Origin of the sequence: Halospina sp. K52047b (assembly GCF_008709855.1) — a bacterium.
Lineage (GTDB): Bacteria > Pseudomonadota > Gammaproteobacteria > Pseudomonadales > Oleiphilaceae > Halospina > Halospina utahensis_B.
Genome location: NZ_VYJH01000011.1, coordinates 1 through 55730, shown reverse-complemented (window position 1 = coordinate 55730; position 55730 = coordinate 1). Strand labels below are relative to the sequence as shown.

At 62.5% G+C, this 55730-nt stretch carries 55 protein-coding genes (1 of these 55 running past the window's edge); 22 read left to right on the top strand and 33 right to left on the bottom strand.

Translation table 11 applies throughout. The features are described 5' to 3' along the window. From F3089_RS12935 to F3089_RS12920, 4 genes are all read left to right on the top strand, one after another. A protein-coding gene (locus F3089_RS12935) for a sodium:solute symporter family protein (protein ID WP_151441203.1) crosses the window boundary here: on the top strand, positions 1-769 show its 3' portion. 965 nt of this gene lie to the left of the window's left edge; only the last 769 of its 1734 coding nucleotides appear in the window; its start codon lies off the left edge, out of view; the stop codon is at positions 767-769. Between the two features lie 142 nt (positions 770-911). Beyond that, positions 912-1409: a hypothetical protein gene (locus tag F3089_RS12930; protein WP_151441202.1), complete on the top strand. Its 498-nt coding sequence runs from the start codon at positions 912-914 to the stop codon at positions 1407-1409. Continuing rightward, complete coding sequence (locus F3089_RS12925) at positions 1406-3265, top strand: putative nucleotidyltransferase substrate binding domain-containing protein (protein ID WP_151441201.1); 1860 nt, start codon at positions 1406-1408, stop codon at positions 3263-3265. Before F3089_RS12930 ends, F3089_RS12925 begins: the two co-directional genes overlap by 4 nt. Further along, the gene (locus F3089_RS12920) at positions 3265-3954 is read left to right on the top strand and encodes an exonuclease domain-containing protein (protein WP_095616498.1); all 690 of its coding nucleotides are present in this window, start codon (positions 3265-3267) and stop codon (positions 3952-3954) included. Before F3089_RS12925 ends, F3089_RS12920 begins: the two co-directional genes overlap by 1 nt. A gap of 2 nt (positions 3955-3956) precedes the next feature. On the opposite strand, the gene ridA is transcribed toward F3089_RS12920, so the two are convergent. From ridA to F3089_RS12895, 5 genes are all read right to left on the bottom strand, one after another. Then, positions 3957-4343: a deaminase RidA gene (gene ridA, locus F3089_RS12915; RefSeq protein ID WP_095616497.1), complete on the bottom strand. Its 387-nt coding sequence runs from the start codon at positions 4341-4343 to the stop codon at positions 3957-3959. 64 nt (positions 4344-4407) lie between these two features. Beyond that, positions 4408-6534, bottom strand: a complete 2127-nt coding sequence (locus F3089_RS12910) for a RelA/SpoT family protein (RefSeq protein ID WP_151441200.1) — start codon at positions 6532-6534, stop codon at positions 4408-4410. A gap of 150 nt (positions 6535-6684) precedes the next feature. After that, positions 6685-6969 (bottom strand): DNA-directed RNA polymerase subunit omega, encoded by a 285-nt coding sequence (rpoZ, locus tag F3089_RS12905; RefSeq protein WP_151441199.1) that lies wholly within the window; start codon positions 6967-6969, stop codon positions 6685-6687. Between the two features lie 68 nt (positions 6970-7037). Next, a complete protein-coding gene (gene gmk / locus F3089_RS12900) occupies positions 7038-7673 on the bottom strand; it encodes a guanylate kinase (RefSeq protein WP_151441198.1) in 636 nt (211 codons plus the stop codon). A gap of 7 nt (positions 7674-7680) precedes the next feature. After that, complete coding sequence (locus tag F3089_RS12895; RefSeq protein WP_225741759.1) at positions 7681-8550, bottom strand: YicC/YloC family endoribonuclease; 870 nt, start codon at positions 8548-8550, stop codon at positions 7681-7683. A gap of 124 nt (positions 8551-8674) precedes the next feature. Here F3089_RS12895 and rph point away from each other — a divergent pair, with 124 nt between their 5' ends. Next, complete coding sequence (rph, locus tag F3089_RS12890) at positions 8675-9391, top strand: ribonuclease PH (RefSeq protein WP_151441197.1); 717 nt, start codon at positions 8675-8677, stop codon at positions 9389-9391. Here rph and F3089_RS12885 read toward each other — a convergent pair whose 3' ends face one another. Then, entirely contained in the window at positions 9392-9898 is a 507-nt protein-coding gene (locus F3089_RS12885) for an exonuclease/endonuclease/phosphatase family protein (RefSeq protein ID WP_225741758.1), read from the bottom strand. Next, entirely contained in the window at positions 9859-10167 is a 309-nt protein-coding gene (locus tag F3089_RS16085; RefSeq protein ID WP_225741757.1) for an exonuclease/endonuclease/phosphatase family protein, read from the bottom strand. Before F3089_RS16085 ends, F3089_RS12885 begins: the two co-directional genes overlap by 40 nt. An 81-nt stretch (positions 10168-10248) precedes the next feature. Between F3089_RS16085 and pyrE the strand changes: the two genes are divergently transcribed. Continuing rightward, a complete protein-coding gene (pyrE, locus tag F3089_RS12880; RefSeq protein ID WP_151441253.1) occupies positions 10249-10893 on the top strand; it encodes an orotate phosphoribosyltransferase in 645 nt (214 codons plus the stop codon). Between the two features lie 25 nt (positions 10894-10918). Then, positions 10919-11590, top strand: coding sequence for a DUF4124 domain-containing protein (locus F3089_RS12875; RefSeq protein ID WP_151441196.1), 672 nt, complete (start codon positions 10919-10921; stop codon positions 11588-11590). 67 nt (positions 11591-11657) lie between these two features. On the opposite strand, the gene F3089_RS12870 is transcribed toward F3089_RS12875, so the two are convergent. Next, the gene (locus F3089_RS12870; RefSeq protein WP_151441195.1) at positions 11658-12080 is read right to left on the bottom strand and encodes a hypothetical protein; all 423 of its coding nucleotides are present in this window, start codon (positions 12078-12080) and stop codon (positions 11658-11660) included. A gap of 138 nt (positions 12081-12218) precedes the next feature. On the opposite strand from F3089_RS12870, the gene F3089_RS12865 reads away from it, so the two are divergent. The 3 genes from F3089_RS12865 (at position 12219) to F3089_RS12855 (ending at position 16201) form a co-directional block, all read left to right on the top strand. Then, complete coding sequence (locus F3089_RS12865) at positions 12219-12572, top strand: fibronectin type III domain-containing protein (protein WP_151441194.1); 354 nt, start codon at positions 12219-12221, stop codon at positions 12570-12572. Between the two features lie 12 nt (positions 12573-12584). Next, positions 12585-15317 carry a DNA polymerase I gene (gene polA / locus F3089_RS12860; RefSeq protein WP_151441193.1) on the top strand — a complete coding sequence of 911 codons (2733 nt, stop codon included), beginning with the start codon at positions 12585-12587 and terminating at the stop codon, positions 15315-15317. A 113-nt stretch (positions 15318-15430) separates the two neighbouring features. Beyond that, positions 15431-16201 (top strand): adenosylcobinamide-GDP ribazoletransferase, encoded by a 771-nt coding sequence (locus F3089_RS12855; protein WP_095616475.1) that lies wholly within the window; start codon positions 15431-15433, stop codon positions 16199-16201. On the opposite strand, the gene djlA is transcribed toward F3089_RS12855, so the two are convergent. Next, positions 16202-16966 carry a co-chaperone DjlA gene (djlA, locus tag F3089_RS12850; protein ID WP_095616474.1) on the bottom strand — a complete coding sequence of 255 codons (765 nt, stop codon included), beginning with the start codon at positions 16964-16966 and terminating at the stop codon, positions 16202-16204. 153 nt (positions 16967-17119) lie between these two features. On the opposite strand from djlA, the gene F3089_RS12845 reads away from it, so the two are divergent. Next, the gene (locus tag F3089_RS12845) at positions 17120-18037 is read left to right on the top strand and encodes an oxidoreductase (RefSeq protein WP_192497379.1); all 918 of its coding nucleotides are present in this window, start codon (positions 17120-17122) and stop codon (positions 18035-18037) included. 4 nt (positions 18038-18041) lie between these two features. Here the strand turns inward: F3089_RS12845 and F3089_RS12840 are convergent, their stop codons facing one another. Together F3089_RS12840 and F3089_RS15915 are read right to left on the bottom strand one after the other, a co-directional pair. Continuing rightward, a complete protein-coding gene (locus F3089_RS12840; RefSeq protein ID WP_151441192.1) occupies positions 18042-19775 on the bottom strand; it encodes a bifunctional protein-serine/threonine kinase/phosphatase in 1734 nt (577 codons plus the stop codon). Positions 19776-19842: 67 nt separating this feature from the next. Continuing rightward, a complete protein-coding gene (locus F3089_RS15915; protein WP_192497378.1) occupies positions 19843-20607 on the bottom strand; it encodes a hypothetical protein in 765 nt (254 codons plus the stop codon). 100 nt (positions 20608-20707) lie between these two features. Here F3089_RS15915 and F3089_RS12825 point away from each other — a divergent pair, with 100 nt between their 5' ends. Next, positions 20708-20899, top strand: a complete 192-nt coding sequence (locus F3089_RS12825) for a hypothetical protein (protein ID WP_151441190.1) — start codon at positions 20708-20710, stop codon at positions 20897-20899. Between the two features lie 37 nt (positions 20900-20936). Here the strand turns inward: F3089_RS12825 and F3089_RS12820 are convergent, their stop codons facing one another. From F3089_RS12820 to F3089_RS12800, 5 genes are all read right to left on the bottom strand, one after another. Then, positions 20937-21995 carry a beta-N-acetylglucosaminidase domain-containing protein gene (locus F3089_RS12820; RefSeq protein ID WP_151441189.1) on the bottom strand — a complete coding sequence of 353 codons (1059 nt, stop codon included), beginning with the start codon at positions 21993-21995 and terminating at the stop codon, positions 20937-20939. A 47-nt stretch (positions 21996-22042) separates the two neighbouring features. Then, entirely contained in the window at positions 22043-22897 is an 855-nt protein-coding gene (locus F3089_RS12815) for a universal stress protein (RefSeq protein ID WP_151441252.1), read from the bottom strand. Between the two features lie 32 nt (positions 22898-22929). Further along, positions 22930-24420 (bottom strand): SulP family inorganic anion transporter, encoded by a 1491-nt coding sequence (locus F3089_RS12810; protein WP_095616469.1) that lies wholly within the window; start codon positions 24418-24420, stop codon positions 22930-22932. A gap of 99 nt (positions 24421-24519) precedes the next feature. Beyond that, positions 24520-25830, bottom strand: a complete 1311-nt coding sequence (locus F3089_RS12805) for a methyl-accepting chemotaxis protein (protein WP_202405493.1) — start codon at positions 25828-25830, stop codon at positions 24520-24522. 89 nt (positions 25831-25919) lie between these two features. Beyond that, positions 25920-26783: an MBL fold metallo-hydrolase gene (locus F3089_RS12800; RefSeq protein WP_151441188.1), complete on the bottom strand. Its 864-nt coding sequence runs from the start codon at positions 26781-26783 to the stop codon at positions 25920-25922. A gap of 139 nt (positions 26784-26922) precedes the next feature. On the opposite strand from F3089_RS12800, the gene F3089_RS12795 reads away from it, so the two are divergent. Beyond that, a complete protein-coding gene (locus F3089_RS12795; RefSeq protein ID WP_151441187.1) occupies positions 26923-27714 on the top strand; it encodes a sulfite exporter TauE/SafE family protein in 792 nt (263 codons plus the stop codon). On the opposite strand, the gene F3089_RS12790 is transcribed toward F3089_RS12795, so the two are convergent. The 5 genes from F3089_RS12790 to F3089_RS12770 form a co-directional block, all read right to left on the bottom strand. Beyond that, on the bottom strand, positions 27665-29902 hold the full coding sequence (locus tag F3089_RS12790) for an OsmC domain/YcaO domain-containing protein (RefSeq protein WP_151441186.1): 2238 nt from the start codon (positions 29900-29902) through the stop codon (positions 27665-27667). The genes F3089_RS12795 and F3089_RS12790 overlap by 50 nt on opposite strands. Before the next feature lie 105 nt (positions 29903-30007). Next, positions 30008-30973, bottom strand: coding sequence for a zinc-binding metallopeptidase family protein (locus F3089_RS12785; RefSeq protein ID WP_151441185.1), 966 nt, complete (start codon positions 30971-30973; stop codon positions 30008-30010). A gap of 95 nt (positions 30974-31068) precedes the next feature. Continuing rightward, positions 31069-31698 (bottom strand): general secretion pathway protein GspB, encoded by a 630-nt coding sequence (locus F3089_RS12780; protein ID WP_151441184.1) that lies wholly within the window; start codon positions 31696-31698, stop codon positions 31069-31071. A gap of 9 nt (positions 31699-31707) precedes the next feature. Continuing rightward, positions 31708-33345, bottom strand: a complete 1638-nt coding sequence (locus F3089_RS12775) for an AAA family ATPase (RefSeq protein ID WP_151441183.1) — start codon at positions 33343-33345, stop codon at positions 31708-31710. Beyond that, the gene (locus F3089_RS12770) at positions 33338-34240 is read right to left on the bottom strand and encodes an NAD(P)-dependent oxidoreductase (RefSeq protein WP_425356586.1); all 903 of its coding nucleotides are present in this window, start codon (positions 34238-34240) and stop codon (positions 33338-33340) included. The genes F3089_RS12775 and F3089_RS12770 overlap by 8 nt, the downstream gene beginning before the upstream one ends. 174 nt (positions 34241-34414) lie before the next feature. On the opposite strand from F3089_RS12770, the gene F3089_RS12765 reads away from it, so the two are divergent. Together F3089_RS12765 and F3089_RS12760 are read left to right on the top strand one after the other, a co-directional pair. After that, the gene (locus F3089_RS12765; RefSeq protein WP_192497377.1) at positions 34415-35527 is read left to right on the top strand and encodes a DUF2855 family protein; all 1113 of its coding nucleotides are present in this window, start codon (positions 34415-34417) and stop codon (positions 35525-35527) included. 106 nt (positions 35528-35633) lie between these two features. Beyond that, positions 35634-37112, top strand: coding sequence for a malate:quinone oxidoreductase (locus tag F3089_RS12760; protein WP_151441180.1), 1479 nt, complete (start codon positions 35634-35636; stop codon positions 37110-37112). On the opposite strand, the gene dbpA is transcribed toward F3089_RS12760, so the two are convergent. Continuing rightward, positions 37089-38462 (bottom strand): ATP-dependent RNA helicase DbpA, encoded by a 1374-nt coding sequence (gene dbpA, locus F3089_RS12755; protein ID WP_192497384.1) that lies wholly within the window; start codon positions 38460-38462, stop codon positions 37089-37091. The genes F3089_RS12760 and dbpA overlap by 24 nt on opposite strands. Before the next feature lie 134 nt (positions 38463-38596). Then, the gene (locus F3089_RS12750) at positions 38597-39586 is read right to left on the bottom strand and encodes an aldo/keto reductase (RefSeq protein ID WP_151441178.1); all 990 of its coding nucleotides are present in this window, start codon (positions 39584-39586) and stop codon (positions 38597-38599) included. Positions 39587-39898: 312 nt separating this feature from the next. Here F3089_RS12750 and F3089_RS12745 point away from each other — a divergent pair, with 312 nt between their 5' ends. The 3 genes from F3089_RS12745 to F3089_RS12735 are packed head-to-tail and all read left to right on the top strand — an operon-like array spanning position 39899 to position 43020. Then, positions 39899-40561 carry a c-type cytochrome gene (locus F3089_RS12745; RefSeq protein ID WP_192497376.1) on the top strand — a complete coding sequence of 221 codons (663 nt, stop codon included), beginning with the start codon at positions 39899-39901 and terminating at the stop codon, positions 40559-40561. 17 nt (positions 40562-40578) lie between these two features. Beyond that, positions 40579-41571, top strand: coding sequence for a c-type cytochrome (locus F3089_RS12740; protein ID WP_225741756.1), 993 nt, complete (start codon positions 40579-40581; stop codon positions 41569-41571). Between the two features lie 42 nt (positions 41572-41613). Next, positions 41614-43020 (top strand): putative porin, encoded by a 1407-nt coding sequence (locus F3089_RS12735; protein ID WP_151441176.1) that lies wholly within the window; start codon positions 41614-41616, stop codon positions 43018-43020. A gap of 42 nt (positions 43021-43062) precedes the next feature. Here F3089_RS12735 and F3089_RS12730 read toward each other — a convergent pair whose 3' ends face one another. The 8 genes from F3089_RS12730 to F3089_RS12705 all read right to left on the bottom strand — a co-directional run bounded on the left by F3089_RS12730 (position 43063) and on the right by F3089_RS12705 (position 51612). Continuing rightward, positions 43063-46185: an efflux RND transporter permease subunit gene (locus tag F3089_RS12730; protein WP_151441175.1), complete on the bottom strand. Its 3123-nt coding sequence runs from the start codon at positions 46183-46185 to the stop codon at positions 43063-43065. Continuing rightward, the gene (locus F3089_RS12725) at positions 46182-47297 is read right to left on the bottom strand and encodes an efflux RND transporter periplasmic adaptor subunit (protein WP_151441174.1); all 1116 of its coding nucleotides are present in this window, start codon (positions 47295-47297) and stop codon (positions 46182-46184) included. Before F3089_RS12725 ends, F3089_RS12730 begins: the two co-directional genes overlap by 4 nt. A 291-nt stretch (positions 47298-47588) precedes the next feature. Continuing rightward, positions 47589-48221: a DUF642 domain-containing protein gene (locus F3089_RS12720; RefSeq protein WP_192497375.1), complete on the bottom strand. Its 633-nt coding sequence runs from the start codon at positions 48219-48221 to the stop codon at positions 47589-47591. A gap of 189 nt (positions 48222-48410) precedes the next feature. Next, a complete protein-coding gene (locus F3089_RS12715; RefSeq protein WP_225741755.1) occupies positions 48411-49079 on the bottom strand; it encodes a transglycosylase SLT domain-containing protein in 669 nt (222 codons plus the stop codon). Beyond that, positions 49012-49539 carry a transporter substrate-binding domain-containing protein gene (locus tag F3089_RS16080; RefSeq protein ID WP_225741754.1) on the bottom strand — a complete coding sequence of 176 codons (528 nt, stop codon included), beginning with the start codon at positions 49537-49539 and terminating at the stop codon, positions 49012-49014. The genes F3089_RS12715 and F3089_RS16080 overlap by 68 nt, the downstream gene beginning before the upstream one ends. A gap of 168 nt (positions 49540-49707) precedes the next feature. Further along, entirely contained in the window at positions 49708-49845 is a 138-nt protein-coding gene (locus F3089_RS15910; protein WP_160897676.1) for a hypothetical protein, read from the bottom strand. Positions 49846-49859: 14 nt separating this feature from the next. Then, positions 49860-50774, bottom strand: a complete 915-nt coding sequence (locus tag F3089_RS12710) for a nucleotidyl transferase AbiEii/AbiGii toxin family protein (protein ID WP_151441172.1) — start codon at positions 50772-50774, stop codon at positions 49860-49862. Continuing rightward, the gene (locus F3089_RS12705; RefSeq protein WP_151441171.1) at positions 50764-51612 is read right to left on the bottom strand and encodes a type IV toxin-antitoxin system AbiEi family antitoxin domain-containing protein; all 849 of its coding nucleotides are present in this window, start codon (positions 51610-51612) and stop codon (positions 50764-50766) included. Before F3089_RS12705 ends, F3089_RS12710 begins: the two co-directional genes overlap by 11 nt. Before the next feature lie 385 nt (positions 51613-51997). Here F3089_RS12705 and F3089_RS12700 point away from each other — a divergent pair. Beyond that, a protein-coding gene (locus F3089_RS12700) for an IS3 family transposase (protein WP_151441170.1) occupies positions 51998-53148 on the top strand; the annotation gives its coding sequence in 2 pieces (ribosomal slippage) (positions 51998-52241 and positions 52241-53148; 1152 coding nt in all). Between the two features lie 252 nt (positions 53149-53400). Here the strand turns inward: F3089_RS12700 and F3089_RS12695 are convergent. Both F3089_RS12695 and F3089_RS12690 read right to left on the bottom strand, forming a co-directional pair. Beyond that, positions 53401-53697, bottom strand: coding sequence for a type II toxin-antitoxin system RelE/ParE family toxin (locus tag F3089_RS12695; RefSeq protein WP_151441169.1), 297 nt, complete (start codon positions 53695-53697; stop codon positions 53401-53403). Beyond that, entirely contained in the window at positions 53694-53903 is a 210-nt protein-coding gene (locus tag F3089_RS12690; protein ID WP_151441168.1) for an addiction module protein, read from the bottom strand. The genes F3089_RS12695 and F3089_RS12690 overlap by 4 nt, the downstream gene beginning before the upstream one ends. Before the next feature lie 267 nt (positions 53904-54170). Here F3089_RS12690 and F3089_RS12685 point away from each other — a divergent pair, with 267 nt between their 5' ends. The 3 genes from F3089_RS12685 to F3089_RS15905 are packed head-to-tail and all read left to right on the top strand — an operon-like array spanning position 54171 to position 55707. Further along, complete coding sequence (locus F3089_RS12685; RefSeq protein WP_151441167.1) at positions 54171-54839, top strand: arginine N-succinyltransferase; 669 nt, start codon at positions 54171-54173, stop codon at positions 54837-54839. 28 nt (positions 54840-54867) lie between these two features. After that, positions 54868-55488, top strand: a complete 621-nt coding sequence (locus tag F3089_RS12680; RefSeq protein WP_151441166.1) for a porin family protein — start codon at positions 54868-54870, stop codon at positions 55486-55488. A 57-nt stretch (positions 55489-55545) separates the two neighbouring features. Then, positions 55546-55707, top strand: coding sequence for a hypothetical protein (locus tag F3089_RS15905; RefSeq protein WP_192497374.1), 162 nt, complete (start codon positions 55546-55548; stop codon positions 55705-55707). The last annotated feature ends 23 nt before the right edge of the window (positions 55708-55730 follow it).

Genomic DNA, 55730 nt, shown 5'->3' with positions numbered 1-55730 from the left:
AGAGCGGCCCCAGTGGGTGAAGAACTGGGAGCAGACCGGTCTGATCGAGTTCACTGACAAGAACAACGACGGCACCATCAACTACAGCTCCAACGAGGCGGAGAACGAGGTCACCGAGCTCAACCGTGACATCATCGTTCTGGCCAACCCCGAGATCGCCATGCTGCCCGACTGGGTCATCGCGATCGTGGCCGCTGGTGGCCTCGCCGCCGCTCTGTCCACGGCAGCCGGCCTGTTGCTGGCCATCTCCTCGGCGGTCTCCCACGACCTGCTGAAAGGGGTGTTCAAGCCGGACATTTCGGAGAAGAACGAGCTGCTCGCAGGCCGGATCTCAATGGCGGCGTCCATTGCCGTGGCCGGTTACCTGGGCTTCAATCCACCCGGCTTCGCGGCGGGGACAGTGGCACTGGCCTTCGGGCTCGCAGCGGCCAGCCTGTTCCCGGCCCTGATGTTCGGCATCTTCTACAAGAAGATGAACAAGGAAGGCGCCATCGCCGGCATGCTGGCGGGCCTGACCGTGAATCTGCTCTACGTGTTCCAGCACAAGGGCATCATGTTCGTCGCCAGCACGTCCTTCCTGGGCGACCTGGATCCGAACTGGTTCTTCGGGATCTCGCCGAACGCCTTCGGTGCGGTTGGTGCCATCGTCAACTTCATCGTCGCCATGGCCGTGTGCAAGATGACCCCGGAACCGCCGGACAACATCCAGCACATCGTGGACGACGTGCGGGTACCGGTGGGCTCCTCGATCGCCTCGGGCGGTCACTGAGTCCTGACGGTTCAACCCCCGGACAGTGCTGCTTCGGCAGCACTGTCCGGTTTCAGCTACCCTTTACGGAGCTGCCGCGAGAGTGCCCTGTTGTCACAGAGTATTCTCCCGGCAATTCCCTTTCCCGATTCAGAGGCCCTGCATGTTCCGCAACTTCCATTTCATTGTCGCGCTTCTGGTTGCTCCGATTCTGGCCATCCTGGCCTGGTACGCTGCGGACAGCGCCCTCGGTGACCGCAAGGAGCCGGCGAAGGAGGGGCTTGGTTACGAGCTGATCGGTGACTCCAACTGCCGCTATGAGAGTGGCACCTGCACCATGAGCAACGGCAACTTTGAACTGGCTATCCAGGTGGACCGGGCCGGCGGCGAGAACCAGCTGGCGGTGCGGCTGGAGTCCGCCCACCCGCTGGACGCCATGACCATGGGCTGGGTCAACCCCGGCGCGGAGAAAACGGAACAGACCGCTCTGGAGCCGGCCAACGACAGACGCACCCGCTGGGAAGGCGTGATTCCGGGAGAAGCGAGCACCAAGGCCCGCATGCGCGTCCTGGCCCGGGCGGACGGCACCAGCTACTACGGCGAGGCCAAGACCGTCTTCATCGATTACGAAACCAGTTTCGGGGAGGACTTCCGGAAATGACCGAAACCCAGTCCCTGCCGCCAGAGCTGGCCTCCATCGCGGATTTCATCCGCCAGACACTGCCCTTCAACGCCCTGCCCGAAGGAGAGGTTGAGCGCATTGTCCATGAGATGGAGATCGGCTATTTCCGCAACGGGCATGTGTTCAACGAGAACACCCGGGATCAGGGACTGCGTATTCTGCGAAGTGGTGCCGTCGAGATCCGCAGCCAGGACGGCGAGCTGCTCGACCGTCTGGCCGAGGGCGAAAGCTTCGCCCTGAGCGGGCTTCTCCAGCAGGAACCCGGTGTGCGGGCGGTCCTGATCGAGGACAGCCTGATCTACTTCCTGCCGCAGAAGGCCTACCAGGACCTGCGCGGGCGCTTCCGGGACTTCGACCGTTTCTTCCATGGCCAGCGCAGCCGGCGCCTGTTCCGGGCCACCCGCAGCATGGTGTCACCGGATGGCATGCTCACGCCGGTAACCAGCCTGATGGCCACCGATCTGGTCACCACCAGCGAGGAGACGCCCGTCTGCGAGCTGGCGGAGATGATGTCCAGCCGCCGGGTTTCCTCGGCACTGGTGCTCAATGACGGCAAGCTGAGCGGCATCGTCACCGACCGCGACCTCCGCAGCCGGGTACTGGCGGCGCGCCGTTCGCCGGACACCCCGGTTTCCGAAATCATGACGGCGGACCCGGTGAGCCTCGAGCGTAAGGCGACCCTGTTTGACGCCACCCTGCTGATGACCCGCCACCGCATGCACCACCTTCCGGTGCTTGAGGACCGCAGGCCTGTAGGCATCCTCACCACCTCGGACCTGATCACAGCCCGCCAGGACGACCCGGTCTACATCGTCCAGCGCCTGTCACGCCAGGAATCGGTCGCCACCATGCAGACGGTGCTTCGCGACATTCCCCAGTTCCTGCTGCGCTGGACGGATGCCGGGGTACCGGCGGATCAGGTCAGCCACATCCTCACCGCCATCAGCGATACCGTAACCAACCGGCTGATCGAAATGGCCCTGGACGAACTGGGCCCGGCCCCGGTGCCCTTCGCCTGGCTGTGCTTCGGCTCCCAGGCGCGGGCGGAGCAGCTGCTCAACGCCGATCAGGATAACGGCCTGGTGATCGCGGACGAGGCCACCGACGAGGACGTGGCCTGGTTCGAGAAGCTGGCCACCAGGGTCAGCGACTGGCTCAATGAGTGCGGCTATGTCTACTGCAATGGCAACGTCATGGCCACCAATCCCTTCTGGCGGCGCCGGCTCACGGGCTGGTACGAGGCCGTGGACAACTGGGTCACCAGTTTCAGCCCACACCATGTGATGGAGATCAGCATCGCCTTCGATCTCCGCACCGTCCACGGCGACGCCTCTCTTACCAGCCGGGTCCAGTCCCACATGCTGGAACGGGTCCGGGCCAACTCCATCTTCCAGGCCGCCCTGGCGGAGAACGTGCTGGAAGGCAGCCCGCCCATCGGCATCTTCCGGCGCTTCGTGGTGGAGCGCAACGGCGATCACAAGGACACCCTGAACCTGAAGAAGCGTGGTCTGCTGCCGATCATCGAAATTGTGCGGCTGCACGCCCTGGCATCCGGGGTTGACCGCATCAACACGCTGGAACGGTTGGACGAGCTGGCCCGCGGCAAGCACATGACCCGGTATGACGCACGCAACCTGCAGGACGCCCTGCGCTTTCTGATGCAGGTGCGGCTCCAGGTACAGGCGGACCAGATCCGTGAGGGCGAGGAGCTGAGCAACTACTGCAACCCACGCAACCTGCCCAAACTGGCCCGCGAACAGCTGCGTGACGCCTTCCAGCTGGTGGACAGCGCCCAGAAGTCGGTGCGCCTGGCCTACCGCCAGGGGATGCGCTGATGTGGCTGACCCGCGCCCGCCGGGAGCGGGCACGGCGCCGCTATGCCCGCCACCCCTTCCCGGACCCGACGCTGCAGCGCCTCCTGGCAAGCCCCTGGCCGGACACCAACGCCCTCTGGGATGAGGTGGACTGGCTGGCCATCGACCTGGAAACCACCGGCCTCGACCCGAAGACCGGCTACATCATCAGCTTCGGCTGGGTGGCGGTGGACCGCGGCCGGATCCGGCTGGACACGGCCCGGCACCTGCTGATCGACAGCCGCAACCTGGTGGGCGACAGCGCCACCATCCATCACATCCGGGACACGGACCGCAGCGAAGGCGTGGATCTGCCCTCCGCATTACGCATGCTGGCAAGGGCAATGACCGACCGCCTCCCGGTCATGCACCATGCACCTCTGGACACAGGGTTTCTGCGCGCCGCCTACCGGGAACAGTTCGGCATGGACTGGTTCCAGCCCACGGCGGACACACTGGTGCTGGAGAAAAAACGCCTGTTCCAGCGCGAGCAGACAATGCCGGGGAATGTTCTGCGCCTGAACCGGTGCCGCGAGCGTTATGGCCTGCCGGAAACCAATGCGCACAATGCGTTGGAGGATGCCCTGGCGTGCGGGGAACTCTTCATGGCCTGGGCCCGCCACTTCGGCGGTGACGGCCCCAGGGTCAAGGACTGCCTCAGCCGGGTCTGACCCTACTTCAGCACCATGATGGCATCCATCTCCACCTGCGCGCCCTTGGGCAGTGCCGCCACGCCAATGGCGGCGCGCGCGGGATAGGGCTCGGTGAAGACGGTGGTCATGATCTCGTTGACGATGGCGAAGTTGCCCATGTCGGTGAGGTAGATATTGAGCTTGACCAGGTCCTGGATGTTGCCCCCGGAAGCCTCACAGACGGCCTTCAGGTTCTCGAAGACCCGCTTGACCTGTTCCTCAAAACCGCCGGGCACCAGGTCCATGGTCCGCGGATCCAGCGGGATCTGGCCGGAGAGATAGACCGTATCCCCCGCCTTCACGGCCTGGGAATAGGGGCCAATGGCTTCGGGGGCGGTATCCGTCTGGATAATGGACTTGTTCGTCATGGGTTACGGCGTTCCTGTCGTCTGTAGCGGAAAAACACGATGCTCGCCCGCTGGCGCGGCGCTGTCAACGGCGTACCCGGGTAACGGATTTGACCGTGCGCAGGTTGCGGATGCGCCGCATGATCCGTGCCAGCTGGGTACGTCCGCGCACATGCAGGGTCATGACGACGACACTGTGGCGGGCGTCGTACTCGTCCACGTTGATCCCCTCGAGGTTGGCCTCCGCCAGGGCCACGGTATTGGCCAGCTCGGCAATCAGCCCCCGCTTCCGCGCCGTCTCCACACGCAGCTCAACCGAGAAGTCATCGGTGATGTCCTTGGCCCAGCTCAGATAGACCAGCTGGGGTGAGTCCGCGTCCAGATGGCGCACGCTCTCGCAGCGCTCGGAGTGGATCACCATGCCGCTGCCGGAACTCATGCGGCCCACGATGGGGTCCCCCGGAATGGGCTGGCAGCAGTCCGCGAACTGGATGATCGAGCCCTCGCTGCCGGCAATGGTCATGGTCTGGCCAGCCCGGGTGTCCTCCAGGGCCGGCGTCGCATCACTGTCCTCGCCGGTATCCGGCGCCAGCTGGCGGGCAACGATGTAGGCCATGCGGTTACCGATCCCGATATCCGCCAGCAGCCGCTCGAAGCTCTCCACCTGGTTGTGCTCAAGCACCCGCCGGACCCGGGCATCACCCAGGTCATCCAGGCGTGTGCCGAGACTGTTCAGAGAACGGCTCAGGAGCTGACGCCCCAGATCCACCGACTCCTTGCGCTGCTGGGTCTTGAGGGCGTGGCGGATGCTCGAGCGCGCCTTGCCGGTTACCACATAGTTGAGCCAGACCGGACTGGGCCGGGCCCCGGGCGCCGTGATGATCTCCACCGTCTGGCCGCTCTGCAGCGGCTGGCTGAGCGAGGCGAGCTGGCGGTCCACGCGGCAGGCGACACAGGCGTTACCGATGTCGGTGTGGATGGCGTAAGCGAAGTCCACCGGCGTTGCGCCGCGTGGCATCTCCATAATCCGGCCTTTGGGTGTGAACACGTAGATCTCGTCCGGGAACAGATCCACCTTCACGTGCTCGATGAATTCCAGGGAGTCGTCCGCCCGCTCACGCATTTCCATGAGCCCTTCCAGCCAGCGGTCAACCCGTTTCTGGTTGACCTCGCCCACATCAGATTCGTCCTTGTACATCCAGTGGGCGGCAATGCCGTGGTTGGCGACGCTTTCCATCTCCTCCGTGCGGATCTGGATCTCGATGTTCACGTGCTTGCCGAACAGCGTGGTGTGGAGCGACTGATAGCCATTGGCCTTGGGCATGGCGATGTAGTCCTTGAAGCGCCCCGGCAGTGGTTTGTAGAGACTGTGAACCGCGCCCAGGATACGGTAGCAGTCGTCCACGGAGTCGGTAACAATCCGGAACGCGTAGACGTCCATGATCTCGCCGAAGGATTTGTGCTTGAACTTCATCTTGTTGTAGATGGAGTTCAGGTGTTTCTCGCGCCCCTTAATGCGTCCGGGCAGCCCGCGCTCCTGCAGCTTGGACTCGAGGCCGGCGCGGATCTCGTTGATGATCTCATGGTGATCGCCCCGCAGCTTGCGCACCGCCTTGGCGATGTATTGCGAGCGCATCGGGTACATGGCGGCAAATCCCAGGTCCTCCAGCTCCACGCACAGGCTGTGCATGCCGAGGCGGTGGGCGATGGGGGCGTAGATGTCGAGGGTCTCGGTGGCGATGCGGCGGCGTTTCTCGGGGTTCAGGGGGCCGAGGGTGCGCATGTTGTGCAGCCGGTCCGCCAGCTTGACCAGGATCACGCGGATGTCACGCGCCATGGCCAGGGTCATCTTCTGGAAGTTTTCCGCCTGCGCCTCGGCACGGGAACGGAACTCAATCTGCGTGAGCTTGCTGACGCCATCCACCAGCTCGGCGACCGGGGCGCCAAACTGCTCGATGAGCGCGTCCTTGGGGATGCCCGTGTCCTCGATGACGTCATGGAGCATGGCCGCCATCAGACTCTGATGGTCGAGATTGAGCTGCGCCAGGATGCTCGCCACCGCCAGCGGGTGACTGATGTAGCGCTCGCCACTGCGGCGATACTGGCCCTCATGGGCCTGTTCCGCATAGAAATAGGCCCGCCGCACCTGGTTGACCTTCTGGTCATCCAGGTAGTTTCCCAGTCGTTCCGCCAGTGCGTCGATCGTCGACATCGGCTCTTCCGGACGCTCCGGTACGTGGTGATTAAGCGGGGTGCACTCCCTGCCCGGTTTTCACTCCCTTTATCGTTCTACCCAATTATAGCGTGTACACGCATAAAAAAACCGGGGTCACCCCGGTTTTACTGACTCAGGCCGATCGCTTCAGCCCTCGGCTTCGCCTTCTTCGCTGGACGGCGCGCTGGCAGCGGGTGCGGATTCACCGACTTCCGCCTGCATCGCCCGTTCGTCGGCTTCAACGCTCTCGAAGCTGATCTTGCCGGCCGCGATCTCACGCAGGGCCAGAACCGTCGGCTTGTCATTCTCCGGCGGCACCTTGGGCTCACTGCCATAGGTAGCCAGCTGGCGGGCCCGCCTGGTGGAAAGCATGACAAGCTGGAAGCGATTGTCGACGTGGTCCAGACAGTCCTCAACGGTGACGCGTGCCATGGATTACCTCTGCTCGTGTTTGGGTCACTGGGTTGCACACTGTAACACCAGTGATCGCTTTATGGCCATTACTGATCAGCCTTCGACAGCGCCTTCAGCAGTGCCTCGTGGCGCTGGCTCTGGCGGCTCAGACACTGGCGCTGGGCACGGATGACCACCAGCAGCTCGTTCAGGGCGCGCTCAAAGTCGTCATTGACCACCAGGTAGTCGTACTCAGCCACATGCCGGCATTCCTCGGCAGCCTCGTGCAGACGGCGCTCGATCACCTCGCCACTGTCCTGGCCGCGCCCGTGGAGCCGGTCGCGCAGGGCTTCCGGCGAAGGCGGTACAATGAACACGGAGACAGCGTGCGGACGCAGGCGCCGGATCTGCTGCGCCCCCTGCCAGTCGATCTCCAGGATCACGTCCAGGCCGGCGGCAAGCTGCTCATCCACCCAGTCCCCGGAGGTGCCGTAGTAGTTGTCGAACACCTGCGCGTGCTCCAGGAAGGTGCCCGCTTCCATGAGCGACAGGAACTCCTGCTCGGTGACGAAGTGATAGTTGACGCCATCCTGCTCGCCCGGGCGCGCCGGCCGTGTGGTGTGCGACACCGAAACGGTCAGTGCCGGGTCGCGCTCCAGCGCCTGGGATACCAGGCTGGTCTTGCCCGCCCCGGAAGGCGCCGACACCACAAATAGCGTGCCCAGGTAAGGCTGCTCGCTCATGATCGGATTACTCCACGTTCTGTACTTGTTCGCGCGTCTGTTCAATCAGCACCTTGATCTCCACCGCCACACGGGTCAGTTCCGCCGCCGTGGACTTGCTGCTGAGGGTGTTGGCCTCCCGGTTGAGTTCCTGCATCAGGAAATCCAGGCGCCGACCCACCGGACCGGTCTGTTCCAGCGCTGCCCGGACTTCCGCAACATGGGCATCAAGCCGGTCCAGCTCCTCGGATACGTCCGCTTTCTGGGCCAGGATTGCCAGTTCCTGCGCCAGGCGCTCATCCGCCGGTTCAGCTCCAAGCTCCGCCAGACGCTCCACCAACCGCTGGCGCTGCTGCTCTCGCCATTCCGGCATGCTCCGACGCAGTTCCGCCACGTACGCCTCAATGGCACCCAGCCGTTCCTCCAGCAGGGGCACCAGGCGCTCACCTTCCCGGCGGCGCTGCTCATCCACGTCATCAAGGGTAAGCTCAAGCAGCTCGTCCGCGGCTGCCACAACGGCTTCCTCCGGCAATTCGCCACCGGAGAGCACGCCCGGCCACCGCAGGACATCCAGTGGTGAGACCGGTGCCGTGTCCCCGATCTCCTGCTCCACCCGGACCATGGACTGGCGCAGGCGGCGCAGCGCCACCGGATCCGGCTCCTCACCGGACGCCCGCTCAGCCTCCTCCAGCCGGAACTGGAGTTCCACCCGCCCCCGTGAGAGACGCCGGCCAAGGCGTTCCCGGTACGCCATCTCCCGGTGACGCAGCGGTTCCGGCAGACGCAGGGATGGATCCAGATAGCGGTGATTCACGGTGCGGCATTCGCACGTCAGCGTGCCCCACGCCGCCTGGCTCCGGCGGCGTGCGAACGCCGTCATGCTGTTCAGTGTGGCCATGGCCACTCCCGTTGCGCTCGAGCATGAACCGCGCAGTATATCACCGCTGGCAAGCGCACGCCCGTACCCCGGCTGGCATGCTAGACTCTGCGCCCTGACCATCCATCAACCCTGAGGAGCGAGCATGCGCCCGAGTGGCCGAAACCCCGATCAACTGCGCGATATCCGCCTGACCCGCCACTACACCAAGCACGCCGAGGGGGCCGTCCTGACCGAGTTCGGTGACACCCGCGTGATCTGTACCGCCAGTGTGGAGAACAAAGTGCCCCCCTTCCTCAAAGGCCAGGGCCAGGGCTGGGTAACCGCCGAGTACGGCATGCTGCCCCGTTCCACCGGCGACCGCATGGGCCGTGAGGCCAGCCGCGGCAAGCAGGGCGGGCGCACCATCGAGATCCAGCGCCTGATCGGGCGCTCACTGCGCGCGGCCGTGGACCTGGAAGCGCTGGGCGAGCACAGCATCGTGATTGACTGCGACGTTATCCAGGCCGATGGCGGCACCCGTACCGCGGCGATCACCGGCGGCTGTGTGGCCCTGGTGGATGCCCTCAACACCCTGGTCGCCAACGGCCGGTTGAGCCGCAGCCCGCTCAAGCAGATGGTCGGCGCCATTTCGGTGGGCGTCTATGACGGCACGCCCGTTCTGGACCTGGACTATCCGGAAGATTCCTCGGCGGAGACCGACATGAACGTGATCATGACGGACAGGGGCGGCTTCATCGAGATCCAGGGTACGGCGGAAGGCGAGTCGTTCGAGCAGCAGGAGCTGGATGCCATGCTGGGTCTGGCACGCAAGGGCATCAACGAGCTGTTCGAGGCCCAGAAGGCCGCGCTTGCCGGGTAATCACTCCGGCGAGATGCGGTAATCCATCACCACGGGCGCGTGGTCGGAGAACCCCGCGTCCGTGTCGATCCAGCCATCCTCAAGCGCATCGTGCAGGCCCGGTGTCAGCATCTGGTAGTCCGTCCGCCAGCCGGCGGCCCGACGCCAGTTGCGCGCCCACTCCGGCCACCAGGACGCTGCCCTGTCATCCGCCTCCAGTGAGCGGAAAGCATCCAGGTAGCCCTGCTGGTTGAACAGCTCGTCCATCCAGGCCCGCTCATGGGGCAGGAATCCGGAAACAGGCTGGCGGTGGAAGAAGGAGTCGGCGTCCTCGTCCCGGTGGGCAGTGCGCAGATTGGCGCAGATGATGTACTGGCGCCGCTTCCGGGCGGTCTTGCCGGTATGGGTCAGGAAGGCCTCCATGAAGGCGTCGCGGGCCTGCTCCCCACCGGCCTCGTCGGCCGCCGGCGCCAGCACGGACGCCACACTCAGTCTCTGGAAGTCCGCCTGCAGATAACGGCCCTCCATATCCCCGGCCCGTAGTTGAAGCCGTAGATGATGGCCTTGGGGAAATGCCGGGTGTAGAACCCCACACCGCCGCTTTCCGGATTCTCCGCATCCACGAACCAGGCCTGATAGCCCTCGGGGGTCAGCGCCGGATCATCCTCGATCTCCGCGACCCGCACCCGGTGATCCTGAACCGCCACCACGTCCGCATCCTGCTCCGCGAGCCACTCGAAAAACCCCTTGCTGATTGCCTCGCGCAATCCGTTGACACTGACTGTAACGACCCGCATAAATGATTCCAGTATCGATTTGTGTGTATCATACCCATGCTTGCCAATGGACAAAATACGCTGACCCCGAAGGCCCCTATGATCGAAACCTATCAGAGAGAGTTCATCGAGTTCGCCATTGCCCGCAAAGTGCTCCGCTTCGGGGAGTTCGAACTGAAATCCGGCCGCACCAGCCCGTATTTCTTCAATACGGGCCTTTTCCAGCGCGGCAGCGATCTGGCCCGGCTCGGCCAGGCCTATGCCCAGGCGCTGACACGCAGCGACCTGGAGTTCGACATGGTCTTCGGCCCGGCCTACAAGGGCATTCCCCTGGCCACCGCCACCGCCTCGGCACTGGCCACCCACCATCGCCTGGACCTGCCCTGGGCCTTCAACCGCAAGGAAGACAAGGCCCACGGCGAGGGCGGCGACATCGTGGGCGCCCCGCTGGAAGGCCGGGTCCTGATCGTGGACGACGTGATCACCGCCGGCACCGCCGTGCGTGAATCCATCGAGCGCATCCAGGCCGCAGGCGCAACACCGGCCGGCGTCCTGGTGGCTCTGGACCGCCAGGAAAAGGGCCAGGCGGAACGCTCCGCCATCCAGGAGGTGGAGGCGGAATTCGACATACCGGTGGTGAGCATCATCAGCCTCGACCAGATCCTGGAGTACCTGCGCGAACTGCCGGACATGTCGGACTATGCTGAAGAAGTAGCCCGCTACCGGGACACCTACGGCGTGGCGTGAGCACGCGGACTGGAGAGAACCCCCGATGTACCGATGGTTACTGACTGCACTGTGCCTGACCCTGACCGCGCCCGTCTTCGGCGAGATGTACCGGTATGAGACCGAGGAGGGCAGGACGGTCATGAGCAACACACTGCCCCGGGAAGCGCTCAAACAGGGTTATGAAGTGCTCAACAAAAGTGGCCGCGTCATCGAGAAGGTCCCGCCACCGCCGACCGAGGAAGAGCTGGCCGAACGCCGTCGGGAGCGCGAACGCCAGGAACGGCTCGAAAAGGAACGCGAGGAACAGAAAAAAGAGGACCGGCGGCTGCTGCGCCAGTACAGCTCACCGGATGACGCGGTGCGCGCCCTTCAGCGCAAGCTGCGCGAGCGCTTCGGAACCGTGCGCCTGAAGCTGGCCAACATAAAAAATATCGAAGGGCAGATCGCGAACCTCCAGAAACGTGCCGCCAACCAGGAACGTACCGGCCAGGAGGTTCCGGAATCCCTGCGTGAGAAGATGGAAACCCAGCGCGCGGAAAAAACCGCTCTGCTGAACGAGATCCAGCAAGAGATCAGCAGGGCGGAACAGACCCGTGAGGACTACCGGGACAAGATCAAACGCCTTGAGAAGCTGACCGGGAAGAAGCGCAGTTTACCCCTGACCATCCCGGAGGAAGAGACGGCCCGCGAGGAACTGGCCACGATGGGCGACTGACATTCCATAAAAAACGGGCAGCGGCTCGCGCCACTGCCCGTTCCATTTCAGCCCGAAGGCTGAGGCCTTACGCGGAAGCCTGACTCTCAGTCTGCTTCTTCGCGCCGCCGGTGCTCTTCTTGGCACCGCTGGACTGCTTGCTGGCGCTGGATGCGGACTTCTTCTGGGCGCCGGACTGGGCACTGCTGGCGCTCTTCTGCTCAGCCTGCTTCTCAGCCGGAGCTGCTTCCTTGTCGAAGCGGCCGATCAGGCTGTTGGCATAGTCGCCCAGACGCTGGTTCCACACGCGCAGGGTTTCGTACGCGGTGTTGGCGTAGTCGTCGTGCTTGGCGCGCACGGACTTCACACTGTAGCTCTTGGCCTGCTGCTCAACCTTCTCGGCAAGTTCGAAGGGCCGCTCGGCCAGGGTCTTGTGCTGCTTCTCAACAGTGTTGATGCCCTTTTCGATCACGTCCTGTACCTGCTGCTGATAATCGCGGATCTTACTCATGATGAACCTCCTTTGAATGGATCATTCGGCGCGCCTGCACCCATTGATTACTTCACCATGCACACTACGGGGAATAATTAGAATACACATACTAATGGTGTAAAAAAGCGGGTTGCAGTCGCCGGAAATAACCTCATAATGGCGTCCATGTTCGGATTCCGCCTGAGATTATACGCCCTGATCCCCGTCTTTCTGATTTCAGGGTGCGTGTCCAGCAGCGACGAGGACAACACCGTAACCCTGGGCTGGGAGGCACCGCTTACCCGCGTCGACGGCAGCAAGCTCTACCCCGGGGAAATCGAGGGGTACCGGGTCTATTACCGCCAGTCGGGGGACCCCGACTTCGATGTCCAGGTGATTGAGCAAGCCGGCACCACTCAGTGGCAGCCCTCGCAGCTGCCCTCAGGGGAATACCAGTTCGCCGTCTCCACCCTGGACACCTCTGGACTGGAAAGCCCCCGTTCTGAAACACTCCGCGTTACCATACCCTGAAGCGACACCTCCATGATTGAGCTCAGCAAAGACCGCCCTGTCGTCCTAGTGGACGGCTCTTCCTATCTGTTCCGCGCCTTCCATGCCCTGCCGCCACTGACCACCTCCAACGGCCAGCCCACGGGTGCGGTCAAGGGCGTGATCAGCATGATCCGCCGGCTGCAGCAGGATTATCCCGGCTCCCCCATTGCCGTGGTCTTCGACCCCCGCGGCAAAACCTTCCGGCACGAGCTGTACGAGGACTACAAGGCCAACCGCCCGGAAATGCCCGAGGAGCTGGCCGGCCAGATCCAGCCCATCCACGCCATCATCCGCGCCATGGGCCTGCCGCTGCTGATCGAAGAGGGTATGGAGGCGGATGACGTCATCGGCACCCTGGCCAACGAGGCCACGGACAAGGGGGTGGACGTGATCATCTCCACCGGCGACAAGGACATGGCCCAGCTGGTCAGCGACCATGTCTCGCTGATCAACACCATGAATGAGACCACGATGGACCGGGAGGGCGTGATCGAGAAGTTCGGCGTGACGCCGGAGCAGATCGTGGACTACCTGGCACTGGTGGGCGATACCGTGGACAACATCCCCGGCGTAACCAAGTGCGGGCCCAAGACGGCCGTGAAGTGGCTCCAGCAGTACGACAACCTGGACAACCTCATGGCCCATGCGGATGAAGTGGGCGGCAAGATCGGCGAGAACCTGCGCGCGGCCCTTGACCAATTACCCCTGAGCCGGGATCTGGCCCGTATCCGCACGGAGCTGGACCTGGGCTACAGCGTGGAAGCGCTGGATCCTGAACCGGTGGACCGGGATCAACTGCTGGAACAGTTCCGGGAGATGGAGTTCCGCGGCTGGATCCGGGAACTGGAAAACGGCGGCGGCGAGCAACCGCAATCCGACGCAGGCGAGAATCCGAACACCGCGAACACACCGGCGAGCACGGATTACCACACTGTCCTGGATCAGGAAGCGCTGGATGCCTGGCTGACCACGCTGCGCGATGCGCCGGCGTTCGCCTTCGACACGGAAACCACCAGCCTCAATTACATGGACGCGCGCATCGTGGGCGTTTCCTTTGCCGTCGAGTCCGGTACCGCCGCCTACGTGCCCCTGGGGCACAGTTATCTGGGCGCACCGGATCAGCTGGAATGCGACGACGTACTGGAGCAGCTGCGCCCGCTGCTGGAGGACCCGGCACGGGTCAAGATCGGCCAGAACCTCAAGTACGACATCAATGTGCTGGCCAACCACGCCATCACCCTGCGCGGCGGCATCGAAGACACCATGCTCCAGTCCTACGTGCTGAACTCATCGGGCTCGCGCCACGACATGGGCACCCTGGCCCAGCGTTACCTGGAGCGCGAGGTCACCAGCTTCGAGAGCATCGCCGGCAAGGGCGCCAAGCAGAAGCGCTTCGATGAGATCGAACTGGAGACCGCCGGCCATTACGCCGCCGAGGATGCGGACATCACCTTCCAGCTCCATGAGACGCTGCGTCCGCGCCTGAAGGACGACCCGTCCCTGGAGTCGGTCTACCACGACATCGAGCTGCCGCTGGTGCCGGTGTTGGCCCACATGGAATACCGCGGCACTCTGGTGGATGCCAACCTTCTGGCCACCCAGAGTGGCGAACTGGCCGAGCGCATGAAGGCCCTGGAGGAGCAGGCCTGGGAGCAGGCCGGCGAGGAGTTCAACCTGGGCTCGCCCCAGCAGCTGCAGAAGATCTTCTATGAGAAGCTGGGCATGCCGGTGCTCAAGAAGACGCCCAAGGGGGCGCCTTCCACGGCCGAGCCGGTGCTCCAGGAACTGGCGGTGGACTACGAACTGCCGCGCGTGATCCTGGAGCACCGCAGCCTGAGCAAGCTCAAGTCCACCTATACGGACCGGCTGCCGGAGGTGATCAACGCACGCACCGGGCGTATCCACACCTCCTACCACCAGGCGGTGACGGCCACCGGGCGGCTCTCGTCCTCGGACCCGAACCTGCAGAACATCCCCATCCGCACCGAGGAGGGCCGGCGCATCCGCCAGGCCTTCGTCGCGCCGGAGGGCTACCGGCTGATCGCGGCGGACTATTCCCAGATCGAGCTGCGCATCATGGCGCACCTGTCCGGCGACCGGGGGCTGCTGAACGCCTTCGCCCATGGTGAGGACATCCACAAGGCCACGGCCTCGGAAGTCTTCGGCGTGGCGCGTCAGGACGTGAGTGACTCCCAGCGCCGGGATGCCAAGGCCATCAACTTCGGGCTCATCTACGGCATGTCGGCCTGGGGGCTGGGGCGCCAGCTGGGCATTCCCCGGGATGAGGCCCAGGGCTACATCGACCGCTATTTCGAGCGTTACCCCGGCGTGCTCGAGTACATGGACCGCATCCGCAAGACGGCCCATGACCAGGGCTATGTGGAGACGCTGTTCGGCCGGCGCCTCTACCTGCCGGAGATCAACAGCCGCAACGGTCAGCTGCGCCAGGGCGCGGAGCGCACGGCCATCAACGCACCCATGCAGGGCACGGCAGCGGACATCATCAAGAAGGCGATGGTGATGGTCGAGAATCGCATCGCGGACTCCGGGTTTGATGCGCGCATGACGATGCAGGTGCACGACGAACTGATCGTGGAGGTCCGGGAGGACCAGGTGTCGCAGTTGGGGTCGTTGCTTGAGGAGCTGATGAGTGGGGCGGCCCAGCTTGAGGTGCCGTTGCTCGTTGAGGCGGGTGTAGGGAAGAACTGGGACGAGGCGCACTGATTCCCGTCAGGGTCTAGATCGATGCACCGCCACTGTAGGAGCCTGCTTGCAGGCGATTCCTGTCTTATCGCGAGCAAGCTCGCTCCTACATGGGAAACAAACCGGGAATCATTATGAAAACCACCTTGCAGCACGAGTGGCAGGCCTTCTGGCTCTGTCTGGGATTCATCAGCCGTATTCCGATGCCGGTGCGGATTGATTATTCGCAGCAGCTGATGAACCAGAGCAGTATGTACTTCCCGCTGGCGGGACTGGTTCTGGGAGCGCTCTATGCTCTGGGGTACCAGGTGCTGGCGACGTTCTTTCCGCTGGTGGTAAGTGTCATCGGGGTGGTGATTTTCCACCTCTGGCTGACCGGCGCCTTTCATGAGGATGGGCTGGCGGATGCGGTGGATGCGCTGGGCGGCGGGTTCACGGTGGAGAAACGTCTGACCATCATGAAGGACAGCCGCATCGGGACCTACGGGACGGTGGCGCTGGTCGGGGCGCTGGCACTGAAGGTGGCGCTGCTGGTGGAGCTCGCGCCCCTGCCAATCTGGGTGGTGTTGCTGGTCACGCCGGCGCTGGCGCGCGTGACGCCGTTGTTCCTGATGGCGCTGATGCCCTATGTGACGGACACGGATACGAGCAAGACCAAACCGGTCGCGGATACGTTCCCGTTGCCCCGGCTGACGGTGGCCACGGTGTTCAGCGTGCTGCTGGCCGGGGTGGCTGTCTGCTGGCTGCCGGGATTGATGATGGCTTTCGTGGTCGCCACGGCCCTGGTCGGGCTTCTATGGGGCTGGCAGCTGCACCGGGCGCTGGGAGGTTACACCGGGGATGCGCTCGGCGCGGCCATCGTGCTGACGGAACTGGTGCTGCTGGCCCTTCTCGTGGCGCTGTAATCACGCCGCCTGTTCGCGCGCTTTCTTGATACGGTCGTACGCGTTGGCGATTTCCTGGGTCTTTTCTTCGGCCATCTCGCGCATGCTATCGGGCATGCCGCGCCCGGCCAGCTTGTCCGGGTGGTTCTCGCTCATCAGCTTGCGATAGGCCTTCTTGAGTTCGGCGTCGCTCGCCTCCGGGGAAACCCCCAGTACCTTGTAGGCATCCTCCAGGGACTGCTGCTGTTCCGCGGCACCGCCGGCGGCGCCACCGCGCAGCATGGCCTCGAGCTGTTCCACCTGGCTCTCCGACAATCCCAGCCCGCGGGCCACGCGCACCAGCATGTCATGCTCGTTCTCGTGCACTTCCCCGTCCGCAGCAACGGCGGCGACCTGCACCTGCAGGAACATCTGCAGCAGGCCGGACTGGCCACCGCTGCGGCGCAGGAATTCACGCAGCTCGGCATCCAGATCGAAGTCATCGGCCTTGCCGCGGTTGAAGGCGGCCTTGGCGGCTTCGCGCTGGCTTTCATTCAGATGGAAGCGCTCAAACAGGGCCTCGGCCACCTGGATCTCGTCCTGGGTGACAACACCATCGGCCTTGCAGACGGCCCCCATCACCGCGAAAACGGATTCCATGAAGCGCGACTGGACCTCACGTACGCGCCGGTACAGCTTCATGCGCCCCCAGTACACCAGGCCGCCACCAATGAGGGCGCCGATGAGGGCACCGGGCAGGCCGAAGGCCGACCCGATCAGGCCGCCAATCAGTATCGCAAGGAACATTCAGTCCATCTCCGTCGTTCGCTGGCAGAATCTCCGCCATGGTAAAGGAATGGCCGACCGGGGGACAGGCGGATAACAGGACCGACATGCCTGGCCCCGGCCTCTGCGCTTGTATAGGCTGATGCGGAAAGGAACCTACAGGAGGGACAATCCATGAGCCGCAACCCCATTCCATGGACGCCCGCGGACATTCCGGATCTCACGGACCGCACGGTGCTGATTACCGGTGCCAACAGTGGGCTCGGACTGGAATCCACGCGCAGGCTGGCCCAACGGGGCGCCCACGTCATCATGGCATGCCGCAACCGGGAGAAGGGGCAGTCAGCCATGGACCACATCCGGGCCCGTGCCCCGGATGTCGACCTCAACCTGATGCAGCTGGACCTGTCAGACCTGTCTTCCATACGGGACTTCGCCCAGCGCATCAACGACCACTACCCGAAGCTGGACATACTGCTCAACAATGCCGGCGTCATGGCGCCGCCCCTGCAGTACACCCGGGATGGCTTCGAGATGCAGTTCGGCACCAATCACCTGGGCCACTTCGCCCTCACCGGCCTTCTCATGGATCGACTGCGGGCGGCGGAGCGCGCTCGCGTGGTGACCGTCAGCAGCCTGGCCCACCGCATTGGCAGCCTCGATTTCGAGAACCTGGATGCCAGCAGGGGCTACCAGCGCTGGCGGTTCTACGGCCAGAGCAAGCTGGCCAACCTGATGTTCGCCCTGGAGTTTGACCGGCGGCTGCGCAGCGCCCGGGACACCATCCAGTCAATCGCTGTACACCCGGGCTACTCAGCGACCAACCTGCAGCGCACCATTCCCGGGCACAGCCTGTTCAACGCGGTGACCGCGCAGTCCCAGGAGAAGGGGGCCTACCCCAGCGTGTTCGCGGCCACCTCACCCCAGGCGGAGCCTGGCCAGTACTATGGCCCCCATGGTTTCCAGGAGCTCTGGGGCATGCCAGCGGAAGCCAATATAAGGCGACTGGCCCGCAACCAGGAAGTCGCCCACAAGCTCTGGTCCGTCTCCGAGGACCTGACCGGTGTCCGCTACGCCGACCTGGAGCGCTGAGCCGTCAGACAAACAGCAACACAAGGAGGGTCACCACCGCGCTCGCGAGGACCAGTGACATGCCCTGCCAGAAGCGCACCGGGTCCCTCTCCACAAGAGGCAGCGGGGCCTGGCTGTAGGCCTCGCGGCCGGGGTGGCGCAGGTTGAAGGTGAATTCCGAAAGGGCCTCGTAGCGCCTGTAGGGATCCGGGTGCAGTGCCTTTCGCAGCACTCCATCCAGCCAGACCGGCAGCTCCGGGTTATAGAGGCGCACCGACTGGTAACGCAGCCGGTGCATGGCAGAACGGCTCCGGGCCTTCGCCACCTCCGTACCGTAGGGCAGCTGGCCGGTCAGCATCTGGTAGGTGATCACCCCCAGGGAATAGATGTCCGAGCGCATCGTACCCTCACCCTCCAGGAAATACTCCGGCGCGGAATAGGCGGCAGTGCCCAGTGGGCCCTCATCGACGGTCACCGGAACCATTTCCAGGACGCCCGGGACCCGGGTCGAGCCGAAATCGATCAGCTTGGCGGTGCCCTCCTGGTCGATCATGACATTGGCCGGGCGCAGATCCCGATGCACCATCTCCAGGCGATGGAAGGCCTGCAGCCCTCTGGCGACCTGTTCCACGATGTCCCGTACGGCCTCGAGTGTCGGCTGCGGGTTGTCGGTCATCCACTGGGCCAGGGTGCGCCCCTCAATGAATTCCATGACGGTGTAGAGATAGTGCCGTTCCTGCTGCGGCGCACGGGCGCCGGCCACATGCGCATGATTGATGCGCTGGGCAATCCACTCCTCCATCAGGAAGCGTTCCACCTGCCCCGGATCATCGCGCATCTCCGTGGCCAGTGTCTTGAGTGCGACCCGTTCGCCGGTCCTTTCCACCACCGCCAGATAGACATGGCTGCGGGCGCTGGCATGGAGCTGGCGCTGCAGGCGATAGCCCTCGAATATCACGGGCGGGTCCAGCACCGGGGGAAACGGCAGTCCGATCAGGTTCTGTACGGCCTCCGCGGGCTGCGCCTGTTCCGGCACCGAATCAATGCGCACCACCTGCACGGTCAGATTGTCATCACTGCCCTCGTCGTAGGCCTGATCGACGATCTGGCGGGCCACCCCATCAAGGTCGCCCCCACCTCCGGCGATCATCCGCGCCATGGCGGCGGGCCTCAGGAATTCATGCACGCCATCGGTCGTGAGCACAAAGACATCACCGGGCTCGATGCGTACACGCTGGTAATCGATCTCCACTCGCTCATCCCCACCCATGGCCCGTGCCAGGTGGTTCTCCTCCGGGGAGACCCGGATGCGGTGATCCTCGGTGAGCTGCTCGAGCGCGCTGCCCTGGAGCCGGTAGATGCGGCTGTCACCGACATGAAAGAGGTGGGCGGAAGTGCCCTTCAGTACCAGGGCACTGAGGGTACAGACGTAGCCGCGATCCATGTCGTAGCGGTACTGGCTGCGGCGGGTCTGGGCGTGAAGCCAGGAGTTGGTGGCGGCAATCACCCGCTGGGCGGCGTTACTGACGGACCAGGCCTCGGGCGTGGCGTAATAGTCCTCGAAAAACCCGGTAACTGCTGCCTGGCTGGCCACCTGGCTGACATCACTGCTGCCGATGCCGTCCGCCAGGGCCACAGCGATCCCCTTGGTCTCCAGTTCCGACCCCTGCGGCCGGCATGCACCGTAAAAATCCTGATTAACGCTTTTGTGCCCCTTTCTGGAACACTGGCCAATGGAGACCGTCAGCCTGGATGCCATGAATGCGGAGCCGCCCTGCCTTGCCGGGTGAATGACCCGGCAGTATATGCAAGTGCGATACCAGCGTTCAGGACGTCTCCAGCCAGCAGCGGTAGAACCAGGCCATCACACCGCCTTCCGAACGCCCGCGTTCGATCTCCTCACGATACTTGGCGACATCCTCACCGGCCGCTGCACGCTCCTGCAGCTGCTGCTGGAGACGCTGGTATTCACCGTCCGTCAGCGGTGGATGTTCCGAGGGCTTCATGTTGACGTAGGCCGCAGGCCCACCACCCAGACTGCACATGAGGTTACTGCCTGGATTGTTCCCAACCTCCTGCTCGTCGGCACCGGTGTCGGTCGCGGGCTCCGCGTCAGAAGCGGATGCAGTCTCAGTCTCCGGCTCCGGCTCCGGCTCCGGCTCCGGCTCGGATGAAGGCTCAGGTGCCGGCTCAGGCTCGGGTTCAGGCTGCGGTTCCGGTTCAGGATCGGACGCAGGCTCGGGCTCAGGTGCTGGCTCCGGGTCTGTTGAGGCGTCAGCCATCTGCTCATCATCCGCTGCTCCGGACGCCCCGGCCTCCGTGCTTCCGGCCTCCTCTTCGGAAGCGGCTGCCGTCGCCTCTGTCGCGGTGTCCGTATCAGCCCCGGAGGTGGTGCTCTGGCTCTCCTCTGGCGCGGCATCGTCCTGACGATCCGGCTCCGCGGATTCCGATGCCTGCGCAGTCTCCGCCGTGTCCCGCGCTTCCATCTCCTGGGATCCGGTGGTGCGCTCGTCGGAATCCCATTGCCAGTAACCACCAGCGCAGCCCGTCAGGGCCAGCGACGCAATGACCAGTACCACCGTGTGTTTCATGTAAAGCCCCGTCGTATCGGATTATTGTTGGAGGTGACGCGCTATTGATGCATGCAGTAAAGCTCAGTTCTAACACGGACGCCAACAAGCCGGCGTGTCAGTGCGCACAGTTCAGGGCAACCGGCATGGGTTCCGGGGGTTGTTCCAGGCATTACAGGACGCACAGCGCCCTGTCACCGGCGTCCGCCTCACCCTGACCGAGCATACGGACCTGCGCCTGCAGTATGAGCGCTTCACCCTTGAGGATACGGACCTGGACATGGCCTCCGCGGCTGTCCAGTACAACTTCTGATCACCACAGCGTCATAGGACGCTGTGGCGGGGCGGCCTCACAGCGAGGGCGCCCCCTCTCCCCTGAACCGGCCGTCCAGCCAATCCACCACCTCACGCGCAGCAGGATGCTCCCAGCCGGCATAGATGGCACGCAGATGCTGCTTCTGCACACTGCCCATTGCCAGCCCCGCGTCCTGGAGTGCCGGAAGATCCGCAAACATCTGCGCAGCCAGGGATTCCCCGAGTACCTCGACCATCGCCGTGAGCGTGGATTCCATGTACTGGTAGGCCTCACCCTGGCGATAGCTGTCCGCCAGCGTAAGCGCGGGAATGCAGGCAAGCGTGGGCTGCAGGGCGGGGTTGATGGCGTGAGCGGAACACAGTGGGCCCATCGCGGCCGGGCGGCCTGTAAAGCCCCGCAGGTGCAGGTGATCAACCATGCTGGCGCTGTCGTTCACCGGGTAGTTATCCCACAGGAAGGGGCGGCGCTGGAGCTGTTCCGTGACCCGTTCCAGATGCCCCGGGGACCACTGGCGGGCGCAGATCTCCTCACCCGCCCAGAATACCTCGATGCGGTCATCGAGGGAGGCGCCCAGCGTCTCCAGGTAGCCTTCAGGACGGGTGCCGAAGAGCGCATCCAGCATGGGATCGTCGGAGTAGTAGCTGGGGCAGACAATGATCCGTTCGGCGGCGGAATGCTCACGCACCCAGTGCACCAGCTCCACCTGGCGCGCGGCCAGATCCGGCAGCTCCGCCAGGGCATCGTCAAACTGGATCACCAGATCCTGGACCCCGATCCCATCGAGGGTCTTCAGACGGTGGAGCAGGGCCTGGCGGATGACGTCGTCAAAGGCTTCCAGTGCGCCCAGCGGGCTCAACCCGACCCCGAAGCGGACGCCCTGCTCCCGACAGGCCGAGGCGAATGCTTCCATGTCGGCCCGGGTATCCTCGGGCACGGGCTCAAACCACTGCTCACGCAGCAGGGGATCGCCCTTGGGGGCGTAGAGGTAGAATGAGTAGCCGTAATGGCTCAGCCGTTCCATCACACGCCGGCGTTCCCGCCAGGACCAGAGTGGCCCGTAGAACCCCTCGATGATGCCAAGCGGTGGCTGCATACGCCCTCCCGATGGTTCCGGTTGAAGCACTGACCCGGAGACTGGGCCTATCGGAGCAGCAGCAACGGTATCCGGGTGCGGCGCAGCATATCCGTGGTGGTGCTGCCCACCAGCAGGTGCCGGATGCGGGAATGGCCGTAGGCGCCCATCACCAGCATGTCGATGCCCTGCTCTTCCTGGTAGGCGTGCAGGGTGCCCTCCACTTCGCCCGGACGGATGGCACCCTCGGCATCGTGGCCGGCCCCACGCAGGGTCTCCAGGGCCCAGTCCAGATGGGAGCGGTTGTCGGCAAGGTCCGCGCCCACGATCACCACATGCACCGTCACCCCCTCGAACAGAGGACTCCGGGCCAGCATTTCCACACCCTTGCGCGTGGTTTTGCTGCCGTCAAAGGCGATCATCACCTTCTCGGGGCGGGTGAAAGCCGGCGGTACCATCAGTATGGGGCGATGCAGGGTACGGATGACCCGTTCGAGGTTGGAGCCGAGGTGCTCACTCGCCTGGTCCACGCCCTCGCCCCGCTTACCCAGTACCAGCAGGCGGATCTCACTCTGCAGCTCCTCCAGGGTCTCCACCAGGGTACCGTTGCGCTGGCGGGTGGCGGCCTCGGCCACACCGTCCTCAAGGGCACGCTCCTTCGCCGCCTGCAGCATGAGCCGCCCCTGCTCCTGGGCCACCCGGGCCCGTTCCTCATCAAGGCGTGAGAGCTCTTCCATCAGGTGCTCACGCGCCCCGAGGCTGAGGTTGCCGGAAAGATCCTGCTCCTCGGGGGCGGTATGATTGTCATTCACGTGCAGGAAGGTCAGCGGCACGCCCAGCGCCTGGCTGGCCCAGGCGGCACTGTCGCAGACCGCTTCCGAGAACTGTGAGCCGTCGATGGCGGCCATTACCTGTTCGGTCATGTCATTCCTGTTGTTGTTATCGCCCTGAGTCATCAGTGGCCTCCCATCAGTTTCTCGACCGCAGCCGGATCATCATGCACGGCATAGCGGTCGACGATGGTGGCGCTCGCCTCGTTGAGACCGATCAGCTCCACCGCTGTGCCTTCGCGGCGGAACTTGATCACCACCCGGTCCAGCGCCTCCACGGCGGTGATGTCCCAGAAGTGGGCTCGGGACAGGTCAATGGTGACCCGCTCCACGGTCTCCTTGAAATCGAAGGCGTCCATGAAACGCTCCGATGAGGCAAAGAATACCTGACCCACAACGCGGTAGATACGGTGCTCGCCCTCGTCGGTTTCCTCAGAGCCCACATACAGGATCTGGCCCACTTTATTGGCGAAGAACATCGCCGCGAGCAGCACGCCCACGAAGACACCGATCGCCAGGTTGTGGGTGCCCACGGTCACCGCCACCGTCGCCAGCATCACGATGTTCGTGCTCATGGGGTGCTTCTTCAGGTCACGGATGGATTCCCAGCTGAAGGTGCCGATGGACACCATGATCATCACCGCGACCAGGGCCGCCATGGGGATCTGCGACACCCAGTCCGCCAGAAAGACCACCATGATCAGAAGTGCCACCCCCGCAAACAGGGTGGAAAGGCGGCTGCGGCCGCCGGACTTGATGTTGATCACCGACTGACCAATCATCGCACACCCGGCCATGCCCCCCAGCAGGCCGGAACCGATGTTGGCAATGCCCTGGCCCCGGCACTCGCGGTTCTTGTCACTCGCGGTATCGGTCAGGTCATCCACAATGGTGGCGGTCATCATCGATTCCAGCAGACCCACCACCGTCAGCATCAGGGCGGTCGGGAAAATGATGGTCAGGGTTTCCAGGTTGAGCGGGATGTCCGGCCACAGGAAGACCGGCAGGCTGTCCGGCAGCTCACCCATGTCACCCACACTGCGGATCTCCATGCCGGTGATCATGTAGACCGCGGTCAGCACCACGATGCACACCAGCGGGGAAGGAATGGTGCGACCAATTCGGGGCAACCACGGGAAGCCGTAGATGATGGCCAGACCCGCCGCCGTCATGGCGTAGACGTGCCAGGTGACGTCCGTGAGCTCCGGCAGCTGGGCCATGAAGATCAGTATCGCCAGGGCGTTGACGAAGCCGGTCACCACCGAGCGCGAGACAAAGCGCATCAGGTCGGCGAGCTTGAGATAACCGGCGACAATCTGAAGCACACCGGTGAGCAGCGTGGCCGCCAGAAGGTACTCCAGCCCGTGCTCTTTCACCAGCGTGACCATCAGCAGGGCCATGGCCCCGGTGGCCGCCGAGATCATCCCGGGGCGCCCGCCCGTGAAGGCGATCACCACACAGATGGCAAAGGAGGCGTAGAGCCCCACCTTGGGATCCACACCAGCAATGATGGAGAAGGCAATCGCCTCGGGAATCAACGCGAGGGCCACGACGATGCCCGACAGTGCATCGCCCTTGAGGTTGGAGAACCAACCCAACTTTATCTTTTCGTACATGGTACAGCCTGATCCTGGGAAGGGAACGGAGGGGGCTGAGCCGGCTCCGTTAAAAGCGCGGCATCATACACGAAAAGGGGGCGGGTAGCATCCGGAGTTCTACTGGCCCCGGTTGATGCCCTCGACGGCATCCAGCACGCGCTGGGCGCCACTGCGGATGTCATCGACAATGGCGACGGCGTCGTTCATCTGGCTGCGACCCTCGGTGGCGACGGTGCCCACGCGGTCGATCTGGTTCTCAACGTCCGACGACAGCTCCACAATGGCGTTGATCACGCCCGAGATATCACGGCTCGCCTCGCGGGAGTTGAAGGCGAGCTTGCGCACCTCCTCGGCCACCACGCCGAAGCCACGCCCGTGTTCTCCAGCCCGTGCCGCCTCAACCGCAGCGTTCAGCGCCAGCATCTTGGTCTGCTCGGCCACACCGGAGATAGTGGTCACCATCTCCTCAATGCTTTCGGTCTTCTGGTTGAGCTGCTCAACCACACTCCTGACCCGTGCAACGCCGTCGTCGATCTGGGTGGATGTCTCCAGGGACTGGTTCAGGGATTCGCCGGCCCGCCGGGCGATGTCCGCCGTTTCCGAGGCGGTTGAAGAGGCCACCGACGCCGCCTCCTGGGTACGCAGGGACTGCTCCATGTACGCCGTGATGTCACTGGCGAACTTGACCACCTTCAGGGTGTTGCCGGCTTCGTCCAGAACCGGGTTGTAGGAGGCTTCCAGCCAGACCTTGCTGCCGTCCGCCCGGCGCCGCTCAAACTGGCCTGTCATGAACTCACCGTTGCCCAGACGCTCCCAGAAATCCGGATTCTGCTCGTAGAAGGCATCAAAGCAGAAGATCCGGTGGTGGCGCCCTTCCACGTCCTGGGCGCGATAGCCGATCACATTCAGGAAGTTGTCATTGGCCTGGAGGATGGTGCCGTCCGGGAGGAACTCGATCACCGCCATGGAACGGTTGATGGCATCGAACACGGCCTGCTGGTCCATGAGCAGTTCATGTTCCTCGGTCACATCCGATGCGATCTTCATGATCCGGCTAACGCGCCCCTGATCATCCAGAATGGGGAAATAGGTCGCATCCAGCCAGATCCGATCACCGTTGGCCGTCACGCGCGGGAAGGTGCCCTTGTGCGATTGCCCGGAACGCAGCTGTTTCCAGAACTCACGGTACGCCCGGGATTCGATGTAATCCGCATCGCAGAAGATCCGGTGATGCGCCCCCAGCACCTCGTCGGCCTGGTAACCCACGGCGCTCAGGAAATGATCGTTGACGTCCGCAATGATGCCATCCGGCGTGAATTCGATCTTAGGGATGGACGACTCGATCGCCGCCATGCGCGCCGCAAGCGCGGCATCACTGTGCCCTGTATCGCTAACCGGGTGCTTGCTTCCGGTCTCTGTTGAAGCCACTGGATCACCTGCCTTTACACTGGCTGTTTACTGAACCTGTGGCCTTTTACGCGGCTGCGGCAGGAAGAGTTCAGACCGCCAACAGAACGTTACACCAGCGGCTGCCAGACGTGGGGCAGGAAGCGGTAGCCCTTTCCATCCACGGCGACGTAGCCCACCCCGGGGAAGTCGACGTGATGACCGCCGACCAGCTCCCCGGACTCAGCCACCTCGGCCATGATCCGCTGCCGGGTGGCCGCGGCCTGGTCCGGATCCACATCAAAGGCGACCGTGGCATCCGGGCGCGGGAACTGGATGTGCGGCAGGTGGACGATGTCCGTCCAGAGCAGCACCCGGTCCTCACCGGAGACCACACGATAGCCGGAATGGTCCGGCGTATGGCCCGGAAGCGGTACACGCGTTATGCCCGGCAGCACATCCGTGCCCTCCAGGCGCTGCATCCGGGAGCCCATGGCGGCGAGTACGCGGTGCGCCGCGTGGAACTGGTTCGTCAGCATGCCGGAGGCGTCTTCCGGAATGTCGCCACCCCAGTAGTCCAGCTCACCGGCCGGAACCAGAATCGCCGCGTCCGGGAAGACCGGCTGATCCTGCGTATCGATCAGTCCACCGACGTGATCCGGGTGCATGTGGGTGATCAGGATGGTATCGATATCAGCTGGCTTTACGCCGATGCGCTCCAGCCCCTCCATCAGGTAGGGACCGGCATCCCCGGCAAAAGCCCCGATACCGGTATCAACCAGGACGGTCCGGTCACGGCCCTGGAGCAGGTAAGCGTTCAGGGTGACCCGGGGCGGCGTGGGGCGGCGGCTTTCCGTGTGCAGGCGCTGGACCTCCTCCTCGCTGATGGACTGGATCAGCCCGAAGCTGCCCTCCATCTGGGCATCAAGCAGGGTTGTCAGGACGAAGTCACCGATTCGGAGCTGGTGGACGTTGGCGGGCTGGCGTTGGGTCATGGTGTCACTCGGGGTCGCAGCGTTGGGATCGCCATTCTCTCAGCCAACCCCCGTGCATCATAGTCCACTGCTGCAGCCCCCACTGAGCACGATCTTTCTTTACAATGCGCCCTTTCCCATTGCCTGACCCGAGAGAGCCATGGCTGAGCTGACCACACTGCAGTACGGGCTGATCGCGCTGATTTTCGTCTGGAGCGGGTTCGTCCGGTCCGGGCTGGGCTTCGGCGGAGCCGTGCTCTCACTCCCCTTCCTGCTGCTGGTCCACAATGAGCCGCTGGTCTTCCTGCCGATCATCTCCGTGCAGCTACTGGTCTTCGCCTCCCTGACCATCGCCCGGAACAACCGGGCCGCTGCCCTTAACGCGCCGGAGAGCCACGGAGGCACAGTGAACTGGCGGTACCTGGGGCGGATACTGGCGATCATGATCGTGCCCAAGATCATCGGGGTCCTGGGGCTGATTACCCTGCCCAATACGATCATGAGCCTGATCATTTTCGGGATTGTCTCGGTCTACTCGCTGTCCTACCTGCTCAACCGCCCCTTCCGGAGCAACAGCCGGGCCCTGGATGTGGTGTTCCTGGTGCTGGGCGGCTACATCAGCGGCACCTCACTCATCGGCGCGCCACTGATCATCGCGGTGGCCGCGCAGCATCTTGAGCGCCATCAACTGCGCGATACGCTGTTCGCGCTCTGGTTCATTCTGGTCACCATCAAGATGGCCGCTTTCATCTACGCCGGGGTGGATCTCCAGCTGATCCACCACACCTGGCTCCTGCCCTGCGCCGCACTCGGCCACGTCCTCGGGCTCTACGCGCACGACCGCATCCTGAAAGCGGAAACGCCAATCTTCTACCGGGTGCTGGGTGGCGTACTGCTGACCATCAGTGGCGTTGGGCTGTGGCAGAGCCTTGGGCAGCACCTGGCTGGCTGACGCCTGACTGAACACCGCCGCTGGCCCGCGCTGCGTGCAGCTTGCGATAGCTCTCCAGCATCCGCTGGTGTTTTTCCAGGCCTTCCAGCTGCGTGTTCGTTGGCGTCAGCCCGTGGAAGCGGACGCTGCCGTCCACCGAACCGACCGCCGCCGCCATGGTGTCCTCACCAAACATCCGCCCAAGACTGTACCGGTAATCCGCCAGTGACAGCTCATCATCCAGGGTGATTTCCAGCACCGCCTGGACCGCGCGGAAGAACAGGTTGCGGGTGACGTGGTTGTCGTTGAACTGGAGGAACATCTCCACCAGATCCAGCGCCTCCTCATGCTCCTGCAACGCCAGATGGATCAACAGCTTGAGTTCCAGAATGGTGAGCTGCCCCCAGACACTGTGCTCATCGAACATCACTCCGATCAGGGTGCCGATGCCGGTATAGATATCAATGTCGCTGTCATCCAGGCGCTCCACCAGCGCCCGCAGCTGGTCGTCCTGCAACCGGTGCAGGTTCAGGATATCCTCGCGGAAATCCAGCGCCATGTTGGTGTTGTCCCAGACCAGGTCCTCCACCGGGTAGATCTCGGAATAATCCGGCACGAGTATCCGGCACGCCGGCAGCCCGAGTTCCTCGTACATGGCCACGTACACTTCCTTGCCCATGTCCCGGAGGATGCCGAAGAGGTGGTCGGCTTCTTCCCCGCTGGTCCCGGAGAAATCCCATTCACAGAACGCGTAATCCGAGCGGGCACTGAAAAAGCGCCAGGACACCACACCACTGGAATCGATGAAGTGTTCCACAAAGTTGTTGGGCTCGGTGACGGCCATGGAATTGAAGGTCGGCAACGGCAGGTCATCCATGCCTTCAAGGCTGCGCCCCTGGAGCAGTTCCGTCAGGCTGCGTTCCAGGGCCACCTCGAAGCTGGGGTGCGCCCCGAAGGAGGCAAAGACACCACAGGTCTGGGGGTTCATCAGCGTGACGCAGGCCACCGGGTAACGGCCGCCCAGCGAGGCATCCCTCACCACCACCGGAAAGCCCCGGGCCTCCAGCGCCTCAATGCCTTCCTGGATATGCGGGTACTTCGCGAGCACTTCCTGGGGGATTTCCGGCAGTGCCATCTCCTGTTCGATGATCTCCTTCTTCACCGCCCGCTCAAGGATCTCGGAAAGGCACTGGACCTGGGCCTCATGGCGGGTATTGCCCGCGCTCATGCCGTTGCTCAGGAACAGGTTCTCGATCAGGTTGGACGGGAAGTACACCGTCTCGCCATCCGACTGGCGCACGAACGGCATGGCCACAATACCCCGGTCACGCCGCCCGGAGTTGGTATCGATCAGGTGGGAGCCGCAGAGTTCGCCATCGGGGTCATAGATGGCGCGGCAGTGCTCGTCCAGAAGGCCTTCCGGCAAAAGGTCATCGGAGCGCAGCGGGAACCAGCGTTCATCCGGGCGGTGGACAAAGTCACTGCCGGCAATCTCCTGGCCCCAGAAGAAGTCGTTATAGAAGAAGTTGCAGCTCAGCCGCTCAATGAATTCCCCCAGCGCTGAGCAGAGGGCGCTTTCCTTGGTGGCCCCCTTGCCGTTGGTGAAGCACATGGGCGAAGCGGCATCCCGGATATGCAGGGACCAGACGTTGGGCACGACGTTGCGCCAGGAGCCCACTTCGATCTGCATGCCCAGCTTTTCCAGGATGCCGGTGATGTTGGCAATGGTGTCCTCCAGGGGCAGGTCCTTGCCCGGGATGCGGGTCCGCTCCCCGTCCGGCTGGATGGTCAGCAGCGCCTGGGCATCCTCATCCAGGTTATCCACGGCCTCGATCTCAAACGTGGGATCGTTCTGCACCACCCGTTTCACAGTGCACCGCTCCGCGGAACGCAGGATGCCCTTGCGGTCCTTCTCGGACAGGTCCTCCGGCAGCTCCACCTGGATCCGGAAGATCTGGCTGTAGCGATCCTCAGGATCCACGATGTTGTTCTGGGACAGGCGGATCTTCTCGGTGGGAATATCACGCGCCAGGCAGTAGACCCGAATGAAATGGGCGGCACACAGTGCCGAGGACGCCAGGAAGAAATCAAAGGGGCCAGGGGCCGAGCCATCGCCCTTATAACGTGCGGGCTGATCGGATATTACGCTGAAATCGTCGAATTTCGCCTCAAGACGGCGGTTTTCGAGGAAGTTGACCTTGATTTCCATGACCGGTACCGGGTTGTTGGGTGGAGCGGGTGCAGAGGCTTGGCGGGTGATCGCGCCCTCAGGCGCGATACAGTAACAATTATTGGAGGCCGAAGGACACTGGCTTCAGAGCCCCTGGGCGCCACGACGCAGCCAGTTGTGCACGAAGGCCATCTTCTGGCGGGCGTGATCCGAGAGCACGAAGGGGTAGATGTCCGACAGCCCCATGGAACGGTTCACGTGATTGACCCCCACCGTGAGCGATGCGGCGATGTTGATCAGCCTCTCCGCGTCCGGCTCCGAGTAAGGATCCCAGCCGGGATGGGGAATCTGCGGCGATGACAGCCCGGTCGCCACGAAACTGTCCGCGATGTCCGTCAGATGCAGCAGGTGCGCCGCGGTTTCCGCCCAGTCCTCATGCGGGTGGGCGGAGGCGTAGCTGGTGAGGTAGTACTGCTTCCACTCCGCCGGCGGGCCATTCTCGTAGTGATACTGAAGGGCGGCCGGGTAATCGATGCGTTCGTCACCGAACATGGCCCGGAATGCATCGAGGAAATCCTCGCGCAGACTCAACCGCCACCACAGCATGTGGGCGATCTCATGGCGCATGTGGCCGATCATGGTGCGGTAGGGCTCGTCCAGTGCCTCCCGGCGGGTGGTGACCAGCACCGGATCGACCTCCGCCACACTGATGGTCACCACACCGCCGGCATGCCCCATGGGAGCGGGGGTCGCCCCTTCGGCAATCAGATGGAACGCAGGCCGTGCCCCCGGGTCCTCGGGTCGGAACCAGTGCCAGCGCCCCAGGTTATCCAGCACCCAGCGCTTGGCCGCCTCGGTCTGCGCCCAGTTGGGGATGGCATTGGGAATGGAAGGATCAGGCGCCAGCTCGGTCATGGCGCAGGAGCGGCAGAAAGCCCCTTTCTCAGGCGCGATCCAGTTACAGCCGATGCGGTCCCGGTTGGCGCAGAACGGCGGCATTGGTAGAAACGCCCGCGCCTGGGGATCATAGGCGACTGGCGTACCATCGGCCGTGGCGAGGTTATCGAACCAGAGCGAGCCGGCACCGACCGGGTTGGCGAAAACGCGCATGAAGGAGCTCCAGAAGGGGAATGGACTGCCAGAGTGCGCCAAGGACCCAGCGATCCGCAAGTAGGCCGGCCCGAAAAGCCGCCAGCAGTAACGCCTCAGGAGCCTCCCTGCCAGTCCCTCACGATATCGATCTCGAAGACGTGCCCATCCAGCCGGAAAACCACGCCGGCGGTGGTGATTTTCTCAATGACCAGCCCCTGGAAACGGGCACCTTCGCGCAGCAACCGGTTATTGATCATCACGCTCCGGGAGGAGGCCCTGGAGGACCAGACATGGCCGTTGAACGTCATCTCCGGCACGCGCTGCTGGACTGAGCGGGGCATGTCATGGATCGATGGCACCTCTTCCTCTGGGGCATCCGCCGTGCGGTCCGGGGAGGGGTCGTTATCTGGCGGGTTCTGGTCCGGCACCCCGGAGGAGGGGGCGGTCGATTCCATGGCGGACTTCGTTGGTTGCTCTGCCGTTGTCTCTTCCGCGGGCCGGGGGCTCTGTACCGGCGCCACATGCTCAGGCACCGCAGCCTCGTCTTCGGGAGCGTATTCAGGCCAGACCAGATAGGCCACCACGGCGGCGTTGGCCATCAGGGCCAGCGCCAGCAGGTAGGGCCAGAGCTCGCGCTGTTTGCCTGGCGTGGACGCGAAGGATACCCGGTGACCGGCCTCACCCGGTTCCGTATTGGAACGTTCGGCCTCGGATTTTTTCAGGGCATCCAGGATATAGGACATGGGACTGCCTCAGCCTGACAACGGATCGGATGATGCACGGGAAAGCGTCGGAACGGAACGCCCCATGTAGTGATTCAGGCGGATGATCGTCAGGGGGCCGATAACCCCATCCGTCCGCAGCCCCTCGCGGCGCTGGAAGGCCGTGATCCGCGGCTCAAGCGCATCACCGGGCGCGCCGGGCTCCAGGGACAGCGCCTCCTCCGCCCTGCTCAGGGCCTGCTTCAGCCAGAGCTCACGGTTGCGGGTGCTGCCGGGCTCGATCAGCCGGGACTCCCACGGTGGTACACGCCACAGCAGCGAGTAGCCACCGAACCAGACCGTTTCCACGGCTTCACGGGAAACCCACTGCCGTTCGCCTCCCACCTCCAAGCGTGCCCGGCCAGGCTCCAGCGCCAGCAGAACCACCGACACCGGCTCTCCCTGCTGATTGATCAGTTCCAGAACGGCAGGCCGGTCGAGTACCGCCAGACGGCTCCAGTTACCCTGCCGGTGCAGGCACCCCAGCCCGCGGGTCTGGCCCCAGTCACAGGCCTGGCCGTGCTCACTCGGGCGGTAATCATAACCCCAGACATCGAACAGGGTCTTATAGGCCCGGGTGCGTGAAGCATCGGAGCTCAGCGAGCCAAGGGAAAGGCCCGCTTCCTGCTGGTTGGTGCCGGGACCGGTTTCTCGCTCAACACGCCCTTCGCCTGCGGCATCGCCTTCATCGACCGCCGGGCTCTCGGGCCCGCCCTCGGCAAGCATCAGGCCCGCCGCCACCGTCAGCACAAACACACCAACGCCCAGCCTGAACTGGGAAGCCCCTCGCCTGAACCAGCCCAGGCGGGAACGCCCCGCACGCTCATCACCACGAACCTCCCGCGCCGCTCGGCGAACGGTGGCCGCGTTCACCGTCAGGGAATTGCGGGTATAGGCGCCCAGCAGACTGCGGTCGCAGATCAGGTTGATCAGCCGGGGAATGCCATGGCTGTGCCGGTAAACCGCCGCCAGCGCACGCCGGCTGAAAATCGTGCCTTTCTGGCCCGCAACGGACAGACGGTAGGCAATGTAGTTACAGGTCTCCCTGCGGCTCAACTGATCCAGGTGGTAGCGCGCGGTGATGCGCTGGGAAAGCTGGCGGAGGCGGGGGCTGTCCAGCAGGGTTGCCAGCTCCGGCTGACCCAGAAGGGCGATCTGGACCAGCTTCTTCTCCGAGGTTTCCAGGTTCGTCAGCAGTCGCACCTGCTCCAGAACGTCCGCCGAGAGGTTCTGGGCCTCATCGATCACCACCAGCGTATGCCGGCCCTCGGCATGGGCCTTCAGGAGGTAATCGTTGAGCTGGTTGATCATCTCCATGGTCGAGTGCCGGCTGACTTCCGGAAGGCCCAGCTCACGGCCAATGGTGGCCAGGAGCTCCCGGGCACTGACCTTCGGATTGAACACCAGGGCGATATCCACATTCTCCGGAATCTCTTCCAGGAACCGCCGGCACAGGGTCGTCTTCCCGGTGCCCACCTCCCCGGTCAGCACCACGAATCCGCCCTGCCCGGAAACGCCATACAACAGATGCGCCAGCGCCTCCTTGTGGCGCTCGCTGAGGTAGAGATAGCGGGGGTCGGGCGCGATCGTGAACGGCGACTCGCGGAACCCGAAAAACTCGTTATACATTCGCTCTGCGCCGCGCCGTCTCAGCCAGCACTGACAGGTCCTTATCCCCGTCGCCTGCCGCCATGGCCTCGGCCAGCCGCTCCCGCGCCGTCGCGCTCATGGGCATGGGCACATTGCCGGCATGTGCTGCGGTCAGTGCCAGGTCAATGTCCTTGGCACCAAGCCTCAGCTTGAAGCCCTGGGGGTTGTCGTAATCCCGTTTCTCCATTGCCGGGGCATACCCCAGGTAAGCAGGGCAGCTGAAGATGGAACTGGTAATGATCTCCAGAAAATCGCCCGGCTCGATCCCGTGGGCCGCTGTCATGGCCGTGGCTTCAGCCATGGACTCGACCGCTGAAACCAGCATGGTATTGGTGGCGAGCTTGATGGCATTGGCGCGAACCGGCTCGTCACCACAGGGCCAGACTTTCGCCCCGATCCTGCCCAGCGCAGGTCGTGCCTGCTCAATCGCATCAGCAGGCCCCGCGGCCACGATGTTGAGCTTGGCGGCCGCTGCCAGATCCGGCCGTCCGAGCACTGGTGCCGCCACATAGGCTTTTCCGGCAGAGGCGTGACGTTGCGCCAGCTCAACGGCGGTCGCTGTTGAAACCGTGGCCATATTCACATGCACGGTCTTCGCAGCCATGGCCCCGATCAGATCATGCTCCCGCAGTACGGCATCGAGCGCCGCATCGTCGGCCAGCATGGTTATAAGAACATCGGCCGTGGCACATTCCGCGGGCGAGTCGGCCTGCCTGGCACCGGCGGCTACCAGTGGCTGGCATTTTTCACCGGAACGATTCCAGACGGTGACATCAAAGCCCGCATCGATGAGGTTTTTTGCCATGGGATTCCCCATGGCCCCGATTCCGATAAACCCAATCCGCATGGCATAGCCCCTATTTCCGGCACTCATTTCGACAGTTCACTGCCTGCAATCTACAACTCCAAGCTCAAATGGCCAAGGAGGACCACAGCCAGACAATACCGATCCATGCAAAACTGCATTGGGTCTTCCCCGCGAAGATCAGTAAAGTGGTTGCTAACAATACAGGACTGCTACTGTCGACTGACCCATGAAGGTACACCCATGACCCTTTCTTCCAATACCACCTTTGTGGTCAACCGCGAGAACCTCCACGAACACAGTGTTCTGGAACAGGATCCCATCCAGCCCGGGGAGCTGGCCGAGGGCGAGGTGCTGCTGGCCATTGACCGGTTCTCCTTCACCGCCAACAACATCACCTACGCCGCCTTGGGCGATGCATTTCACTACTGGGATTTCTTCCCCGTCGAGAAGCCGTGGGGCCAGATCCCGGTCTGGGGCTTCGCCGATGTGGCCGCATCACGGCATCCGGACGTGACGGAAGGCACACGGATCTACGGTTACCTGCCCATGGCGCGCCAGCTCAGGGTGCAGCCGGGGCGTGTCAGCAAGAGTGGCTTCACTGACATCGCCGCCCATCGCCAGGACCTTCCGGGCATCTACAACCAGTACGTGTTCACCGCCAACGACCCGGCCTACCGGCCGGAACACGAAGCCTTCCAGATGCTGCTGCGCCCGCTTCTGGTCACCTCCTTCCTGCTGGACGACTTCCTGGCCCGGCAGACCTTTTTTGAGGCGGAGCAGGTGATCCTGACCAGTGCCTCCAGCAAGACAGCGCTGGGGCTGGCGTTCATGCTCAACCATCAGCGTGAGACGCGCGGCGGGCCCAGGGTCCTGACCGCCCTGACCTCCCCCGGCCATGCCGGATTCGTGCGCCGGCTGGGCTATTACGACCGGGTGGTGCCCTATGATGAACTGGAGACGCTGGATGCGGACCAGGCCAGCGTCTCCGTGGACTTCGCCGGCAACGGCCAGGTGCTTGGCCGCCTGCATGAGCACTTCGCCGACCAGCTGCAGTTCAGCTCACTGGTGGGCGCCTCCCACTGGGACCAGCGCGGTGGCGGCAAGGGCCTGCCCGGCCCCAAGCCGGAGCTGTTTTTCGCGCCCAAATACTGGGAACAGGCCGCCGGGGAATACGGCACAGCCGCGCTCATGCAGCGTTTTGCAGGCCTCTGGGCGCCTTTGGTTGCGTCCATGGAAGGCTGGATGACAATCCGTGACGTGCGCGGCGCTGAGGCTGTGGCCCAAGCGTATGAGGATACCCTGGAAGGGCGCATCAACCCCGACCAGGGATTGACCCTGACGCTCGCCCCCTGACGCGGGCGTTCAAAACCTTCATTCACGGCATACCATGGCCGTGTTAGATTCATTCTGGAAACCGGGTGGCGCCACGCGCCACCGGATACGCGGACGGGCAGATATTATGAACGTAATCGTCATCGGCGCGGGGATCATGGGAACCACTTTTGCCGCCCTGGCAAAGGAAATGGCCCCCGAACTCGACATCACGATTCTGGAACGGACGGACAGTGTGGGAGCGGGCAATTCGTCCGCCTTCAACAACGCCGGCACCGGCCACGAAGCGAACTGCGAACTCAACTACACACCGGTCGACGAAGAAGTCATCTCGGTCGATAAAGCCCTGAAGATTCACGCGCAGTTCAATGTCGCCAAACAGTACTGGGCATACCTGGTCAGGCAGGGCATCATCAACGACCCCAGAACGTTCATCAATCAAACCAAACACTGCACCATCGTCCCATCCCAGGCCATTGACCTGTTAAAACTGCGCCACCGGGACATGTCCGCGCATCATTTCTTTGAGCAGATGCGCTACTCGGAAGACTTTGATGAGATCAAGCGCTGGATTCCCTACACCATGGAAGACCGGCCCCGCCATGAAAAAATGGCGGCCACCGTTGTCGAAACCGGCACGGACATCAATTTTGGCGCCCTGACCAGCCAGATCGCGAGCCACCTGGTGCAGGACCTCGGCGTGACCATTGAACACGGGGTGCATGTGAAGCGGGCCCACCGCAGTCCCACAGGGAGCTGGCTCGTCGAAGCGTATCGCCACGGAGAGCCCGTGCAGTACAAAGCCGATGTGCTGTTCGTTGGTGCCGGCGGCGGCGCCTTCCCGCTGCTGAAGAAAAGTCACCTGCCGTTCCGCAGCCGCTACGCGGGATTCCCCGTGGGTGGGCGCTTCCTGCAGGCCGAGATCAGCGCGGAAGAGGCCAAACGTTACACCGCCAAAACCTACGGTAAGGCGAAAGTCGGCGCGCCGCCCATGTCCGTGCCGCACCTGGACCTGCGGGTGGTGGATGGCAAGCATTACCTGCTGTTTGGCCCCTTCGCCTCGTTCAATCCCATCCTCGAGAAAGGCCGCGGCTTCTTTGATTACCTGCGGGCTCTGCGCGTGCACGACATCCCCAGCCTTCTCTCCGTGGCGATGGAACACTTCCCGCTGGTGAAGTACCTGCTCTCCGAATCCTTCAAGGGCAGCAAGAGCATGTTCGAGGAGCTGGAGCAGTTCGCACCCGGTATGAGTAAGAAGTTCGACTGGAAGCCCATCCAGGCCGGCCAGCGGGTGCAGATCATCAAGGACGGCGACCTGCAGATGGGAACCGAGATCGTTGTGTCCGAGGATAAGACCTATGGAACGCTGCTGGGGGCCTCACCGGGTGCCTCGGTCTCGCCCGAGGTAATGCTGCGCTGCCTGGAACAGCTGCTGCCATCCATCTTCTCGACGGAAGAGGCGCAAAAGAAACGCAAGGAGATCTTCCCTGAAGACGACCTGGAAACGCTGATCCATAACGCCGAGCGATACCGGGCCATCCGGGATGAGGTCAACGGGCAGCTGGGGATTGTCCCGCGGGATTCAGATCGCCCTGACCCGGAATGAGCGGCCTTTCAGTTTGCCGTCACGCAGTTTCTGCAGGGCGGGCTTGGCCGCTTCGCGTGCCACGGCCACATAGGCCCAGTTCTCGGCGATATCGATCTTACCGACCTGCTTACCGCCAATCCCGTTGTCGCCGGTAAGGGCCCCGAGCACATCGCCGGGGCGGACCTTCTGCTTCCGGCCGCCATCAATCTGCAGCGTCACCATCGGCGCCTTGTAGGCGCGCTCCTCAAGCCGTTCAGACGGCGGCAGTGACTCGGGCTCAATGCTCAGATCCAGTTCGGCCTCCAGCCGGACCACCTTATGGCTCTCTTTCTCGGTATACAGGGTGTAGGCGCTGCCCTGCTCCCCGGCGCGGCCCGTGCGGCCGATGCGGTGCGTGTGGGCGTCGCTGTCGCGGGCGATGTGGTAGTTGAACACCGCGTCCAGCGCGTCAATGTCCAGCCCCCGGGCCGCCACGTCCGTGGCCACCAGGATCGAGGCGCTCTGGTTCGCGAAGCGCACCAGGGTCTGGTCGCGCTCCTTCTGCTCCAGATCCCCGTGCAGGGCCAGGGCATCAAAGCCGTGCCGGCAGAGCTCATCCGCCAGATCCCGGGTATCGCGCTTGGTATTGCAGAAGACCACGGCAGAGGCCGGCCGGAGTTGCAGCAGGAGCAGGCGCAACGCGGTCATGCGTTGCTGCTCATCCGGCAGGCGGATGAAGTGCTGGCGGATACTGCTGTCGTCGTGGCTTTCCTCCACCTGGACGCGAACCGGGTTGTGCATGTGGCGTTCCGCAACGGCCTGGATCGCATCGGGGAAAGTGGCGCTGAACAGCAGGTTCTGGCGCTTGCCCGGAACACTCCCGAAAACCGCCTCAAGGGCGGACTCGAACCCCATGTCGAACATCCGGTCCGCTTCATCCAGCACCAGGGTTTCCAGTCGGCCCAGGTCGAGGGTGCGCTTGCGCAGATGATCCTCAATCCGCCCCGGCGTGCCCACGATGATGTGGGCGCCATGCTCCAGCGAGCCGATCTGCGGCCCAATGGGCGTGCCACCGCACAGGGTCAGCACCTTCACGTTGGCCGTCGCCCGGGCAAGCCGGCGGATCTCCCGCGCTACCTGGTCCGCCAGCTCCCGCGTGGGGCAAAGCACCAGGGCCTGAACCTGAAAGCGCTCGGCATTGAGCCGGTTCAACAGCCCCAGACCAAAGGCCGCGGTCTTGCCCGAACCGGTCCTGCCCTGCCCGATGACGTCCTGCCCGGCCAGGATGGGCGGCAGGCTCTGAGCCTGGATCGGCGTCATGGTCTCGTAGCCCAGCGACGACAGGCTCTCAAGCAGCGCCGGCTGCAGCCCCAGGGTGGAAAAAGACATCTGGCTCAACGTAGGAGGTTCCTTGGCTCATGGGATGGTGGCGCAGGATAAAGCAGATATCAGGGGCGGGACAGGTTTTCCTGCTCCACCAGTGCCATACCAATGGCCAGCCCGCGGCCAAAGAAGACCCCCCATTACCGACTCGGAGGCGCCATGAATTCGGGCCCAACGGGATCATCAATGCAACGGGCCAGAATGTCATCGATTGCGGCCATCGCCTCACCATCCAGTGACCAGCCGTCGATCTCACCGACCGGATCCAGCTGCTCCGGTCTCCTGGCACCCCAGAGCGCCGTCGTCACACCGGGCTGATCCACCAGCCAGCGAAGCGCCAGCGCGAGGACGTTCTTCTGGTACCGCTCCCGGGCGAACCGGTCCAGTTCCGCCACGGCGTTCAGGTACTGGCGATAGCGTTCACCCTGGAACTTGGGATCGTTCTTACGCAGATCGTCACCGGTGAACTGGGTATCCTCGCGCATCTTGCCCGTCAGCAGGCCCCGGCACAGGGCGCCGTAGGTGATGGTCGCGATGCCGTTCTCCCGGCAATAGGGAAGGACTTCCTGCTCGATGTCCCGCTCAAACAGGTTATAGGGGGGCTGCAGGCTGTGCAGGGGCACGGTCTTCTGCAACTCGTCCATCTGCGCGGGCGTGAAGTTGCTGACACCGATGGCGCGGATCTTCCCGGCCCGGTAGAGCTTTTCCAGCGCCCGGGCGGTCTCCTCCATGGGCGTCTCCGGATCCGGCCAATGGACCTGGTAAATGTCGATCCTGTCCGTCTGCAGACGCCTGAGGGAATCGTCTACTTCCTGTTCAATGCGCGACGCACTCGCGTCCCGCCAGACTTTATCGTGATCATCGTTCCAGTTCAGGGCGACTTTCGTGGCCAGCGCCACCTGATCCCGACGACCGTCGGCCAGCGCCTTGCCCACAATCTCCTCGGAGCGCCCGAAACCGTAAACCGGCGCCGTATCGACCAGACCGATCCCCTTGTCGATGGCCCTGTGGATGGTATCGATGGACTGGGCTTCGTCCGTACCACCCCACATCCAGCCACCAATGGCCCAGGTGCCGAGCCCGACGGGGGTCACCTGAATGTCTGTGTTGCCGAATGCCCGCTTTTCCATGCTTCCTCCCGTTGGCTGGAATATCATCTGGAGAAATGGCATCACTGTGAATGCCCTGTATCAGAGATGTGCGTGGGCGCGAGGGCGAATTCAACCCCCTCCCCCACCACACTCCAGAGCTGCACCAGAGTAAAGGTGACCTGCAAGCGGTCCAGCTCCCTGGATCCAGTTCAGTACCCCCAGGGACGTGGGGAGATGCCTGCTCTGCTCTTCTCTGATTTGACAGTCCGCGCATTAGAATCTATTCATATTCTAATAGAAGGCCGGTCAGTCAGGCACCGGGAAAGCCGAAACCCATCCAGGAGTGAGCGCATGCAACGTCGCCATCGACTCGGGCCCCTGCCAGCGCTGTTACTCATCGCACTGGCGCCGGCAACAGCCGCAGCCAACGATCTCGGCGAGAAACTGGCGAAGGAGGGCAATGACAACGGCGCGGCTGCCTGCGTCACCTGCCACGGAGCCGATGGGGGCGGCAACGGCGCGGCCGGCTGGCCACGCATGGCCGGCATGAATGCCGACTACCTCGCCAAGCAGCTCGACGACATGGCCAGTGGTGAGCGCGACAACGCCACCATGAAACCCATCGCCAGCGGCCTCTCCGCCGAGGAGCGCCGGGCGGTGGCCGAATACTACGCCGAGATGGAAGTGCCGGCGGAGGCGCCGGGCACCGATGCCGCCAAGTCCGTTCTGGAACGCGGCCAGGCTATTGCCCAGCAGGGCCTGTGGCGCAAGGGGGTTCCCTCCTGCGTCGCCTGTCATGGCCCCGGTGGTGACGGCGTGGGTGCCGATTTTCCCGCCATTTCCGGGCAGCACGCGAGCTACATCGAGAACCAGTTCACCGCGTGGCAGGACGGCAACCGCCAGAACGACCCCAATGACCTCATGGCCTCGGTGGCCAAGCGCCTGACCGAGGAAGAGATCAAGGCTGTGGCCGCCTGGTTCGCCTCGCAGCCCGCCCGTCCGTCCGCCGAATAGCCATCGTGGAGGCCATCGTGAACAAGACCCATCAGGATACCATCGGGCTCGCCCGCCACACCGCGCTGTTCCTGGCGGCCGCCCTTCTCATCCCCGCTTCGGCGCTCGCCCAGGACGATGAGACCCTCACCAAGCAGGTGGAGCTGGAAGAGGCGCCCGAGGCCAAGGGCGAGAGCTACTTCGACTACCCCGGCATGGACGAGCTGCCCGAGGGTGAGTTCGGCGAAGCCGTACGCAGCGGCATGGAGGCCTTCGTCAACACGCTGCAGCACCCGGAGGCCAAACGCCACGTAGGCAACGGCCAGAACTGCGCCAACTGCCACCTGGGTGGCGGCATGGCCGCCAACTCCTCGCCCATGTGGGGCGCCTGGGGGATCTACCCCAAATACCGTGGCAAGAACGACCACGTGAATACCATGGATGAGCGCATCCGCGGCTGCTTCACCTACTCGATGAACGCTGGAGCCTCCGAGGCCGGCGGCCCGCCGAAGCCGGACAGTCAGCTCCTGAAAGACATGCAGTCATTCATGTTCTGGTCCGCCAGGGGCGCGCCCATCGGCGAGAACCTGCCCGGGCGTGGCTACCGCAGTGTCGAGAAACCGGAGGACGGCTACTCCATCTCCCGCGGGAAGTCCATCTACGAGGCCCAATGCGCCGTCTGCCACTCCGGGGACGGCAGCGGCAAGTTCACCGCCGACGGCAAGCAGATCTTCCCGCCTCTGTGGGGCGAGAAGGCCTATAACTGGGGCGCCGGCATGCACCGCATCAACACCGCAGCCGGTTTCATCAAGTACAACATGCCCCTGGGCAAGGCCAACCCCGTGAAAAAGCACGCCGCCCTCTCCGACCAGGAGGCGTGGGACGTGTCCGCCTATATGAACAGCCATGAGCGGCCCCAGGATCCCCGCTGGGAGGGCGACAAGGCCAGCACTGCAGAGAAGTGGCATGACCACGCCTGCCTCTACAACCAGGAGGTTCGCGGCCACACCCTTGGGGAGGGCACGCAGTAACGACCCGGACATGTGATCGCGAACAGCCACAAGGAATCCATCATGAACGGCACCCACGTGCGCATCGCGCTCGCGACGGCGCTGGCCCTGGTCACCGCGCCAGCCGGCGCCGCCAACTGGCTGGTACTCAACAGCGCCGAGGCGCCCGAGGGCGCCCCGACCATGTCGGTCTTCGGCTTCATCCAGCCGACCTACCGCGACATCGACGACAGCGACAAGGCACCCAACGGTCAGCGCCCCATCTTCAACACTCTCTCCCCGGACCGCTCCAGCAGCTCCGGCTTCAACCTCTCCCAGGCTCGGGTTGGCGTGCGCGGAGCGTTGAACAATACTGACGAGGACATCCACTACTTCTTCCTCACCGAGTGGGGCAACAACGGCATCACCCGCCTGGCCGACCCCGACGGCGGCAGCCCCAGCCCCCAGCTCACCGATGCCTCCATGACCTTCCGCCATTTCGCTGGCGGCGGCAGCGACGACATCTGGGAGCCCGGTGTCAGCCTGCGTATCGGCCAGTTCCAGTGGCCGCTGGTGGACGAGGGGCTGCGCGCCATCCCCGCCTACGACTACATCAGCTTCTCGGAGGTAAGCCGGCAGCAGGTACTGGAGCGGTACGTGCGCCAGAACCCTGGTGGTAATGACGAGAGCCTCACCGGCTTCGACGGCTCCATCAGCTCCTACCGCGATATCGGCGCCATGGCCTTCGACGAGTTCCGGATCTCCGAGCACTGGGAGGGCACCTGGGCCGCCGGGCTGGGCAATGGCAACGGCATCAACCGCAGCGACAACGACGACAACCGCGACCTCTACATGCGCGCCCAGGCTGCCTACGTCTTCGACGGCGTCCACCGCGGCAACCCGCGCCGGGAGGACATCAAGTTCTTCGCCTGGGGCCAGCAGGGGGAGCGGGTCTTCGATGCCGGCGGGGACGGCACCATCGACCAAGGCGACGAGTTCGAACGCAACCGCTACGGCCTGGGCTTCCACTACTACCGCCAGCCCTGGCGCTTCTCCGGGGAGTACGTCTTCGGCAACGGCATGGTCTACAACGGCACCAATCCGCCCTTCGCGAACCCGGGTGAGGACATCGGCGACGTCACTCCGCGGATGGCCCCCGGCGAGGACAACGAGTTCGACGGCTGGTACCTGGACGCCGCCTGGTTCGTAAAGCCCAACAAGCTGGCGCTACAGGCGCGCTACGACGTCCTGAACCGGCTCAACGAATTCGATGCGGATGAATTCGCCAACCAGGGACATCCGGAGCGGCGGTTCTCCACGTTGACCCTGGGGCTGCAGTACTGGAACCACCCCATCAAAAGCCAGTGGACCCTCTCCTACCGCATCCGCGACCTGGAGGCACCCCACAACGCCGCAGCCGACGCGGTCGGCAGAACCATGGGCAACGAGATCCTTCTGCAGTACTTCCACCTGTTCAACACCGGCGGTTGAACGGAGATGGTGAACCGCACAATTTAATCAACGAGCATGAGCTCAGCCCCAGGCGCGTTGCCGCAGTTTGACCCGCGCCATCAGAGCACAGGGCGTAATAATCAGCGTCAGGATCGTCGCAAAGGCCAGCCCGAACACAATGGCCGTGGCCAGACTCAGCCACCATTCGGTAATGGGCGCCCCAAAGGCCACTTCGCGGTTAAACAGGTCAATATTCACGCGCAGCATCATGGGCATCAGGCCCAGAATCGTGGTGACGGTGGTCAGCACCACCGGGCGCAGTCGCAGCAGGCCGGTGCGCAGTATGACTTCCCGTGGGTCGGCGACGCGCTTCTGGAGCCGGTCGTGGGTATCAATCAGCACGATGTTGTCGTTCACCACAACCCCGGCAAGCGCAATGATGCCCATACCGGTTACGACAATGGAGAAGGCCTGATTCGTCAGCAGCAGCCCGAGGAAGGCCCCGATGGTTGAGACCACCACGGCGGAAAGCACCAGGGCGGCGCTGAAGAAGCTGTTGAACTGGGTCACCAGAATCACGGCCATCAGGAAAAGCGCGACGAAAAGGGCACGGAGAAGAAACGCTTCAGCAGCACGCTGCTCCTCATCCTCCCCCTTGAACTCATAGCTGACGCCATCCGGAAGCGGATCCGTGGCAAGCCAATCGCGCAGCTCGCGGACCTTATCGTCGGCGAGCACGCCGGGGGCGGTATTCGCGCGCACCGACATGGCACGAACGGCGTCCACCCGTCGCAGGTTATCCACCTTGGGTTCGGCCCGGCGCTCGATGAAGTTGCTGATGGGCACCGCTCCGCCAGCCGTGGTAACCCGGAGCTGATCCAGCTGGTCCAGGGTCCGCCAACGTTCGGGGTAGCGCACCACAATGTCGATCTCTTCATCCGTGTCGTCGGGCCGATAGCTGCCGATGCGCAATCCATTGGTGACCAGCTGGGCAGCGTTGCCAATGGTGGTGACATCAAGCCCGAACTTGGCCGCCTGGGCACGATCCACCTGCAGCTCCCACTCGATCCCGGGCAACGGGCGGTCATCCTCGATGTCCGTCAGCCCCTTCAGGGACCTGAAACGCTGGCTCACGATTCCAACCGCCTCTGGCAGGAGGCCCGGATTGTTCGCGCTCAACAGTAACTGAACCGGTTTCCCGACGGGCGGGCCGGCCTCCAGCTTACGCACTTCGACCTGAACCCCGGCCAGCTGATCCGTGCGTTCGCGAATCGCCTGCAGGATCTCATTGGCGGGCGGGCGCTTGTCCCAGTCATCAAACTCGATGGAAACACGTCCAATTACATCTTCAGCCACGTCGCCCATGAAACTGAAGCCACTGTCGCCGGCGGTGCGTGCGTAGACACTCTCGAAAGCCTCATCGAAAGCGAGCACTTCGGCCTCCACTTCGCGAACCAAAGCGTCCTTCTGCTCAACGGAGAGGTTACCCCTGGCATGGACCATCAGGGTCGCGAAATCCGGCTCCACCTTGGGGAAGAATTCGACGCCCTTACCGAAAGCACCGTAGAGCATCCAGGCAGCAAGCAGGCCCACGAGGGTAAGTCCCAGCACGCGCCCCGGATGATCCAATGCTTTGTCCAGCACCCTGAGGTAATGCCGAGCCGGGCCGGTAATCTGACTCAGGTCGCCGTTTTCAGCCGCCTGCAGGTTGCGCCGTTGCCATGCTGATTCAGCACCGGCCCTGCCCATATGGGCTCCAAGGGTGGGCACAAAGATCAGCGCCATCAGCAGGGAGGCTGTCAGCGTCGTTATGAGGGTGATGGGGAAGTAGCGCATGAACTCACCCACAAGCCCGGGCCAGAACAGCATCGGCACGAAGGCGGCCAGCGTGGTCAGGGTGGCTGACACAATGGGGCTGCTCATGCGCCGCACCGCCAGGACATAGGCACGGTAGCGGCTTTCACCGGCTGCCATGTGGCGTTCGGCGTACTCCACCACCATGATGGCACCGTCCACCAGAACCCCGATGGCCAGGATCAGCGCGAACAGCACCACCATGTTCACGGTATAACCGAGCAGATGGAGCACCAGAATGCTGGCCAGGAAGGACCCCGGAATGGAAATGCCCACCAGCAGCCCGGAGCGCAGCCCCAGTACGCCGACAACCACAACCATCACCAGCACCACGGCGCTGACAACGTGGTTCTCCAGGTCCGTGAGCATCATCTCGATGAACTCGGACTGATCCTGGCTGTAGGAGACCACCAGGTTCGAAGGCCAGTCGGCTTTCAGGGCATCAACTTTGGCGCGCACCGCCGCCACCGTATCGATCACGTTCTCACCGGTGCGCTTGGTGACCTCAAGCGTCACCGCCGGCAAGCCGTCCACGCGGGCATGCCCATCGGCGTCCTTGAAGGTCCGCTTGACCGAAGCAATGTCGCGAAATCGCACGACGGCATCGCCGTCGACCTTCACCGGCATGTTGAGCACGTCCTCAGCGGTCTCGAACAGCCCCGGCACCTTGATGGCGAAGCGCCCTTCCCCGGTATCCAGATTCCCCGTGGCCACGAGCCGGTTGGAGCGACTCAGGTACTGGATAATCTCGCCGACCTGTAAGCCGTAGCTTTCCACTTTCAGTGGATCGACAATGACCTCCACCACCTCCTCTCGCTCACCCGCGATGGTCACATCCAGCACACTGGTGATGGACTCGATTTCATCCCGGGTGGTGCGAGCCAGCTGCTGAAGCGTTCGTTCCGGCAGATCACCAGCGAGTGTGACCAGCAACACCGGGAAGATACTGGTGTTGATCTCCTCGACCACAGGGTCGTCGGCATTGGCAGGGAGTTCCGGCTCGGCTTTGTCGACAGCATCCTTAACGTCCTGGAGCACCGCATCAGCATTAAAACCGGCATCGAATTCCAGCACGATCTGACCACCGCCTTCGGTGGCGGTCGCCTGCATTTCCTTCAGCCCATCAATGCCACGCAGCTCCACCTCCATGGGCCGGATCAGCAGGCGCTCGGCATCCTCGGGTGATACCCCCTCCAGGCCCAGATGAACGAAGATGAAGGGAATGTCCACATCCGGCTCCGCCTCCTTGGCGATATCGGTGTAGGCCCAGGTCCCTGCAATCAACAAGAGCGCCAGTGCGGATAATACGGCCCGGTGGCGGGTGAACAGCCATTCAATCCAGCCGCTCATCCCGATGCTCCTGGCGCAGCCAGGCCTTCATAGGGCACGGTTTCGACCTTCTGACCGGCACTGACGAATTCCTGCCCCACGACGATGAGCTGGACCGTCTCGGGGAGTCCGGTGAGCCACACGCCCTCGGGCGTGTCACGCACAACCTCCACCGGGTAAAAGACGACCTCGCTGTTGTCGCTCACCCCCTTAACGCCGAGTGTGCCGTCATCCGCCAGAGTCAATATTGAGGAAGGCAGACGGTGGGCGACCACGGTTCCCGCAGAGAGGGTGACTTCGGCGGTAAGCCCTTCAATGATGTCCCCCTCGGGGTTGTCGATAACCACTTCAACCGGGAAGGTCCGGGTTTTTGGACTGGCGACACGCCCGACAAAGGCCACCTCGCCCTCGTGCTCGGAGCCATTGATCAGTGTCACGGTGGCAGGGCTTCCGGGCTCGATGCGATTCAGATAGCGTTCCGACAGAGAGCCTTTCACACGGATCGGGTTGAGATCCACAAGGGTGGTCACGGGTGCGCCGCGGTTCAGGAAATCGCCCACCTCAACATCCCGGGTTTCCACAACACCCTCAATGGGCGCTTTCAGCCGTGTGCGCCTGGCTTCCTCCAGCGCCATCCTGAGCTGGGCCCGTGCCGACTCCAGCGCCGCTTTTGCCCGGGCCAGCTCGTTCTCTGCAATCGAGTCCTTCTGTCGCAACGACTGCGCGCCGCGATACTCGATCTCACGCTGCTCCACCAGGGAGCGCGCCTCGAGCAAGCGAGCTTCGCGATCTTCCATGGCCAGCTCAACCAGCATATCGCCTTCGTTCACCCGATCGCCGCGCTCGAAATGGAGCTTCTGGACAACGCCGTCGGTCTCCGCTTTCACAGCCACCGATCGGTCGGCCAGCGTTCGACCACTGATGATGATCTGGTCCCGAATGGTCTGGTTGGTGGACTCCAGGACGCGCACGGACATGTGGTTATCGGCCTTGTCCGACACCGACGGCTCAATCTGGGATGTCGAATCCCGGAGCGTGCCCGAGAGCATCCAGAGAATCACGCCCAGCAGAATCAATGCAGCGGTGAGCGCTGAACGATGTTCCTGCAGGGTTGCTTTTGACCATTGTTTCATCGCGTTACTCGGGAAGGGGGCTCAAGTAGCCAGAATAATCGATGGCCCCGCATTCACAAACGATTCCAGTCAGCGAATCCCCCGCCGCATTCAGTAGGGTTTTCCCATAAAGGGCACGTCTGTGTGGCAGATTGGCTCAAGCAAAAGGATGACCCCTGAATGAGGCTGCCGGGAGACGTTCGTGGGAGGTGAACGGGCCGTTCATAATGACCGGCCCGTGATGAAACCAAATGGCGTCAGCGTGATGGGCGCACACTCAGGGATGTCGCCGCGCCCGCTAAAGGGGACAACTTATCGACGACGCGCTGAGATACCAAGGCCCGCCAGACCGAGTCCGAGCAGCGCGAGGGTGCCGGGCTCAGGCACCGAGGCTGTCACGGATACGTCATCCAGAAAGTTGCCGAGTGTTCCGTCCGGGGCGACACTGGCGAACTTCAGGCGTGAGCTGGCAGAGGTCGCCTTAAACGATCCTTCATAGACCGACCAACCTGACGTGGTGTGGTCATCCATTGTTTCGCTCAGGTTGTTGATGATCATGTCAGTAACCGCGACGCTGAAAACTTCGAGGCTGTTTACGCGAGCACGGTATGCAAACGAGAGGTCATACCATTGCCCGGTGACAGTACTGAAGTCCTGGTAGATACCGAAATCTGAACCAAGGTCGGGGTGAGCATTCAGTTCGGCGAACTGATCGCCCTCTTTGGCCTCAAAACTGACCATGCCGCTATCCCAGATTTCGATGCTGTTGCCTTCCCAATCCGGCACATCAACAGTGTCCGCGCCTTCAAAATATTCCCAGGTGCCCGGTGCGACATTGGGATTCTCGAAACTGCCATTACCAATCAGGTTGGCGTTTGTGGTACCGGCGGCGAGCAAAAGCGCACCGAAGAAAAGACCTTTGCGGGTGAATGCTGTAGCTTTCATGGACTGCTTCCTCTGCATGAAATTGAATGTCTCTTCCTCGGAGAGCAATTCTGAGGCCATAAAAAATAAATGCAGAGAACATAGAGGGTTAGTCCATGATCTGGCAGGTGCTGCCGGTGTTTTCCAACAATGATGTAAAAAAAGTCGACATCAGCCAGTCCCGGACACATGGGCGGGATGCATGCCCTGTTATTCGGGATCCGGCGGCTCGACTGACAACACCTCAATCTCATTTTCCAGGATATGCTGATACTCGCGAATCCTCTGGACATAACGCACCGGCTCGTAACCTCGCGCATAACCGTATTTGAGATTCTGGTAAATGAACTTCTTCGAAAGCAGGGGTAATACCTGCTTGACGTCGCCCCAGCGGTGCGGATTGAGGTCCTGTTCCCGCGCCAGCCGCTGGGCATCATGCAGGTGGCCACGCCCGACGTTATAGGCCGCCAGTGCCAGCCAGGTGCGGTCCGGTTCTTCTACCTTATCCGAGAAGCGCTCATTCTTAAGCTTCGCCAGGTATTTGGCACCCCCGAAGATACTTTGTTTGGGATCCAGCCGGTTATCCACGCCCACTTCTTTTGCCGTGTTCAGCGTCAGCATCATGATCCCCCGGACCCCGGTCGGGCTGCGGGCACGTGCACGCCAGTGCGACTCCTGGTACCCCTGGGCGGAAAGCAGAATATAAGGAAGATCGTATTGTTCAGCGGCCGTCTCGAAATAGCTTCGGTATTTCGGGTAGCGCTCGTCGACCCTGCGGATCAAACGGCGCGTGTCCACGTAATCAAAAACCTCAAAGTAGCCGTAATAATGCTCTTTCACGACCTCCAGACGCCCGCTCTTCCTGAACGATTCCAGCATAGCTGCTATCCGCGATCACAGTAAGTTCCAGCCCCACCAGCTCCTCAACAGACTCGGGCTGGACGTTATCGCGACGGCACACAACCTGCTGGGTCACATCCTGGTAGGGCGGCCCGAAACGAAAGCGTTCCTGGCGTTTGGGGGTGATCGTCAGTCCAGCCGCAGCCAGATCCCCTTCGCCGTTTTCAATGCCTTCGATGATGGAGCGGATCGACGGCTTGATGTTGTATGACACGTCAACACCCAAGTGCGAGGCAAAGGCCTCGACCATATCGTACTCGGGCCCCGTGGGTTTGCCATCCCGCCCCAGATACCAGGTGGTCGGCGCATTACGGGTCAGCACCACCAGTGTCCCCTCCTCCTTGATGGCCTGAAGGGTACGGGCCTGCCCCTGATCATTTGTGCAGCCAACCAAAGCCACTATGGCCGCCAGAAACACAATACGCCTGACTCGGTACATACGCCGCTCCGAGAGAAAGACAACACAACAAAGGGTAGTATGTGTTTCCTTTAAACACAGTCAAAACATTGCTTGAGTACGAGGAATACGACAAACCGGCGGCGGCGATGACGCGGTGCGCGGCCTGGAAGCATTCTGTCAGGGCGCGCCGCTGCAACGCCTCAAGGCTCAACCCTCTCTAAGGGATTCTTCTGCAGCTTTAGCGATGTAATCGCGACGCTCGTCATCCAGGGCAGACACAAACTCCTCGGCCTCAAACGCGTCCAGAACTTCCTGCTCATCCTGTTCCAATTTGATGTTGTCCATATTCCCTCCACCACTCAAATAACGTTTTCAAGCTTACGCAGGATCGCATCACAAGTCCCCTCCCCGGATCGATCCAGGTTCAGCTCTCGCCAGCGTACAGCGGGAAGCTTTTCGGCTCCTTGGAGCCCAACCAGCTCCCAGTCCGGTTTACGTTGGTAAAATGACCGAAGAAACTGCTTGTGGGAATCCGGCATGTTTTTCACAACGTCCGCGATCACCTGTTCCCTGGCCTCTATCAACTGTTCCAGAGTTACCCCGTCATCAGCCATACCAGCAAAACTCTGCATGAAATCCTGGGTGATGTCCTTCCGGATTGGATCAAGCAGGGAATGAGGCGAGTGGTCATGACTGACCAAATAGACGATCAGCGCGGCTCGAAGCGACTCATTGATCCCTTCGGTCGCGAGTAGATGGTGAACGTCAAACAGATCCCTTGGGTGCTGACGATCCAGGGCCGCAATAATCTTCCCGGCATAGAGATCCGCAAAGGAAAGAACCTGTGCCTCTGCAAAGCCAAAATCATCTTCCACCGACTGTGAGACCGGCATCCATTGAGCCTCATAGACCGCGCCTCTCAGGACCGGAGTCACCTCAATTTTGATCTGTACACCATCCCGGGAGCGGATGAGCAGTTTGGTGATCTCATCCTGGCTGGCGGGTGTTGACCGCGTTATCCGAGCGTCAGGCTCTGAGGACTGGATACGGGATTCAATGCGCTTCAGTGCCGCGTCGATTTCGGCCCATGAACGAGCCCATGGCTCGATGGGCAGATAGGTCAGATCGATGTCCACCGATAGACGGGGCATATCCCTGAGAAAGAGATTGATGGCAGTGCCGCCCTTCAGGCCGAAACAATCCTCCTCAGCCACATGCGGCAGGATTCGAACCAGCAACTCAACCTGACGGCGATATTGCTCGTTAAATGCCATTGCCTTCCTCCCTGGCAAATTCAGTGGGTACGGTAATTTGATATTCCTGGTCCAGGACTCCCCCCTTAACCAGCATTCGCTTCCCGGATCCCAGATCAATCCGGCTTCGGTCGATCCGCCGCAGCCACGTGTGACGTTCGCGGTCAGCGAAGAAAAAGAACAGCCGTTTCACCTTGATGCTGCGCGTGGCTTCCAACAGCGACTGCAAGTACCGGGGCCGAAGGTTGCCCAGCCCTTCCATGAACTTATCCGCCATGTGAAAGCTCGCCCGGTTCGGTAACTCATCCAGGAACTCCAGGTAGGCGCGCTCAGGCGTGGAAACGATCAATGGCCAGTTCCAGTGCCCCCAGGAACTAACCCTTACGCCTCCCGGAAGCGGTGTCCCACTTCCAGCGGAAGAGTTGGTCAACGAGGTTGCCCAGGAAGGCACTTCCACGGCGGGCAGAAACCGCTGACGGTTATGCACCACAAACTCCGGTTCAACCGGAAGTTTGTTCACCCAGCCTGGCAACTTCACATCCGAGTAAAGATGGACCTGCAGCTGCTGGAACGGGAGATAATGAGCATAGCCCTGAAATTCCAGAGCAGTGCGGCCACCTACTGAAACCGGGTACTGCAGCAGGGTCTGGAGGGAGATTACAACCTGCTCCCAACTCACCTCCCCTCGCGGCCGACGAAACACACCTCGTACCGGCTGCTCCAGCCAGCCAGCAGTAACGTACTGACTACGTAGCGCACGGGAATAACCATGCCGCTCCAGCCACGCCGCATCCACCAGGAGGCCTTCCGGAAGTAATTGGGTTAACTCGTTTAGCTTTTCTCTATTTCGTATAGCCATGCTTAACAAAATAGAGAAATCTTAAACCAGCTACAACCCTAACTGGTTCTGATCAAACCGTAGGCCTCCAAACATGCGGCAAAAACCGAAATTCACCACTGTCCTCGGCCAGATGACCAATCCCCGGAAAATCCAGATGGTGCCCGGCGATCAGTTCCCGGAATGGTCCGGCGAGTGGCCCGGTAGCACGCTCTCAGGATCTACTGTTTAGAGGCTTACAATCTCCTTTTCAGGGTACCTTTCGCTCCCTGATCGTCCAGACGGTGCCAGCTATTGCTCCGAGTATGGAGGGCATAAAAGATAGGAAACCTGGCTCTATGGCAAGCCCCCGATACAGTAGACACCTGAGAGCGTTACACTAACGCAAAGCCAGCAGGTGTTGAGAATGAGCGGGCAGCGCTACTCCGAAGAGTTCAAGATTGAAGCGGTCAAACAGGTGACCGAACGGGGCCACAAGGTCTCTGATGTGTGCCGGCGACTGGGGGTGACCTCCGGCAGCCTCTACAAGTGGATCAAGCACTACGGCGATACCGACAGCCAGCATCAACAGATCAGTGATCAGCAGGCCGAGCTGCGGCGCATGAAAGCGGAACTTCGCCGGGTTACTGAAGAGCGGGACATCTTAAAAAAGGCCGCAGCGTTCTTTGCCAAGGAGTCCGAGTAAAGTATCGCTTCATCAGGGCTCACCAGAAGCAGTTCCCTGTCCGGGCCATGTGCCGGGTTCTCAACGTCCATTTCAGCGGTTTCTATGCGTGGCTGCATAACCCGGAAAGCCCCCGCACCAAAGCGAATCAGCGGTTGCTGGGACTCATCAAACAGTCCTGGCTCGAAAGCGGCTGTGTCTACGGGTATCGCAACATCACCCTGGATCTGAAAGACCTGGGAGAGCATTGCAGCAAGAACCGGGTCTACCGGTTGATGCGCTGCGAAGGCATCCGGGCGCAACGGGGCTACAAGCGCCACAGAGGCTATTATGGCGGCAAACCGGCCCATGTGGCACCGAACCACCTCAACCGGGATTTTCAGGCCAGCAGTCCGAATGAGCGGTGGGTCAGCGACATCACCTACATCCGCACCCATGAGGGCTATCTGTACCTGGCCACGGTGGTGGATCTGTTTTCCCGCCAGGTTGTGGGGTGGTCCATGAAACAGCGAATGTCCACGGATCTGATCATGGATGCACTGCTGATGGCCTCATGGCGGCGGCGCCCCAAACAGACCGTTCTGATCCATTCCGATCAGGGGGCCCAATACACCAGCCGGGAATGGCAGCACTTTTTGAAGGAGCACAATCTGGCGCCGAGCATGAGCAGGCGCGGCAACTGTCACGACAATGCCGTGGCCGAAAGCTTCTTCTCACTGTTGAAGAGTGAGCGGATCAAGCGCCGGATCTACAAGGACCGGGAAACGGCCCGGCGCGACATCTTCGATTATATCGAGATGTTCTATAACCCCATCAGGCGACACGGTACCAACGGCGGCCTGTCTCCGATGGAGTTCGAAAAGCAGTACTTCGAGCAGCTCTCAAGTGTCTAGAATATCGGGGGCTTGCCACTATTCCTGACAGACAATTGCTCGCCGCGTGGCTGCTGCCTATGGGCCAGCAGCCGTCGATTCCGAGGATAATCAAACCGCCCAGCAGTGCGAGAACGAGAGTAAAGCTGAAAGTGGAGATGATCCAAAGGAGCACCGTTTTCTCGGATACGAACTTTTCCAGCATCGCCGAACACCACTGTACGCAGCTTCTAGTTTGTTTTTCTGCGCTTGAGAAGCATATTGGTCCTGAGTTCAGGTTCTACTTTTCCATCGGCGCGGATCACGGCGTACGTGCATAACCGCAATCACCACAACCGAATCCCCGGTAACCACATAATGAACGCCAAAAGGAAATTTCCTGATCAGAGCTCGGCGTGAGTCTCTGTGAACAACAGGGTAAAGGGAAGGATTCTCACTGATGCGATTCAGTGTCTGCTCCACCGAATCCATGAGTTCATGCCCCAATCCCTGGCGCTGCAACTCATACCATTGGGCTGCGTCTTCAATATCCCTCTCGGCGTCCGGACGAATCCGAACGTTGTAAGTCATAGTCTCCGGCGTATTCCTTCCAGAACTGTTCCAGCATCACTGCCTGATTGGCCATCCTGCTCATAGGCATTCAGCCTTCGATCCAGCTCTTCCCGCTGTGCCTGAGTCAACTCAAGCTTTTGCTGATCCTCAGCGATGCTGTCCCAGACGTCTTCCACGAGCTGGATACGCTCGTCGATGGGCAAGTCTCTGATACCTGAGTTCATAAAACACCTCCTGAACCAAAACGATACCGCACCGAAAAGATAAGGGGAATACTGCGCTCAGGACCTGGGCGCGCTAAAGCTTAGGCCTCCAAACATGTGGCAACCCCAAACCCACCCCTGGAAAACCCGAATGATGCCCGCCGACCAGTCCCCGGGACTTGGCCGATCCAGTCAAGATGCGGTGGGTAGTAGCGGCCTGAGCAGGATTGCGCGAAGATGAACCATGAATAGGGGTACGGAGAGGCACCAGTGAGAGAAAAGCCCGTTATGGACGAATCCGATCAGCAGGCACAGGGCCAAGAGGTCAAAAAGGGCTTCAGTGGCTGGCAGGTACTGGGGATCGTACTGCTCGCCATGGTTGTCACCGCCGGTGTCAGTTACTGGGTCTTGAGCCAGTATGTCTTTGTTGAAGCGTTCGAGCCCGTTGAGCTGAACACCTCCGAACAGCGAACACTCCAGAGCAAGCTGCACGTTCTGGGCGTTGATTCGCAGGCGCCCTCAAGCCCTGCAGTGGAACCCGAACCCTACAGCGAGGAGGGCGCCAGCAGGGAGGTTCGCTTGAGTGAGCGTGAACTCAACGGGATGCTGGCGAACAACACCGATCTGGCCCGGAAGCTGGCCGTTGATCTGTCCCAGGACCTGCTCAGTGTCGTGCTTCTGGTGCCGCTTGAAGAGGGTTTTCCCGTGCTCGGCGGGCAGACCCTGCGGGTTCATGCCGGTGTGGAGCTGGCCGTTAACAACGACAAGCCCGTCGTCAGACTCAAGGGCGTCAGCGTCATGGGCGTGCCCCTTCCCAACGCGTGGCTGGGCAACCTCAAGAACGTTGATCTGGTCAACGAGTTCGCAGACGATCCGGGATTCTGGCGATCCTTTTCAGAGGGCGTCGACAGCGTCCATGTTGAGGACGGTCAACTGGTTTTGAAGCTCAGGGAATAACGGTTCCCTGTCCCAGAGGAGACTCGCCATGGGCCGACGCCAGAGCCTGGTGCTTGCCGCCTGCCTGCTGCCCATGGCTGCACAGGCCGGCGTGGAGCTGACCCCGTTTGCCGGATACCGGCTGGGCGGGGATTTTGAAGTCCGCACTGCCGGCGCCAGCACCACGGAGGATCTGACCTTCGACGACTCCCGCAGCCTGGGCCTGACTCTGAACGCGGATCTGGCGGAACCAGGCAAACAGCTGGAACTCTACGTCGCCCGCCAGGAAACCCGGGTCCGTTCCTCCGAGCCCCTTTTCACCCCGCCGGCGACTGCCCTGGATGTGGTGATCTACCAGTTGCAGCTCGGGGGCCTGTATTTCCCCGAAGGCGGGACGACCGGCCCATTTGTGTCCGGTGTGGCAGGCCTGACCCGGCTGGAGCCCAAACCGGGTGGCTTCAGAGACCATAACCGTGCCTCCATCTCCCTGGGCGGAGGCTACAAGCTGCCGCTGAACCAGAACCTGCTGATGCGAATTGACCTGCGAGGCATCTACACGGTCCTCGACAGCGGCGGCGCTGTGTTCTGTTCCGGCGGGTGTACCGCCGTCTTTGATAGCAGTGGCTTTATTCAGGTGGAAGCGAGCGCCGGGCTTACGTTGCGTTTTTAATCGACTGAAGGAAGACCAGTCTTCTGAAAATTTACATGACACCCGGCGCCCAAAAGCATGCTGAAAGACGCGGAGGAGCACGAGGTGATTGAAATCGAGGAAGGCATAAACGGTTACCTGTTCCGCTCGGATGCCAGGAACACAGCCTACATTGCCGACGAACAGAGTGAGCGAATCGAGGTCAACACAGGGGTCGCATCCACTGATCTGCTCAATTGACAGTTACCAACGCAGGTTCTTAG

What these genes read in the sequence shown, in the direction of transcription:
- F3089_RS12730 (WP_151441175.1), bottom strand. Translation starts at nt 46,185, where the DNA reads ATGAGCGGCTGGATTGAATGGCTGTTCACCCGCCACCGGGCCGTATTA.
- ridA (WP_095616497.1), bottom strand. Translation starts at nt 4,343, where the DNA reads ATGACGAACAAGTCCATTATCCAGACGGATACCGCCCCCGAAGCCATT.
- F3089_RS12810 (WP_095616469.1), bottom strand. Translation starts at nt 24,420, where the DNA reads ATGTACGAAAAGATAAAGTTGGGTTGGTTCTCCAACCTCAAGGGCGAT.
- F3089_RS12920 (WP_095616498.1), top strand. Translation starts at nt 3,265, where the DNA reads ATGTGGCTGACCCGCGCCCGCCGGGAGCGGGCACGGCGCCGCTATGCC.
- F3089_RS12745 (WP_192497376.1), top strand. Translation starts at nt 39,899, where the DNA reads ATGCAACGTCGCCATCGACTCGGGCCCCTGCCAGCGCTGTTACTCATC.
- F3089_RS12720 (WP_192497375.1), bottom strand. Translation starts at nt 48,221, where the DNA reads ATGAAAGCTACAGCATTCACCCGCAAAGGTCTTTTCTTCGGTGCGCTT.
- F3089_RS12710 (WP_151441172.1), bottom strand. Translation starts at nt 50,774, where the DNA reads ATGGCATTTAACGAGCAATATCGCCGTCAGGTTGAGTTGCTGGTTCGA.
- F3089_RS12680 (WP_151441166.1), top strand. Translation starts at nt 54,868, where the DNA reads ATGGGCCGACGCCAGAGCCTGGTGCTTGCCGCCTGCCTGCTGCCCATG.
- F3089_RS12815 (WP_151441252.1), bottom strand. Translation starts at nt 22,897, where the DNA reads ATGACCGAACAGGTAATGGCCGCCATCGACGGCTCACAGTTCTCGGAA.
- gmk (WP_151441198.1), bottom strand. Translation starts at nt 7,673, where the DNA reads ATGAGCGAGCAGCCTTACCTGGGCACGCTATTTGTGGTGTCGGCGCCT.
- djlA (WP_095616474.1), bottom strand. Translation starts at nt 16,966, where the DNA reads ATGTTCCTTGCGATACTGATTGGCGGCCTGATCGGGTCGGCCTTCGGC.
- rph (WP_151441197.1), top strand. Translation starts at nt 8,675, where the DNA reads ATGCGCCCGAGTGGCCGAAACCCCGATCAACTGCGCGATATCCGCCTG.
- F3089_RS16080 (WP_225741754.1), bottom strand. Translation starts at nt 49,539, where the DNA reads ATGTACCGAGTCAGGCGTATTGTGTTTCTGGCGGCCATAGTGGCTTTG.
- F3089_RS12840 (WP_151441192.1), bottom strand. Translation starts at nt 19,775, where the DNA reads ATGGCATCCAGGCTGACGGTCTCCATTGGCCAGTGTTCCAGAAAGGGG.
- F3089_RS12705 (WP_151441171.1), bottom strand. Translation starts at nt 51,612, where the DNA reads ATGGCTATACGAAATAGAGAAAAGCTAAACGAGTTAACCCAATTACTT.
- F3089_RS15910 (WP_160897676.1), bottom strand. Translation starts at nt 49,845, where the DNA reads ATGGACAACATCAAATTGGAACAGGATGAGCAGGAAGTTCTGGACGCG.
- F3089_RS16085 (WP_225741757.1), bottom strand. Translation starts at nt 10,167, where the DNA reads ATGCGGGTCGTTACAGTCAGTGTCAACGGATTGCGCGAGGCAATCAGC.
- F3089_RS12800 (WP_151441188.1), bottom strand. Translation starts at nt 26,783, where the DNA reads ATGACCCAACGCCAGCCCGCCAACGTCCACCAGCTCCGAATCGGTGAC.
- F3089_RS12725 (WP_151441174.1), bottom strand. Translation starts at nt 47,297, where the DNA reads ATGAAACAATGGTCAAAAGCAACCCTGCAGGAACATCGTTCAGCGCTC.
- F3089_RS12855 (WP_095616475.1), top strand. Translation starts at nt 15,431, where the DNA reads ATGAAAACCACCTTGCAGCACGAGTGGCAGGCCTTCTGGCTCTGTCTG.
- F3089_RS15905 (WP_192497374.1), top strand. Translation starts at nt 55,546, where the DNA reads ATGCTGAAAGACGCGGAGGAGCACGAGGTGATTGAAATCGAGGAAGGC.
- F3089_RS12870 (WP_151441195.1), bottom strand. Translation starts at nt 12,080, where the DNA reads ATGAGTAAGATCCGCGATTATCAGCAGCAGGTACAGGACGTGATCGAA.
- F3089_RS12735 (WP_151441176.1), top strand. Translation starts at nt 41,614, where the DNA reads ATGAACGGCACCCACGTGCGCATCGCGCTCGCGACGGCGCTGGCCCTG.
- F3089_RS12875 (WP_151441196.1), top strand. Translation starts at nt 10,919, where the DNA reads ATGTACCGATGGTTACTGACTGCACTGTGCCTGACCCTGACCGCGCCC.
- F3089_RS12845 (WP_192497379.1), top strand. Translation starts at nt 17,120, where the DNA reads ATGAGCCGCAACCCCATTCCATGGACGCCCGCGGACATTCCGGATCTC.
- F3089_RS12715 (WP_225741755.1), bottom strand. Translation starts at nt 49,079, where the DNA reads ATGCTGGAATCGTTCAGGAAGAGCGGGCGTCTGGAGGTCGTGAAAGAG.
- F3089_RS12865 (WP_151441194.1), top strand. Translation starts at nt 12,219, where the DNA reads ATGGCGTCCATGTTCGGATTCCGCCTGAGATTATACGCCCTGATCCCC.
- F3089_RS12685 (WP_151441167.1), top strand. Translation starts at nt 54,171, where the DNA reads ATGGACGAATCCGATCAGCAGGCACAGGGCCAAGAGGTCAAAAAGGGC.
- F3089_RS12895 (WP_225741759.1), bottom strand. Translation starts at nt 8,550, where the DNA reads ATGGCCACACTGAACAGCATGACGGCGTTCGCACGCCGCCGGAGCCAG.
- rpoZ (WP_151441199.1), bottom strand. Translation starts at nt 6,969, where the DNA reads ATGGCACGCGTCACCGTTGAGGACTGTCTGGACCACGTCGACAATCGC.
- F3089_RS12930 (WP_151441202.1), top strand. Translation starts at nt 912, where the DNA reads ATGTTCCGCAACTTCCATTTCATTGTCGCGCTTCTGGTTGCTCCGATT.
- F3089_RS12770 (WP_425356586.1), bottom strand. Translation starts at nt 34,240, where the DNA reads ATGAGTGCCGGAAATAGGGGCTATGCCATGCGGATTGGGTTTATCGGA.
- F3089_RS12885 (WP_225741758.1), bottom strand. Translation starts at nt 9,898, where the DNA reads ATGGAGGGCCGTTATCTGCAGGCGGACTTCCAGAGACTGAGTGTGGCG.
- F3089_RS12775 (WP_151441183.1), bottom strand. Translation starts at nt 33,345, where the DNA reads ATGTATAACGAGTTTTTCGGGTTCCGCGAGTCGCCGTTCACGATCGCG.
- F3089_RS12695 (WP_151441169.1), bottom strand. Translation starts at nt 53,697, where the DNA reads ATGACTTACAACGTTCGGATTCGTCCGGACGCCGAGAGGGATATTGAA.
- F3089_RS12690 (WP_151441168.1), bottom strand. Translation starts at nt 53,903, where the DNA reads ATGAACTCAGGTATCAGAGACTTGCCCATCGACGAGCGTATCCAGCTC.
- F3089_RS12795 (WP_151441187.1), top strand. Translation starts at nt 26,923, where the DNA reads ATGGCTGAGCTGACCACACTGCAGTACGGGCTGATCGCGCTGATTTTC.
- polA (WP_151441193.1), top strand. Translation starts at nt 12,585, where the DNA reads ATGATTGAGCTCAGCAAAGACCGCCCTGTCGTCCTAGTGGACGGCTCT.
- dbpA (WP_192497384.1), bottom strand. Translation starts at nt 38,462, where the DNA reads ATGTCTTTTTCCACCCTGGGGCTGCAGCCGGCGCTGCTTGAGAGCCTG.
- F3089_RS12790 (WP_151441186.1), bottom strand. Translation starts at nt 29,902, where the DNA reads ATGGAAATCAAGGTCAACTTCCTCGAAAACCGCCGTCTTGAGGCGAAA.
- F3089_RS15915 (WP_192497378.1), bottom strand. Translation starts at nt 20,607, where the DNA reads ATGAAACACACGGTGGTACTGGTCATTGCGTCGCTGGCCCTGACGGGC.
- F3089_RS12820 (WP_151441189.1), bottom strand. Translation starts at nt 21,995, where the DNA reads ATGCAGCCACCGCTTGGCATCATCGAGGGGTTCTACGGGCCACTCTGG.
- F3089_RS12765 (WP_192497377.1), top strand. Translation starts at nt 34,415, where the DNA reads ATGACCCTTTCTTCCAATACCACCTTTGTGGTCAACCGCGAGAACCTC.
- F3089_RS12910 (WP_151441200.1), bottom strand. Translation starts at nt 6,534, where the DNA reads ATGTCGACGATCGACGCACTGGCGGAACGACTGGGAAACTACCTGGAT.
- F3089_RS12785 (WP_151441185.1), bottom strand. Translation starts at nt 30,973, where the DNA reads ATGCGCGTTTTCGCCAACCCGGTCGGTGCCGGCTCGCTCTGGTTCGAT.
- F3089_RS12760 (WP_151441180.1), top strand. Translation starts at nt 35,634, where the DNA reads ATGAACGTAATCGTCATCGGCGCGGGGATCATGGGAACCACTTTTGCC.
- F3089_RS12925 (WP_151441201.1), top strand. Translation starts at nt 1,406, where the DNA reads ATGACCGAAACCCAGTCCCTGCCGCCAGAGCTGGCCTCCATCGCGGAT.
- F3089_RS12780 (WP_151441184.1), bottom strand. Translation starts at nt 31,698, where the DNA reads ATGTCCTATATCCTGGATGCCCTGAAAAAATCCGAGGCCGAACGTTCC.
- F3089_RS12750 (WP_151441178.1), bottom strand. Translation starts at nt 39,586, where the DNA reads ATGGAAAAGCGGGCATTCGGCAACACAGACATTCAGGTGACCCCCGTC.